General features: G+C 33.8%; 43 protein-coding genes and 1 pseudogene (1 of these 44 only partly in view). 40 read left to right on the top strand and 4 right to left on the bottom strand.

The window, feature by feature from the left end:
• From V7056_RS06005 to V7056_RS05985, 5 genes are all read left to right on the top strand, one after another.
• A protein-coding gene (locus V7056_RS06005; RefSeq protein WP_499700204.1) for a TcaA 3rd/4th domain-containing protein crosses the window boundary here: on the top strand, positions 1 to 1,097 show its 3' portion. Its footprint begins 220 nt before the window's first position; only the last 1,097 of its 1,317 coding nucleotides appear in the window; its start codon lies off the left edge, out of view; the stop codon is at positions 1,095 to 1,097.
• A gap of 495 nt (positions 1,098 to 1,592) precedes the next feature.
• Positions 1,593 to 2,186: a lysozyme family protein gene (locus tag V7056_RS06000; RefSeq protein WP_499700202.1), complete on the top strand. Its 594-nt coding sequence runs from the start codon at positions 1,593 to 1,595 to the stop codon at positions 2,184 to 2,186.
• A 281-nt stretch (positions 2,187 to 2,467) separates the two neighbouring features.
• On the top strand, positions 2,468 to 4,903 hold the full coding sequence (locus V7056_RS05995) for an SH3 domain-containing protein (protein WP_499700200.1): 2,436 nt from the start codon (positions 2,468 to 2,470) through the stop codon (positions 4,901 to 4,903).
• A gap of 105 nt (positions 4,904 to 5,008) precedes the next feature.
• Entirely contained in the window at positions 5,009 to 5,521 is a 513-nt protein-coding gene (locus tag V7056_RS05990) for an NUDIX hydrolase (RefSeq protein WP_499700198.1), read from the top strand.
• A gap of 222 nt (positions 5,522 to 5,743) precedes the next feature.
• Positions 5,744 to 7,129 (top strand): Ig-like domain-containing protein, encoded by a 1,386-nt coding sequence (locus V7056_RS05985; protein ID WP_499700196.1) that lies wholly within the window; start codon positions 5,744 to 5,746, stop codon positions 7,127 to 7,129.
• 96 nt (positions 7,130 to 7,225) lie between these two features.
• Here V7056_RS05985 and V7056_RS05980 read toward each other — a convergent pair whose 3' ends face one another.
• The 3 genes from V7056_RS05980 to V7056_RS05970 all read right to left on the bottom strand — a co-directional run bounded on the left by V7056_RS05980 (position 7,226) and on the right by V7056_RS05970 (position 14,137).
• Complete coding sequence (locus tag V7056_RS05980) at positions 7,226 to 10,594, bottom strand: S8 family peptidase (RefSeq protein ID WP_499700194.1); 3,369 nt, start codon at positions 10,592 to 10,594, stop codon at positions 7,226 to 7,228.
• Between the two features lie 568 nt (positions 10,595 to 11,162).
• Positions 11,163 to 11,819 (bottom strand): sugar transferase, encoded by a 657-nt coding sequence (locus tag V7056_RS05975; protein WP_192603473.1) that lies wholly within the window; start codon positions 11,817 to 11,819, stop codon positions 11,163 to 11,165.
• Positions 11,820 to 12,127: 308 nt separating this feature from the next.
• Positions 12,128 to 14,137 carry an N-acetylmuramoyl-L-alanine amidase family protein gene (locus V7056_RS05970; protein ID WP_499700191.1) on the bottom strand — a complete coding sequence of 670 codons (2,010 nt, stop codon included), beginning with the start codon at positions 14,135 to 14,137 and terminating at the stop codon, positions 12,128 to 12,130.
• Positions 14,138 to 14,352: 215 nt separating this feature from the next.
• On the opposite strand from V7056_RS05970, the gene V7056_RS05965 reads away from it, so the two are divergent.
• The 16 genes from V7056_RS05965 to V7056_RS05890 all read left to right on the top strand — a co-directional run bounded on the left by V7056_RS05965 (position 14,353) and on the right by V7056_RS05890 (position 31,991).
• The gene (locus tag V7056_RS05965; RefSeq protein WP_499700189.1) at positions 14,353 to 14,973 is read left to right on the top strand and encodes a YigZ family protein; all 621 of its coding nucleotides are present in this window, start codon (positions 14,353 to 14,355) and stop codon (positions 14,971 to 14,973) included.
• Between the two features lie 90 nt (positions 14,974 to 15,063).
• Positions 15,064 to 16,083 carry an LCP family protein gene (locus V7056_RS05960; protein ID WP_499700187.1) on the top strand — a complete coding sequence of 340 codons (1,020 nt, stop codon included), beginning with the start codon at positions 15,064 to 15,066 and terminating at the stop codon, positions 16,081 to 16,083.
• Between the two features lie 293 nt (positions 16,084 to 16,376).
• A complete protein-coding gene (locus V7056_RS05955) occupies positions 16,377 to 17,546 on the top strand; it encodes a sensor histidine kinase (protein WP_499700185.1) in 1,170 nt (389 codons plus the stop codon).
• 161 nt (positions 17,547 to 17,707) lie between these two features.
• Positions 17,708 to 18,385, top strand: a complete 678-nt coding sequence (locus V7056_RS05950) for a response regulator (protein WP_088041568.1) — start codon at positions 17,708 to 17,710, stop codon at positions 18,383 to 18,385.
• 222 nt (positions 18,386 to 18,607) lie between these two features.
• Entirely contained in the window at positions 18,608 to 19,450 is an 843-nt protein-coding gene (locus V7056_RS05945) for a DegV family protein (RefSeq protein ID WP_499700182.1), read from the top strand.
• A 169-nt stretch (positions 19,451 to 19,619) separates the two neighbouring features.
• The gene (locus tag V7056_RS05940; protein WP_499700180.1) at positions 19,620 to 20,987 is read left to right on the top strand and encodes an ATP-dependent helicase ComFA; all 1,368 of its coding nucleotides are present in this window, start codon (positions 19,620 to 19,622) and stop codon (positions 20,985 to 20,987) included.
• Positions 20,984 to 21,664 carry a ComF family protein gene (locus tag V7056_RS05935; protein WP_499700178.1) on the top strand — a complete coding sequence of 227 codons (681 nt, stop codon included), beginning with the start codon at positions 20,984 to 20,986 and terminating at the stop codon, positions 21,662 to 21,664. The genes V7056_RS05940 and V7056_RS05935 overlap by 4 nt, the downstream gene beginning before the upstream one ends.
• A gap of 92 nt (positions 21,665 to 21,756) precedes the next feature.
• Positions 21,757 to 22,170 carry a TIGR03826 family flagellar region protein gene (locus tag V7056_RS05930; RefSeq protein ID WP_499700176.1) on the top strand — a complete coding sequence of 138 codons (414 nt, stop codon included), beginning with the start codon at positions 21,757 to 21,759 and terminating at the stop codon, positions 22,168 to 22,170.
• A gap of 43 nt (positions 22,171 to 22,213) precedes the next feature.
• Positions 22,214 to 22,477: a flagellar biosynthesis anti-sigma factor FlgM gene (gene flgM, locus V7056_RS05925; RefSeq protein WP_499700174.1), complete on the top strand. Its 264-nt coding sequence runs from the start codon at positions 22,214 to 22,216 to the stop codon at positions 22,475 to 22,477.
• Between the two features lie 24 nt (positions 22,478 to 22,501).
• On the top strand, positions 22,502 to 22,993 hold the full coding sequence (locus V7056_RS05920) for a flagellar protein FlgN (RefSeq protein WP_499700173.1): 492 nt from the start codon (positions 22,502 to 22,504) through the stop codon (positions 22,991 to 22,993).
• Between the two features lie 27 nt (positions 22,994 to 23,020).
• Positions 23,021 to 24,625 carry a flagellar hook-associated protein FlgK gene (gene flgK / locus V7056_RS05915; RefSeq protein ID WP_499700171.1) on the top strand — a complete coding sequence of 535 codons (1,605 nt, stop codon included), beginning with the start codon at positions 23,021 to 23,023 and terminating at the stop codon, positions 24,623 to 24,625.
• A gap of 6 nt (positions 24,626 to 24,631) precedes the next feature.
• Positions 24,632 to 25,543: a flagellar hook-associated protein FlgL gene (gene flgL, locus V7056_RS05910; protein ID WP_499700169.1), complete on the top strand. Its 912-nt coding sequence runs from the start codon at positions 24,632 to 24,634 to the stop codon at positions 25,541 to 25,543.
• A 61-nt stretch (positions 25,544 to 25,604) separates the two neighbouring features.
• A complete protein-coding gene (locus tag V7056_RS05905; RefSeq protein ID WP_499700167.1) occupies positions 25,605 to 26,180 on the top strand; it encodes a DUF6470 family protein in 576 nt (191 codons plus the stop codon).
• A 9-nt stretch (positions 26,181 to 26,189) separates the two neighbouring features.
• Entirely contained in the window at positions 26,190 to 26,636 is a 447-nt protein-coding gene (gene fliW, locus V7056_RS05900) for a flagellar assembly protein FliW (RefSeq protein WP_499700165.1), read from the top strand.
• Between the two features lie 3 nt (positions 26,637 to 26,639).
• Positions 26,640 to 26,861, top strand: coding sequence for a carbon storage regulator CsrA (gene csrA / locus V7056_RS05895; protein WP_499700162.1), 222 nt, complete (start codon positions 26,640 to 26,642; stop codon positions 26,859 to 26,861).
• Positions 26,862 to 26,993: 132 nt separating this feature from the next.
• The gene (locus V7056_RS05890) at positions 26,994 to 31,991 is read left to right on the top strand and encodes a beta strand repeat-containing protein (protein WP_499700160.1); all 4,998 of its coding nucleotides are present in this window, start codon (positions 26,994 to 26,996) and stop codon (positions 31,989 to 31,991) included.
• Between the two features lie 71 nt (positions 31,992 to 32,062).
• Here V7056_RS05890 and nagE read toward each other — a convergent pair whose 3' ends face one another.
• Positions 32,063 to 33,421 carry an N-acetylglucosamine-specific PTS transporter subunit IIBC gene (gene nagE, locus V7056_RS05885; RefSeq protein WP_499700158.1) on the bottom strand — a complete coding sequence of 453 codons (1,359 nt, stop codon included), beginning with the start codon at positions 33,419 to 33,421 and terminating at the stop codon, positions 32,063 to 32,065.
• Positions 33,422 to 33,799: 378 nt separating this feature from the next.
• Between nagE and V7056_RS05880 the strand changes: the two genes are divergently transcribed.
• The 19 genes and pseudogenes from V7056_RS05880 to V7056_RS05790 form a co-directional block, all read left to right on the top strand.
• Positions 33,800 to 35,458: a flagellin N-terminal helical domain-containing protein gene (locus V7056_RS05880; protein ID WP_499700157.1), complete on the top strand. Its 1,659-nt coding sequence runs from the start codon at positions 33,800 to 33,802 to the stop codon at positions 35,456 to 35,458.
• A 225-nt stretch (positions 35,459 to 35,683) separates the two neighbouring features.
• Complete coding sequence (flaG, locus tag V7056_RS05875; RefSeq protein ID WP_499700155.1) at positions 35,684 to 36,046, top strand: flagellar protein FlaG; 363 nt, start codon at positions 35,684 to 35,686, stop codon at positions 36,044 to 36,046.
• Between the two features lie 11 nt (positions 36,047 to 36,057).
• A complete protein-coding gene (locus V7056_RS05870; RefSeq protein ID WP_499700153.1) occupies positions 36,058 to 37,599 on the top strand; it encodes a flagellar hook-associated protein 2 in 1,542 nt (513 codons plus the stop codon).
• Between the two features lie 24 nt (positions 37,600 to 37,623).
• Entirely contained in the window at positions 37,624 to 38,025 is a 402-nt protein-coding gene (fliS, locus tag V7056_RS05865; protein ID WP_499700151.1) for a flagellar export chaperone FliS, read from the top strand.
• Positions 38,025 to 38,375 carry a flagellar protein FliT gene (gene fliT / locus V7056_RS05860; RefSeq protein WP_499700149.1) on the top strand — a complete coding sequence of 117 codons (351 nt, stop codon included), beginning with the start codon at positions 38,025 to 38,027 and terminating at the stop codon, positions 38,373 to 38,375. Before fliS ends, fliT begins: the two co-directional genes overlap by 1 nt.
• Before the next feature lie 200 nt (positions 38,376 to 38,575).
• Complete coding sequence (gene kimA / locus V7056_RS05855; RefSeq protein ID WP_499700147.1) at positions 38,576 to 40,396, top strand: potassium transporter KimA; 1,821 nt, start codon at positions 38,576 to 38,578, stop codon at positions 40,394 to 40,396.
• A 210-nt stretch (positions 40,397 to 40,606) separates the two neighbouring features.
• The gene (gene cspD / locus V7056_RS05850; protein ID WP_088001105.1) at positions 40,607 to 40,804 is read left to right on the top strand and encodes a cold-shock protein CspD; all 198 of its coding nucleotides are present in this window, start codon (positions 40,607 to 40,609) and stop codon (positions 40,802 to 40,804) included.
• A gap of 322 nt (positions 40,805 to 41,126) precedes the next feature.
• On the top strand, positions 41,127 to 41,669 hold the full coding sequence (hpf, locus tag V7056_RS05845) for a ribosome hibernation-promoting factor, HPF/YfiA family (protein ID WP_088001103.1): 543 nt from the start codon (positions 41,127 to 41,129) through the stop codon (positions 41,667 to 41,669).
• A 558-nt stretch (positions 41,670 to 42,227) separates the two neighbouring features.
• Positions 42,228 to 44,738 (top strand): preprotein translocase subunit SecA, encoded by a 2,511-nt coding sequence (gene secA, locus V7056_RS05840; RefSeq protein WP_499700145.1) that lies wholly within the window; start codon positions 42,228 to 42,230, stop codon positions 44,736 to 44,738.
• Between the two features lie 139 nt (positions 44,739 to 44,877).
• Positions 44,878 to 45,976, top strand: a protein-coding gene (gene prfB, locus V7056_RS05835) for a peptide chain release factor 2 (RefSeq protein ID WP_499700143.1) whose coding sequence is annotated in 2 segments (ribosomal slippage) — positions 44,878 to 44,949 and positions 44,951 to 45,976 — 1,098 coding nt in all. Because the reading frame shifts where the segments join, the coding sequence is not laid out codon by codon here.
• A 346-nt stretch (positions 45,977 to 46,322) separates the two neighbouring features.
• The gene (locus V7056_RS05830; RefSeq protein ID WP_499700141.1) at positions 46,323 to 47,195 is read left to right on the top strand and encodes a YitT family protein; all 873 of its coding nucleotides are present in this window, start codon (positions 46,323 to 46,325) and stop codon (positions 47,193 to 47,195) included.
• Positions 47,196 to 47,273: 78 nt separating this feature from the next.
• Positions 47,274 to 47,600, top strand: coding sequence for a cytochrome c551 (gene cccB, locus V7056_RS05825; RefSeq protein ID WP_499700139.1), 327 nt, complete (start codon positions 47,274 to 47,276; stop codon positions 47,598 to 47,600).
• A 342-nt stretch (positions 47,601 to 47,942) separates the two neighbouring features.
• Positions 47,943 to 48,629 (top strand): cell division ATP-binding protein FtsE, encoded by a 687-nt coding sequence (gene ftsE / locus V7056_RS05820; protein ID WP_499700137.1) that lies wholly within the window; start codon positions 47,943 to 47,945, stop codon positions 48,627 to 48,629.
• Positions 48,619 to 49,512: a permease-like cell division protein FtsX gene (ftsX, locus tag V7056_RS05815; protein ID WP_499700135.1), complete on the top strand. Its 894-nt coding sequence runs from the start codon at positions 48,619 to 48,621 to the stop codon at positions 49,510 to 49,512. Before ftsE ends, ftsX begins: the two co-directional genes overlap by 11 nt.
• Before the next feature lie 131 nt (positions 49,513 to 49,643).
• Positions 49,644 to 50,945: a murein hydrolase activator EnvC family protein gene (locus V7056_RS05810; RefSeq protein WP_499700133.1), complete on the top strand. Its 1,302-nt coding sequence runs from the start codon at positions 49,644 to 49,646 to the stop codon at positions 50,943 to 50,945.
• Between the two features lie 294 nt (positions 50,946 to 51,239).
• On the top strand, positions 51,240 to 52,703 hold the full coding sequence (locus V7056_RS05805; protein WP_499700131.1) for a catalase: 1,464 nt from the start codon (positions 51,240 to 51,242) through the stop codon (positions 52,701 to 52,703).
• Positions 52,704 to 52,877: 174 nt separating this feature from the next.
• Complete coding sequence (locus V7056_RS05800; protein WP_499700129.1) at positions 52,878 to 54,311, top strand: S41 family peptidase; 1,434 nt, start codon at positions 52,878 to 52,880, stop codon at positions 54,309 to 54,311.
• 236 nt (positions 54,312 to 54,547) lie between these two features.
• On the top strand, positions 54,548 to 55,741 hold the full coding sequence (locus tag V7056_RS05795; RefSeq protein WP_499700127.1) for a PDZ domain-containing protein: 1,194 nt from the start codon (positions 54,548 to 54,550) through the stop codon (positions 55,739 to 55,741).
• A gap of 434 nt (positions 55,742 to 56,175) precedes the next feature.
• Positions 56,176 to 56,637 (top strand): annotated as a pseudogene (locus V7056_RS05790) (bclA protein); the annotation flags it as partial.
• Between the last annotated feature and the right edge of the window lie 1,034 nt (positions 56,638 to 57,671).

Here is a 57,671-nt window from a genome sequence, read left to right as displayed (position 1 = left end):
ATAAAGAAGTTTCACATGTTTTAGAGGAAGGTGGTACACGTGCCACACTTAATGAAGAATCAGTAAAAGCGTTTATGGAGTATATGAATAGTTCTGAATTGATTAACCAAGTGGATGATTTAGTAAAAGATGGTGCGATTCAAAATGCTCAGTTAGTTGATCGACACGGTAATCACGTGCTGACAATTGCTAAAGGAAATAAATTTTTAGGAATCTATCAAACTTATACTATTAGAGCGGAGCCATTTGAGTTAACAGTAACGTCTCCAATTGATGAGTTAGAGCTTCAGTTGAATAATGAAACGACTCGTTTAAATAAAGATGAATATGAAAAATCATATCAGAAGATTTTGCCTGGTAAGTATTCATTATCTGCAATTTACCAAGGTGAATATAGTGAGGTTGAAGAAACAGTAGACTTAGACTTTTCTAAAGCTACTAAAAATAAATTAGAACAGGAATTAACATTTAATGTTAGTTATGTACAAGTTTATTCGAATGAACCAGATGCAAAGTTGTTCGTTAACGGAAAAGATACTGGTAAAAAAATAAGTGAAGTTGAGAAGTTTGGTCCGTTTTTATTAAATGGTCAAACGATTGTACATGCAGAAATAGAAGTAAATGGTGAAGTAATCAAAACAGACGAAGTGCCGATCAATGGTAAATACATCGATTTATTGTTCAATACACCTACACAAAATGAAGAAAAGACCGAGGAAGATGGTGGATTTTTTGCAGGTATTAAAGACTTTTTTGATCGATACTTACCTGAAACAAAACCATCAACAAATAATTTAGAAGAAAAGCAATTCATTGACGGATTATTTAACCAAAATGGTCAGGCATTCTTAGAATCAGAAGAATATCAGAAAAAAATTAAAAAGAAAAATACAACACAAAAGCTTGTTAGCTTTGCGATGAAAAACTCAAAGCAAGACGATTCAGGTATGGTAATCGTGACAAATGAAACATATGAGATAACTGATAAAAAAGGAAAAACAAAAACGAAGTCATTTGAAATTACGTATCATTTTTCAAGAGTGGATGATGAATTAAAAATGGATCGTATTGAAGAAGTTAAGGAAATTAAATCATAAAATTATATTTTGAAATAATAGCTTCTCTTCGTAGAAACTTTTCCGAAATATATTTAAAGGCGACTAATTAAAATTTTAACTAGTTGCCTTTTTTTATTGATCATAAAGATATAATTATGTAGAAAGAATGAAATGTATTTGTATTCCAAAAGGATAAATATGCACTTTTAATCAATAGTCACTTGTAAAATTAGTGAGATTCGAGAGGCTGTTTTGTGGAAGTGAGGTAGGTGAAATTGGCGGAAATCGTATAGTTAAAGAAAAAGTGTAAGAATTTCCTTTGAAAAATGGAACTTTTTTCTGTATAGTGTCAATTATTGATAAATATCAATATACGGATAGTACATTTTACTGATATATTACTAATATGTAATGTAACTTTTTTCTCAATTCGATTTCATTTATATGTAGTTTTCTAACATTGCTTTTTAATATGAAAATATACGTTATAATGAATAAAAAGACAGTAAATGGAGGTATTGAATTAGAGTTATAATGTTGAATTTTCTTAAGAATCTTTTGTTATTAACACTTCTATTAACGGTCGTTGGATCGTTTGCTATATATCGTTATTACTTTCATGATGTTTTGAAGTATGAAACGCAAATTTATTCAGAGTTACAGTCTGTTGGCTTGGAGCAGTATACCCCATTATTACTGGGGCTTATGATGCAGGAAACAAAAGGAAAAGGAACAGATCCTATGCAGGCTTCCGAATCACTTGGCTTAGCTAAGGACAGTATTAAAAGCTCCTCAAAAAGTATTCAGCAAGGTGTCATTCATTTTGCAGATGTTTATCAATATGGGAAGAAGCAAGGTGTAGATTTAGAGACAATTATACAAAGCTATAATATGGGGATTTCTTATATTGATTTTGTAAAAGGGCACGGAGGGAAACATTCGGTACCTCTTGCGAAGTCGTACTCGCTTTCAATGGTCGATACAAATCCGGAGCTATACACATGTAATAATGATAAGGAGAATTTCAGATATCCTTATTGTTATGGAGATTTTACTTATAGTGACAAGGTATTAAAGAAAACAAAGTACTTTGAACTGTACGAAGCATTAAAGCATAGAGAAGCATAGTTCTAATGGTAAGAGATGAGCGTCTTACTATTAGAGCTATTTTTTATGTAAACAGTATGTCAAATTGATTACATTTTGTGATAAGCCAAAACATTTTTCGATTTTTTCCGATATAATTGGTAAATATACATAATTTATCCAATTTTTTTTGTAAAAGTCAACTTTGTAGATTTAACTGTTATTCTATAAAACTACTAACATGAATCTCAACTTTACTTAATTCTTTAAGTAAAAAGGCTTTTATTTCTTAATGACGGTTGGAGAAAGGGGAGAGTGATTACATGAAAAATATTAGTAAAGCACTGATGGTATCAGCGGGTATACTAGTGGGCACATCTAGCATTCCTTTTCCTACAATAGGAATTGAAAAAACAGAGGCTAGCAGTACGATTGAAAAACTGAATGGAAAGTTTCAAAATACTTCCAATCTAGTAATGAGAGAAAAACCAGGGGTGAATTATAAAAAACTTCTTACTATACCAAAGGGCGCTATATTAATCGTGACGTTAAAACAAGATAAATGGTATAAAGTTTCTTATACGTACAAATATAAAAACAAAAATACTACAAAAACAGGTTGGGTAGATGGTACATATTTAAAGGAATATAATAAATATACAACTCAACCAACTAAGTATTATTTTACGAATAAAACAACCAAGCTTTATTTGACTCCTGACACAAAGAAAAAAGAAGTCTACACTGTCGCTAGTAATAATGGATTTAGTAGCACACAAGTGGTCTTAAATAGTAGCGGACAAACTTGGTACCGTGTTTATTATAAAGGAAAATATTTATACATAAACAAAAGTGATGTTGTTAATAACACGTTTACAACATTTACTAATACAAAGTATAAAGCAACGAAGGACACATACGTATATCAATATTACGGTACAATTTTCTCGAAACTTGTAAGCGTACCAAAAAACACAATTATATCAACAAGTAAAAAAATCGGTAATTTTTATTATGTATCTTATGGTGGCAAAAAAGGGTATATCAATATTGCTGATTTTACAAACAACATCAATGAAGTGAAATATGAAACGACACCTACGACCTACTACTTCACAAAAAACCTTGCAAAATACTATACTGCTCCTGGAGACACTCAGGAGGTAGCCTCTATAGAAGGTAATAACGGATTTGCTTCTACACAAAAAGCAACTGATCAATTAGGGAAAATATGGTACCGTATTTCTTATAATGGACAAGATTACTATATTAATAGTGTAGATGTAACCGCAAATACATTCTCAACTTTTACAAATACAATTTACAAATCTACAAAAGAAACATATGTATACGAATCGTTCGGAAGCCAGTTTAGAAAACTAGTTACAGTTCCTATAGATACTGAATTGACTTCAAGTAAAAAAATCGATAATTGGTATAGCGTCACTTACAATGGACAAACAGGATATATCAATATAAGTGATTTTATTAAAAGTGACGGTGTTACAGTAACAGATATTCCAGATAAGAACTATACAACAACAGCTGAATTAAATCTAAGAGCTTCATATGATGCATCATCTGCGATCCTGGCAGTTATTCCAAAGTCTGCGACAGTTGTTGCGACACATAAAGCGTCAAATAATTGGTACAAAGTTACTTATAATGGTCAAACAGGATTTGTATCTGGTGCGTATTTAAAAGAAGTCATAACTGATCCAGGAATCAACCGAGATACTTATCAGTTTGTTGATTTACGAACTCAGTCATCTGTTACAGCAAAGCAAATTAATGATTATATAGCTGCCTATGTTAATTTAAAAGGTAAGAAAAGTGTGCTAACTGGCCAAGGACAATTATTTATTGACGCTGGAAAGCAATTCGGTGTAAATGCACTTTACTTAGCTGCTCACGCAATCCATGAAAGTGGATATGGAACGTCAGCGATTTCTTTAGGTAAATCAAATTTATTTGGATTTGGATCGTATGATGCTACTGCGTACATTGCTTCATACAAATTTACTTCAGTTAAAGAGAATATAGCTTATATTGCTCGTGAAATGAAAACGACTTATTTGAACCCGAATAACTGGAAGTACAATGGCGCGTATCTTGGATATACGACAAAAGATGCAAATGGGAAAAGAATCGACGCTAAAAGTGAAGGTATGAATTTTTATTATGCTAGTGACTCAAACTGGGGAAAAGCAATCTCACAGCATATGGAAAAAATCCTTCCTTATGATAAGAACTACTATAAATCAGCACAAATCAATACAACGATTCCTTCAGCTCCAGTAAAACCTGAAGGCAGTGATGTATTCCCAGTCGGTATACAAGCAGTAGCAGACAGTAGTCTAAACTTATTTGCCAACAAAGGGGATACAACAAAAGTAAAAGCAATCACAACAGGAACAAGTTTTATTCTTTTAGAAAAAACGAATGACTACTGGGTTAAATTGATGATAGATGATACTGTCTATTGGACAAACACAATTAAATTTGATGTATATAATAGATACGTTTCAGTTAAAAACCTTGGCAGAATCCTAATAGATGGACTAAATGTTCGCTCAACTCCAACTACTTCAGGAAATAATATTATTGCACAATTTAATTTAAATGATTATGTAAACATTGTGACATTACCAAATGGAAGTCTAGAAATGGACTACACAAAAAGTTGGTATAAAGTCCAAATCGGTAATGGAATGATGGGCTGGATTTCAACTAGTTATGTGGCGCAAGAATTGAAATAACCAAATGTGAAATAAGTAAAGAAGTATATGTAATCGAGTATAAAACATTGAAGTTTTGTACTCGATTTATTTGTTTACAAAAAGTCTTCTATCGAGGTGAATCCTTTGTTATTCAATGTATTGTTAGGAATTGAAGAACTAAATAAACAAGAAGTTAATATTAAATATAGAGAAGCCGTGAGGGCTGTTATTATTCAGGATCATAAAATTCTTCTCATCCATTCGAATTTGGGGGATTATAAATTCCCAGGAGGGGGTTTGGAAAAGAATGAAAGTCATACTGATGGACTTTTAAGAGAAGTAGCCGAAGAAACTGGGTACATAAACTGCACAGTGAAAGAAAGAATGGGTTTAGTTATTGAAAGGCACATAGATGAATATGATGATAACTTTTATTTCGAAATGACCTCACATTATTACCTATTTGAATTAAACAACTCTAATAAAGTTGCACAGCAATTAGATGATTATGAAGCTGCACAAGAATTTGTACCCAAATGGCTGACAATTGATGAGGCCATTGAGAAAAACCAAAACGTATTAAATCAATCTGAGAAGAATAGATGGATTCATCGTGAGAATTTTGTTTTAAAAGAACTGAAGAAATTCATTAAATGAATTTAGCTTAAAAAACCAAAAAACACTCAGAAATTATTCCTCTGAGTGTTTTTTGGCGAAGACTTCTTTTTAAAAACCAAACAACTTTGAATATAGTTGTCTCTATTTTTAGTGATGAAATAAAAATTACATGTTACTATTAAAATTGGAAACTTAAAGACTAAAAAAAATATGGTAAAATTTTCATATTGTTTACTATTTTAATAGATTGGAGAAAGTGTCATGAAATCATTCTTACTAAAAGTAGGTATATTATCAGCTTTAACCGTTAGTCTATTTAATGGAACAGCCTCTGCTGAAACAGCTTCTGTTAATACAACGTGGTCATCAAAATGTTCTAAGTTTGGTCAAATAAAAGAAAAAGTAAATCCTTCATTTCAACATATCAATTGTTTATTAACGAGTGCTGCTATTAATGCGGATATTCCGCCAGAGGTAGTAAAGGCAATCGCTTTTAAAGAATCAGGTTGGAAACAATATGTGGATGGCAAACCACTTATCTCTGATGATAATGGTATAGGTATTATGCAAGTGACAGATGGTGGCTATGACACCGAAAGATTAAAAAATGATATTGCCTATAATATTCAGATTGGTGTTAACATTTTAAACAGCAAATACAGTTTAAAAACACTGCCAAAAATTAAAGGTGCAAATCGACATATGATTGAAAACTGGTACTTCTCAGTAATGGCTTATAATGGAATTAAACCGGTGAATAGTCCACTTTTTCAAGATAGTGGTGAGACAAATAACGAAGCTTATCAAGAGGAAGTTTTTAGTATTATCGAAGAACAAAGCTTCATAAATGAAACGACATTAGCTCACTTTCCTTTTAAAACAAGTGACTTTAAATATGATCCAAAGCTCGATGAAAATATTGAATTTTTAAAGTTAGAATACACTTTAACAAATAAACTGCATCAATCAGCTTATTTTTATAAAATGAACCAGAAGGTATTGGTAACTGGGAATAAAGTAAACTTAAGACCAAACCCAACTAGCACACCATCTAGCCTTAAGCAATTTACGAGTCATACACCAGTCTACGTGAATGGTGAAATTAAATATGATTTAACAAGTGGTAAAAATCAATTTGTTTGGATTCCAGTTAAAACAGTTGATGGCAAATTAAAAGGATATGTAGCTTCTCCCTATATCTATAAAGAAAATCCAGTTGTAAGTGGTGTGACATCTGGAAAATATTATCGTAATACCGTTACAATTCGTTTTAACGAAGGTACAGCAACTTTAAATGGCAAGGTTTTTTCAAATGGGGGTAGTGTCACAAAATCAGGTAACTATACTTTAATTGTAAAAGATTCAGCAAATAATACAACAACGATTAAGTTTGCTGTAGATAAGACAATACCAGCTATGGCAGCTGTTAATAAAGTAACGAGTAAAACAACAAAGGTTACTGGAAAAGCAGAAAAATATGCAACAGTTGAAATTTATAGAAGTACTACACGTATCGGAACAGCAAAAGTTAACTCAAGTGGAACGTTTTCTGCAAATATAAAAGCACAGAAAAAATCGACTGTTTTAAAGGTATACGTAAAAGATAAAGCAGGTAATGTAAGTAAAAGAGCCATTACAGTCTTATAAAAAATAGAAATGCGATGTAAAAGTGAATCAACACTTTACATCGCATTTTTTGTAATGAAAAAAAAGAGAAGGTAGTTAACCTTCTCTTTTTCTATATTACTGCTTTTTAATTAATAATTGGTATTGATCGAAGTCAGCAATACCATTTGCTTCTTCTACTTTGAAATAGTAATTACCTTTTTTCAGAGCAATTTGTCCAACTTCAGCATCATTAAATGTGTAGCGGTCAAAAGTTACAAGGCGTTTTCCTTTGCTATCATAGATTGATAGTTTTCCATTCATTCCAGGAGCCGGCATGTCTAATGTGAATGAAACAGTACGTGCTTTATCGTTTACAAATCTAAAGAAATCGTTATCTCCATTTGCTACATTCGCATTTAAATAGCCATACCCTACGTATGAGCTCGAACCTGCATATTTTAGCGGAAGCATAATTGATGGTAAACCATTTCGATATTTTGCTTTAGCATCTTCATCAGCTCTTGTCATTGAATAGAAGCGGAATCCATAATCATGGATGTTTGGAATATCAGTGAATGCATTCGCTACTTCTATAAAGTAACCATGGTTTGGTTTTGCTTGGAATGAACCTTTTGTAAAGTCTCCGTAGTTTTGATAGAAATTTCCTTTTTCTTGTTCAGCTCCATCTAGTTTTTTATTGCCATTTGAATCTTCGTAAACAGTGATATTAATTGGTAAATCTTCGGTTAATACTTTTGGTATTGTCCCTGACTCATCTTCAGACAGAGAGAATGCCATAAATTCGAAGCCTTTTAAAACTGTACTCGTACTAGTATTCTTAAAGTAGTAATAATCAACATCATTAGATGATGAGAAGTTTCCAGTTAGTTCATTATAGCTCTTAATTGAACGGGCAGTTTCAAAGCTATTGTTTGGTTCAAAATCATCATCAGCAACTTCACCATGTGGTTTTAATGACAATTTATAAGATAGATCTGTAACACCATTAAAAGATGAAACGCGAATATAATACGTTACACCATTATCAAGTCCAGTAAATATGTCTTGATTATTTTCGTTATAAGTACGATCTGTGAAGTAATTATTTGAAGATGAAATATACTCAAACACTTTCTTTTCTGCGTTATATGCATATAAAGATGCAGTTAATTGTTGTTCTTTTTTTGCATTTAAATTTAATTGTACAAATTGATTTTTCGTAGTTGTGAATTTATACCAATCGGCATCGTTATCTGATTGAATATATGCAGTTTGAGATGCATTTTGGCTAATTGTACGAGCATTATCTACTATTTGGCCAACATCGCTTGAGTCGACGAAACCAACATTTTGCGTTAAGAAGTTTGTATCATCAACATTCACACTGTTTGTTAATCCGTCTTCATCATTTGGAAGTGATAAATTAGACATTGTAAAATGAACATTTTCTAATGAACCTGTATATGGAACAGCTGAATTAGGTTGCTCATCATATTTTGGTAAAGTAAATACAGTACTTGATGTACTTGATAATTCAATTACATAAGATGTATCTTTTGAGAATGAATAAGCTGCTTTTTCGCCATCGCTTTTTCCGTTATTATCGATTGAAAATAATGGTAATGGTTGTACTGTAGCAGACGAAGCAATATAATCATCCCAAGTTGATTTTTCGTACACATTAATCGAGCTGTTTACTCCAGGAATTGCACCAAGACCCATTAAGACCGATTGATCATCAGTTGGTTGGAATGCAAGATATCTAGTGCCTGTTGCGCCTTTATTAAATAGTTGAAGTGATAAGTTATCCGTATTGAATGGTAACTGCGTAACAGGTAATGGATTCGTTTTTGTTGCAGTTTCTTCATTAGTATTAGCTTTTTGTTTGATGCCTAATGTAAATGTAGATTTGCCTTGAAGACTATATCTAGCATTTTTATCACTAACTTCGATAACGAGCGTACCGTCTTTAGTTGCTTCATAAACAGTTCCTTCAGTTTTTCCGGCAAGTACTTCATCAATTACGATTGGTTTTGACGATTTTGTACTTGTGCCTTCATAAAAGCGAAGTGAAAGCTGGTCATCATAATCATTCGCCATTTTTAAAGTTAGTCCGATTGCATCGCCACTCTTAACATTTACTTTATAGCGATTCGTTTGATGTGGTTTTGTAATTGAACCGTTAAATGATGCTACATCGCTTCCTGTTAGAGTAACAGTTGATGCACTTGATAAAATCCCTGCATCAGATGTTTTTTTATAAGAAACTAAATTCTTTATATTATAAGATAATGCTTTTACAGGATCGACTAAGCCGTATCCGTACTTAATATCATAACCAGTTGTGCCACGGTCAGTAGCAGTTTCTTCTAATATTTGCTCTACATCATAAGATGATAGATTTGGATATTTTGTTTTTAATAGAGATGCAATTCCACTGACAACTGGAGTAGCCATTGAAGTACCACTTAAATAGTAGTATGTGCTACCAAGTGTTGGGTCATAAATTGTACTATAAATAAACTCCCCAGGAGCAACAACGTCTATACCAGGACCAAAAGTAGAAAATGAAGCTAGCTTGCGTTGGTCATTAGTAGCGCCTACTGAAATGACACCATCATATGATGCAGGATAGCTATATTCATTAATTCCACTATTACCAGCTGCAGCAACGACTACTACACCTTTGCTAACTGCGTATTGGATTGTGTCATCAAGTAATTGGCTGTACATTGATCCACCAAGACTCATATTAATGACTTTAGCGCCTTTAGAAACTGCGTACAGTATTCCTTCTGAAATTGTATAATCCGATACATACTCATTTCCATCAAATACATTCACAGAAAGAATTTTAGCATTCGGGTTTACACCATATGCACCTAATTTATTGTCCTTAGTAGCGGCAATAATACCAGCGACATGTGTACCATGATATTCTCTAGCTCCAGCTGTAGCAGGATTCACTACATTATAAGAACCTTGTATTCTACCTGCTAAGTCAGGATGTTTCGTATCGACACCTTGGTCAATTACAGCAACAGTTATAGGCTTCTTGGCTACTAGCTTCTGAGCAGAAGAAATTTTAAGCTGAGATAAATGATAAGCTTCACTTTCTTTTGGATTAGCAGTAGAAGACATAGCTTTATACTGTACACTTGGTGAAACAGACGTAACATTTTCATATTTATTATAGACTGATAGAGCAGTGGCTAGTTTTTTGCCATTTTGAATCTTCACAATATCATAGCCAAGTGATGGGAATGATTTAACAACATTCATCCCTGCACTTCTATGTATAGATGAAGAAACAGCACTTTTATATTTAACGACGTATGTTGTTTCACTAGTTTGGTTTTTGTTATTTAAAAAAGGTAGTGGAGCGCTTTTTTTAACGAAGTTTGCTTTAAATGGTTCCTTTTTTGTAGCTGCATAGATTGAGTTAGTTGAAAGTAAACTAGCTGCAAGTGTAAAAGCAGTAGTATACTTAAGGATTTTTCTCAAACATACCCCTCATTTCGATTTTTTTCTAATATTAAGAATTAGTAGACTTAATTATACTAAATTAATTGATAGAGCCGTTATACTTTTATGAAATAATTTTTTTAATGATTGTAATAATAGAGTGTAAGTTTTAAAGCAATAAGGGGAACAGAAACTATGAAAAGGAAGCTATAAACGTAATGATGATGGATATGTGGATAAAAATGTGGATAAATGAAGTGGATAAGTAATAATTACAGTGGATAGGTCTAATGTAGTTTATTTAGTGAAAACATAAGAAAATTCGTCAAAATAATCTGAAGTATATATGACGTTAGAACTATCATTGGATTTGCCTAACCAGGATTGTACTAGCGTAATCAATAGGAGAAAGATCAAGTTGTTAACACTTTATAAACTTATAAACAGTTTACTTGTGGATAAAGTGTCTTAGTTATCCACATATTGTGTATAACTGTGGGAAAATGTATGAAAATTGTGGAAAACATATTTTAGACAAATTAAAAAGAGAGCATTTATGCTCTCTTTTTGTCTAATCATGTCATTATTTAAAATTATACACTTTTATCTATCTCGCACCTTCGCCAGTTAAAACGACTTTAATTGTTTTAAACATAATTCTAATGTCTAACAATATTGATTGGTGTTCGATATAGTACAAATCTAAATCTAATTTTTCCTTTGGTGTTAATTCATAACCACCATTCACTTGCGCCCAACCTGTTAGACCAGGTTTAACAGCTAGACGATTAGTGAATCCAGGTACTTCGTGATTGAATTTCACCAAAAAGAAAGCTCGTTCCGGTCTAGGTCCAACAAGACTCATATCCCCAAGGATTACGTTCACAAATTGAGGTAGTTCATCAATGCGTGTCTTTCTAAGAAAGTGACCTAATTTAGTGATTCGAGGATCATCTGTACTTGCCCATTGTGGACCATTTACTTCTGCATCTAATCGCATCGTTCTTAATTTGTATATTTTAAAGATTTTACCGTTTAATCCTACTCGTTCTTGAATGAAAAGAGCAGGTCCTGGTGAATCAATTTTAATTAACGCAATAAAGAACAAAACGAATGGAGCAGTAATGATAAATGCCATTAATGCAAGGATTAGATCCATTGATCTTTTTATAAATGAATAAACAATACTTTTTCTTTTAATGGATTCAAATACTTGAAATGAATAACCTGTTTCAAGTTTTTGCTGAGTATTCTGTAAGGCCATATAAACACCCCAGTTAATAATTTAGGCCATCTTTTGCAAATGTGTGCAACCTGTCCTAATGTATAACGTCACATATATTTAACATCATACCAATTATATAGGTTAACAGAAAAAAATCAATTGTTTTTCTGTTACAACTTTATTACTATGCCTCAAAATCTAACACAAGGGTACCTTACAGCCATAGTGTGTCCATTAACTGTAGTACTCAGCATGTCATTTTATAGAAATTGTTGAATGTCGACTTTTTGGATAGTATTACTATCTTTACATACAATAATGTAAATCATACATCAATGATGAAATTTCTAATAAAGTCTATAGGCTGACACATCGCTACCTTTTGTTTCAAAAAAGTCTAAAATGCCCATGTAAATGGCTTCTGCTGCAATTTGTCTCCAATGTGAAGAGCTTAATTTACTAGCATCATTTTTATTCGTAATGAACCCTAATTCTGTTAAAACTGCAGGTAAATTGTTTGATCGAATGACTTGGAAATTACCGTGCTTTGCACCGCGATCTTGTAATTGATAGGCTGCAACCATTCGTTTCTGAATAAAATTTGCTAATGTTTTACTATCAGTAATATACGGATTTGTTTTAGAAGCTGTTGGTTCAAGTACCGATGTGATTGAACTTTCCTTTGAAAAGAAAGTAGGATAATTTGTCTTTGAAGCATTTATATTTGTTTTGTTGATTGCTGCTGATTTTATACCGTAATAATAAGTTTCAAGGCCACTTGCAGAAGAGCTGCCTGCATTAGCGTGAATGCTTACAAATGCATGAGCTTTTTTGGAAATCGCAAGAGCTGGACGCTGATTCAAAGGGATGAAAATATCCTTTGATCTAGTTAAATAAACATTGTAAGGGGTCAAATCATTAAATAATGTCTCAACTCGCTGACTAACATCTAACACAACATCCTTTTCCTTTAATCCGCCAATTCCAATCGCACCAGTATCCTTACCTCCATGCCCAGGATCAATTACAATCGTTTTTATTTGTGTATCTGGACTCTCAATTGATGGTTTGAATGACACAAATAAGTCTTGTGGGCTTTTTCGGTTATAAGTACGAACTGTAAGCTGATGTATATCCTTTGAATTAGAATAGAGCGTATCATCACTTACAGTAACTAAGAGCTTTCTTAAAGGTTTCTTGCCATCTTTCCATTCGTATGCAATTTGCTTACCATCCAGCCAAACACCAACCCCTTCGCCTGATTTATATTCTAGATGATAAGTTCCTGCCGGTAATCTTTTATATGTAATATACCTAGCACTATAATAATTTTTAGCAACGACACTTGGAATCGTACTACTGCTCTCATTATTAGCCTTTAATAGTATATTTGTACTTTGACTGGTAATGACTTGTTTACTTACAGGTAATCCAGTGGAGCCTGTATTATTAAAATAATAAGCGACCCAATTAGAGAATGGTGCTATTGCTGAGTGGATAGCGGCTTCACCACCGTTAGAGTCAGCATAGTCCGTTTTCACAATATGTTCTCCAACGGATACATTTTCAATAACTGCATTATTAAGCATATTAGTGCTTGTTGGATTTGATTCTAAAATTTTTTGTTCATCGAAAAATATGCTTGCAAGATCATCCGTATAAAGTGTTGCAAAATAGTCACCTTGTTTATACATACTTGAATGAATAAAATTCAGATGAAAAAAATCAAATGCATGACCAATTGGAGAATAATAGCCCCAATTATAAGAAATATCTTTTTCATTTAAATTAACAGATTGCTGTATAGGTTTTAATGTGAAGTTTAAGGTAGGAATACTTTGGAAATTTGAATGTATTAATTGAATTGTATGGATATCACGTGATGTAGATTTGTTTAAAAGCTCTGTAATCAATATAGATTTCTTAATTTTCTTTGAGGTTGATATAGCTTCGTCTTGAAGGAATAATTTGTTATCGACATAAATTTCTACTTTTCCTAGGAATTCTCCTGATACATAATATTTTCCACTATGAATCTTGGTGGTTGTGGTAGATCGTATTGATTTCAAACTGTTCAATTGTGACTGATCAAATTTAGGATACGAAAATTTGATTGGAGATGCAACAGTCGTTGTAGTCGATGATTTTATTGTATTGCCATTGTTGAAGAATAACATATCCCAATTAGCTGTAGGTGCTTCAGGTACCTGCTTGCTAGTTATTGGTTCTTCATATTCTAAAGGACTAGCTTTGGATGGAAGTGGATAATTATTGAAACATAAACAGATTAAAATTGTAAAAAAACCGTACTTTCGAAGCTGTGAAAATATCATTTTTTTATCTTTGCATTTCTTCATTTTACTTTTTCAAATGACTCCCTTCATTTATTTTTTAGAATCTTCTTACTATTATGTTACTGTATCAAACCTTGTCAGTAAATACTAAGATTTGTCGATTATTAGTGTTTTTTAAGGAAGGGAATCAATAATTGTAGTAATATAATGAAGTGTGCCGATGGTTTGCGAATATCTATGCTTTTTTATCAGGTTAATTTGAAAGGTTTGGTGTTTAAATGCTACCGAATTATTTTACAGTCCGTGGCTTTGGTAGTCATGAAATTGAAATCGAAAAATCTAGATTTATTTGTTATATAAATGAAGTAAAGAGTGAACAAGATGCTCAACAATTTATTTTAGAAATTAAAAAAAAACATCATGATGCAAATCATAATTGTTCTGCCTATTTGATTGGTGAGAAAGATGAAATCCAAAAGGCAAGTGATGATGGTGAACCTAGTGGAACAGCTGGAGTACCAATGCTAGAGGTATTAAAAAAACGTGGATTAAAAGATACAGTCGTAGTAGTAACGAGATATTTTGGTGGTAAAAAACTAGGTGCTGGTGGACTTATTAGAGCTTATGGTCAATCAGTTAGTGAAGGTTTAAACGAAGTTGGAATTGTAGAACGAACTTTAGTAAAGGTTATTAATGTAAGAGTAAGTTATAAATTAATAGGAAAAGTTGAACATGCTTTGCGTAACTCAAACTACCATTTAGAAAAAGTTAATCATCTTGAAGAAGTTGAGTTTGAACTTTGGATAAAGATTAATGAAGTGAATACTTTTACCGAGTGGATGGTTGAACTCACAAATGGTAGTTGCGATATATCTGAAAGTATTGTTAAATACATGTAGAAGTTTTCACATTTTGATCAATTATGACAATTTATGACTTTAATCCATATCGTTCATTTATATTATCGTTAAAGGAGGTCTATTCGTAAGATGAATCAGTCTCGAAAAATGACCAAAAAAAGAAGGAAACGTAAAAAGAGCTTTATAGGTAGATTATTTTTATTGATTTTGATTGCTGCATTAGCATTTATTGGATATCAAGGAGTTAAAACATATCTTGAATTAAATAAAGCTACAAATGGTGAAGAAATTAATTCAAAATTACGAGATGAAGCAGTGAAAATATCTAAGGATCCAATCTCGATTCTGTTTTTAGGTATTGAAAATTATTCTACTGGAGGAAAAGGTGGACGCACTGACTCAATGATTCTTGCTACCTTCAATCCGAAAGAAGAAACGATTAAAACGATGAGTATTCCACGTGATACGTATGTGAATATTCCTGGCTATAGTGAAAAAACGAAAATCAATCACGCGTATTCTTATGGTGGATTACAACTAACAGTCGAAACAGTTGAGGATTTCTTAAATGTTCCAATCGACTACTATGTAACGGTTGATTTTAAAGGATTTAAAAATATTGTTGATGCTGTTGGCGGTATTGATGTTGAAGTACCATTCGATTTCTGGGAATACACAGATACGAATCCACGTCAGAAGCTATACTTTGAAAAAGGAACGATGCACTTAAATGGACAAGAAGCCTTAGCATACTCTCGTATGCGTAAACGTGATCCACGTGGTGATTTTGGCCGTGAAGAGCGTCAACAACAAGTGATTAAATCGATTTTAAGTGAAATCAAATCACCTGAAACAATTGTTAAAATGGATGATTATGCAAAAGTGTTTAGTGATAACATTAGTACAAATATGAAAATTTCTGGTGGGATTTCATTAGCGAAACACTTACCAAACATAAATGATAAAGACTTCGAAACGTTAAAAATTGAAGGGTACGATGATACAATAAATGGGATCTATTACTATGTTCCTTATGAAGATAACATCAATGAGGTATCAAGTAAATTCCGAGTACATCTGGATTTAGATAAACCTTCTCCAAATAATTCAGTAGATGACAGTAGTTCATCAGATAATACAAATCAATAAGTGAGAAAAAGACCAGGTTCATTTTGAGAATCTGGTCCTTTTTGCACTTGTCCTTGTAATGATACTGTAACCTTTGTTAATCTTTTGTTAAAAACGACATGATACACCTTGTATTTTTTAAAACTTATTATAAAATAACAATGTTAGGTAACTGAGAATAAAGTATAATCAAAATATATTTAAATTTTTGTTTAGTTTAAATTTTTGTACAATTATATTAAAGATTGCATTATAATGAATACATATACATAAATTAGCAGGGCTCAATGTTTTGGCTAATGGGGGATTTGGAAATGACAACAAGAAAAATGGACAAGCAAACGCTAGATGAAGTTATGAATAATATGATTACAACAGTTATTGATAGTAAGTCACAGGTGTTTGATATTGTTGAAGACACTCGGTCAGAATATGAGAGATTGAGAATTGAACTTGAGGAAGTAAAAGTTCAGGTAGTAGAAAAAATTGAGAACACTGCAAGATTAGATGATCTTGTAAGAGCTGCAAGGCAAAAGCTAATGGAAGTAGATGGGGATTTTAAGAGATATACAGAGTCACAAGTAAAAGACGCTTATGAAATGGCTCAAAATATTCAAGAACAGCACATTCTTTCGTTAAAAGAAGAAAAAGTGTTGATCCATCGCCGAAATGAGTTGGAGCGCAGACTACAAACTTTACTTGAACAGTTAAGAAGAGCGGAGTTATTAGTTGCTCGTATTTCAATTATCTTAAACTATTTAAAAACAGACTTCCAACAAGTTAGTCAAATGCTTGAAGATGCAAAACAAAAGCAAGCTTTTGGTTTTCAGTTGATCCAAGCGCAGGAAGAAGAGCGCTTAAAACTTTCTCGTGAGATTCATGATGGTCCTGCACAAATGTTAGCCAATATATTAATGAGATCAGACTTTTTAATTAAAACTTATCGCCAAAGACCGGAAGAAGATGCGATAAAAGAATTAAAAGATATGAAGGAACAAGTACGGAGTGCTTTAGGTGAAGTACGACGAATTATCTATGATTTACGTCCAATGGCATTAGATGATTTAGGCTTAATTCCAACTTTAAGTAAATATTTGAAGTCACTAGAAGACTATAACCATATTTCAATCCAGTTCGATTATTGTGGCGATAATGAAAGAAGACTTGATACCAAGTTAGAAGTAGCTATTTTCAGATTGATCCAAGAAGCAGTTCAAAATGCATGTAAACATGCGAATCCATCAACAATCATTGTAAAAGTAGAATCTTTAAAAAATAAAATTAATGTGTTAGTAAGAGATGATGGAGTTGGCTTTAATATTGAAAATGGTGAAAAAGAAAATTCTTTTGGTTTAGTCGGAATGAAAGAACGCGTAGAATTGCTAAATGGTGACTTTAAAATTGACTCAAAATTAAATTTCGGTACAACGATTCGAATCACTTTAGAAATCGAAATAGATGCCGAACAAAAGATAGAGGTATAAAAAGAAACGTCTGAAAATTTATAAAAGTGAATTTTCAGAAAGGACAATTGCAGATTTAAGTCGAATAATTTGTAAATATATGTTAAAATATACTATATTTTAGAAATAATTACCAAAATTACCATATAAACAAACTAGAATAGTAGCAGAGGAGTAATAAAATGAAAACTAGAATCGCCATTGTGGATGATCATAAACTATTTCGTGAAGGAATTAAAAGAATTCTAGATTTTGAAGAAAGTTTTGATGTTGTTGCAGAAGGATCTGATGGTACTGAGGTTGTCGCAATTATGGATAATCATCAAGTGGATGTATTTATTATCGACATCAACATGCCGAATATGAATGGTGTAACAGCAACAAAAGCTTTATTAGAAAAATACCCTGATGCTAAAGTAATCATTCTTTCAATTCATGATGATGAATCATATGTAACTCATGTTCTTAAAGTAGGAGCTAGAGGTTATTTATTAAAAGAAATGGATTCGGATACGCTTATTGAAGCAATTAAAGTTGTGACAAAAGGTGGATGCTACTTACATCCGAAAATTACACATAACTTAGTTGAAGAATTTCGTCGTCTTTCATTAAAAGAGCAATTATTTAAATCACGTGAGGTAGAGGTTCGTCGTCCACTACATTTACTTACAAGAAGAGAATGTGAAGTTCTTCAAATGTTAGCTGATGGCAAAAGTAATCGTGCAATTGGTGAAGCATTATTTATTAGCGAGAAAACTGTAAAAAACCACGTAAGTAATATTTTACAGAAACTAGAAGTAAATGATCGTACACATGCTGTAGTAACGGCAATCCGCAACTCTTGGGTTGAAGTGAAATAGTTCTAATAAGAAATATTTAAAGCAGAGTATCGCAATGGTGCTCTGTTTTTGTTTTCATCAAATATCGTGTTAAAGTATAATAGGTGCTTCTGATCAAGTGAGTTGTCGAAATGGCTCATAGTAAAGAGAATAAATTACAATGATTTTACATACTAAATTGTGTAAAATGAAACTATTAAATACATAGTGCTAGATTACTATTCGAAAAGAAAGGACATAACAATGAGAACTGCAATCGTTACAGATAGTACGGCGTATCTACCTCAAGATGTGAGGGATTCTTTAGATATTCATATGCTTCCTCTAAACGTTATTTTTGGAGATGCATCCTACCAAGAAGAAGTTGAGATTACAGCAGAACAATTCTTTTTAAAAGTAAGAGAACAAGAAGAGTTACCAAAAACTTCTCAACCAGCTTATGGTGAGATTATTAATAAATTTGAACAACTTTCAAAGGAATATGACGCAGTTGTAGCAATCAGCTTATCAAGTGGGATTAGTGGTACATATCAAAGCTTTGTATCAGCCGGTTCAATGTTTGATAACTTAGAAGTAGTAGCTTATGATTCTGAAATTAGCTGTATGGTTCAAGGTTTTTATGTAATTGAAGCTGCACAAATGGCGGCTAAAGGTGCAGGACCAACTGAAATCATTGAGCGATTGGATGAAATGAAAAAAACAATTAATGCATATTTCATGGTAAGTGATTTAGGTCATCTCCAAAGAGGGGGACGCCTTTCAAGCGCACAAGCATTTGTTGGCAGTCTACTTCAGGTAAAGCCTGTCCTTACATTTGAAGAAAAACAAATCGTTGCTTTTGAAAAGATACGTACTGAAAAGAAAGCGATGAAACGAATATATGAATTGTTTGGTGAGGTTGCCTCAAGGGGTGAAAAAATGAAAGCTGTTGTTATTCACTCAAGCCGTGAAGCAGACGCAAAAGAAATTGCAGAACAGCTTCATGAACAATATCCAAATGTAGAAATCGAGATTTCTTATTTTGGACCAGTTATTGGAACGCATCTTGGAGAGGGTTCTTTAGGACTTGGCTGGTACGTGTTATAAAATTTTCAATCTGTTTGAAAATCTGATTTATTTTACCTTGTTTACACTTTGGAATGCCCCTTTAATAGGGGCATTTTTGTATTGTAAAAATTAAATTTAGTTTATCGTCTTCTTCTCTCTACGAATGCGTGTTACATTTCAACTAATTTCTAAGAAAGAAGGCGAATGAATGAATCAAGAAACCTCTCAAAACAAATATCATTTTGTTGGTAGAAAGCTCCCATATCCTCAAATGATGAATCCTCAAGAAATTCCTTCAACGAGTAAGATGATCCAAGCTGTTCAAAAAAATAAGACGACTTATCAATGCTTTCGATGTGGAAATCGTGATCAAAAATTTTTTTATAGTCATTTTTGTGCAAAATGTTCTTCAATGTGTACATACTGTCGAAAGTGTATCGTGATGGGTAAAATGACCACGTGTACAAAGTTAATCGTAAACGAATTAGATATGAAAAAGGAAGATAAAAAAGTTGGTTTAAAGTGGGAAGGAAAACTATCCCCGCAGCAAAAAGAAGCATCATTTAAAGTGGTGGAAGCAGTTAAGGGTAATACAGATTTACTATTATGGGCAGTATGTGGAGCAGGCAAAACAGAGATGTTATTTGAAGCAATTGATGTTGCCTTACAAGAAGGGAAGTTTGTTTGTATTGCAACTCCACGTATAGACGTTGTAATAGAATTAGCGAAAAGATTTCAAAATGCATTTCCGAATATATCAATAGCTATTCTTTATGGCGGAAGTGAAGACAAATGGGATGGGCATCGAATCACAATAAGTACAGTTCACCAATTGATGAATTTTAGACATACATTTCATCTCCTCATAATCGATGAGGTTGACGCTTTTCCGTATAATATTGAAGAACATCTGCACTGGGTAGCTGATGAAGCAAGAACGAAAATCGGCTCGACTATCCAATTAACAGCAACCCCTTCAACAAAACAACAATACTTGGTGCGACACCATAAAATTGAATGCGCAATGGTCCCAGCAAGATTTCACAGACAACCACTCCCTGTTCCAGACTTTCAATGGATTGGTAATTGGCAAAAAATCATTCAAAAAAACAATAAATTACCAGCCCCATTAATGACGTGGCTTCAAAGAATATTGAAAGAGAATTCTTCTATTTTTTTATTTATCCCAACGATTGATGTGAGCAGTTCTGTTGAAGAGGCTGTGAAAATGCTAACTCTTAAAACAACATCAGTACATAGTCAAGATCCGCTTAGGCATGAAAAAGTCAGCGCGTTTCGAAATGGAGATGTCAGGGTATTAATTACAACAACCATATTAGAGCGTGGTGTGACGATCAAGAACAGTCAGATAGCTGTACTAGGTTCTGATGAAGAAATTTTTACAGAAAGTGCACTAGTCCAAATATCTGGAAGAGCAGGACGACACATTGATTATCCATCTGGAGAAATCGTGTTTTTTCATAATGGCATTAGTGAGGAAATGGTACGAGCGAAAAAACAAATCTTACAAATGAATCAACTCGGATTTGAAAAAGGTTGGTTAGATAAAAAATGATTTGCATCTACTGTGATCGTAAATATACAGAAACATTCTCTCTACATCATTTATTCTTCAACCGCAAAGAGACTGCCTGTAATCAATGTTTAGCTAAATTTGAAAAATTAGTTGGGACTGTTTGCGAAAAGTGTGGCAGAGTTTCAGAGGAAAAAAAGATATGTGCTCAATGTAAAGAACTTGTGAAAAATAATCTTAATCAAGCATTCACATCAAACCGTTCAATTTTTCATTACAATCCTGAAATGAAAATATGGATCAACCGATATAAATTTTACGGTGATGTTACATTAGCAACAATGTTTATTACAGATTTGCAAGAATACTATGAAAAGTATTTTAAACGGTTTAAAATAATAGTTCCTATACCTCTTAGTGAGGAAAGGTTACAAGAAAGAGGCTTTAACCAAGTTGAAGTGCTTGCAGAGTACGCTGGGTTCACTTTAACAAAATGTCTTAAGAGGGTTCATACTGAGCGGCAAAGTAAGCTAAATCTAGCTGAGCGAATGAACCGTGAACAAATTTTTTCATTCTGCGGAGGGGAAAAATTTCAAAATGTGCCGATATTAATTTTAGATGATGTCTATACAACTGGGAAAACAGTCGGAGATGCTGCAATCGTTTTGTTACAAAATGGTGCTAGCGAGGTGTTTTCACTCACATTAATTCGTGCGTAAAAATTGGTAATTTGTCATGTGAAAAATGACTTAATTTTATGATTCAGTTTGCCGATATAAATAATGATACATCGAAAAACGAGGTGAAATGAATGGGAGATTTACGTAATTGCCCAACTTGTAATAGCATATTTGTAAAAACAAATTTAAGAGATGTATGTGAAAATTGTTATAAGGCTGAAGCCAAACAATTTGACACAGTTTACAGTTTTATTCGTAAAAGTGAAAACAGAATGGCAACCATAGATGAAATTGTAACTGCTACAGAAGTAGTGGAAGAATTAATTATGAAATGGATCAGAAATGGAAAACTTCGCGTAACTGGTTTCCCAAATTTAGGATATCCATGCGATAAATGTGGAATACTAATTCAAAAAGGATCGATTTGCACAGACTGTTCGACGGGATTAAAAAAAGATTTATATAAAGTCGAAGAAGAAAGAAGAAGAATCCAAGAGTTACGTAAACGAGATAAAGCAACTTATTTCTTTGATGATAAGAAATAGGATGCAAACAAGGTATGAAACGATTGACAATGAGGTGAAAAAAATGAAGATACATTCTACAGGTATTGATCGAATTCAATTGTATCAAAATCAACAAAATAAAATTGAAAAAGACAAACCGAAACAACAAAATTCAGACAAACTAGAAATTTCCTCTCAGGCAAAAGATCTTCAATTAGCTGCTCAGTTAAAGTCAGAACGTGAAGAGCGTGTTCAACAAATACAAAAGCAGATTGAAGAAGGCTCCTACAAAGTACAACCATCACTTGTAGCCGAGAAGATGCTTCAATATTTCAGCAAGAACTAACAACTAGAAGGAAGAAGGATCGGCATGAATACATCTTTTTTACTTACTACACTCCAACAACAATTAGAAGAATATACAGAATTACACCAATTATCAGTTGAAAAAACTGATTTAATTAAGAAAAATGACATAGTTAATTTAAATGAAATTATTAACAAAGAATCTAAATATTTATTATCACTTGATGTTTTAGAGAAAAAAAGAATTGAAGCAGTTTATGCTGCTTTAAGTGGACATGAATGGAGTGGGGATCTACCTACTCTTTCAGATTGTCTGAACGTTGTTTCAGATGAAGAAGCTATGAAACTTCGAAACATCCAATCTGAATTAAAAGTGAAAATGGAAGAATTAAGAGACCGAAATTACTTAAATCAAGAGTTAATCTATCAGTCAATGCAGTTTGTTTCTTTGTCGTTATCTACTTTGAAACCAAAGCAAACACCACCAAATTATGGACCGACTGCAAAACAAAAAGGTTTACAAAAAAGCGAGAAGCTATTTGATTCACAGGTATAGTAGTAACAGAAAAGGAGATCTAAAAATATGCGTTCGTCATTTATGGGATTAGAAACGGCTAAAAGAGGAATGTATACACAACAAGCGGCGCTTAGTGTATTAGGACATAATATTGCAAATGCAAATACAGCAGGCTATACTCGCCAACGCGTAAATGTTAAACAAACTTCTGCTTTTCCAAATGCAGGATTTGATAAGCCTTATTTACCTGGCCAAATGGGTACAGGTTCTGAGGCGGGTTCAATTCAACGTATTAGAGAGTCTTTTTTAGACATTCAATATCGAAACGATAATAGTCAGTTAGGCTACTATGCAAGCCGTACCGACGCACTTACGAAAATGGAAGACATTATGAATGAGCCATCTGAACAAGGGCTTGCGAAAACGATGGACCGTTTTTGGCAATCATTACAGGATTTATCTGTAAATCCAAGTAATTCAGGTGCACGTACTGTTGTTTTAGAGCGTGCGAAAGCAGTTGCTGAGACATTTAACTATGTATCTGCTTCTTTAAAAGCTGTACAAAGTGATTTGCAAAATCAGCTTAATGTTGAAACAAAAAATATAAACTCACTTTTATCACAAATTCAAAATGTAAACCGTCAAATTGCTGATGTAGAGCCACATGGCATGCTTCCAAATGATTTATATGATGAACGTGATCGTTTATTAGATCAGCTATCTGGTTTAGTGAAAATTAAGACAAGCTATTCTTCAAGTGGAGGTAACTCACTTTCGTCTGCGGAAGGAAAAGTGACAGTTGATTTAGTTGATGAAAATGGTAGTGTGATTGAATCAGGTCGAGTAATTGATGGTAATGATATTAAAACCGAGCCAAAACAATTAAAAGTGAATTACAATACAGCGACTAAACTAGTTGAATCAGTTTCGATCGGCACTAATACAGTTGATGTTGAAAAATTTACAACTCCTGGAAAGTTAAGTAGTTTAATTGATTCCTATGGATATACAAAAGATCCTCTAACAAATGATACAAATGGATTATATCCATCAATGTTAAAAGAGTTAGATTTAATTGCGAACACTTTTGCGAATGAATTTAATAAAGTGCATAGTGCTTATTTTGCAGGGCCACCAGCTTCAACTGCTACAAATCTAAATGATAAACAAGGTGGTTACTTTTTCTCAGATGGTACAGCTGGTTTACCTGAAGATCAAGTAGTTGGTTCAGGTTCAGTTGCAGCTTTAACAACAATAACTGCGAGTAATATTAAGGTGAATATAACGAACGTTAATAATATTGCGGCTGGTTTATCAACAAATGATGGCGATGGTCAAAATGCGTTAAAATTAGCTGAAGTTATGAGAAGAAATGATTTGGATTTTGGCGGGACACCCAAAACTATAACTAGTATTACATCATATTACCAAGGTGTAGTAGGTAGTATGGGCGTTCAATCTCAAGAAGCTGAACGCTTAATGGGTAATAGCGCTATTTTAGTAGATGCAGTTGATCAAAATCGTCAGTCCGTAAGTAGCGTTTCCATTGATGAAGAAATGACTGAAATGGTTAAATTCCAACATGCTTATAATGCTGCTGCACGTAATATTACAGCAATTGATGAAATGCTGGATAAAGTTATTAATAGTATGGGGATTGTTGGGAGGTAGTAGTTAATGCGTATAACACAATCAATGATTAGTAATAATATGCTAAGAAACTTAAGCTCAAGTTATTCAAAATTAGATAAATTTAATGATCAGTTAGCAACTGGTAAAAAAATCAGTCGTCCATCTGATGATCCTGTAATCGCAATGAAAGGTATGTACTATCGTTCGGACGTTACTCAAATTGAGCAATATCAAAGAAACCTAAGTGAAGCATATAACTGGATTGAATCTTCTGATGAAGCTTTAGATAAAGTAGGTAGTACAATTCAAAGAATGCGTGATTTAGCTGTACAAGGTGCTTCTGGTACAAACAGTAAAGAGTCTAACGAAGCATTAGCTTTAGAGATTAAACAATTAATATCACATATCGGCTCAATCGGAAACACACAAGTTGGTGACAAGTATGTTTTCAATGGAACGAATACTACTCAACCACCAGTGGATATGACGATAAACACAGCAACAGATGGAACAATCACTTTAGGCGGTACTTACCCAACTGCGACATCATATAGTCCTTTTAATGTATCGGTATCACTTAATGTAAATGTTGCAGTAAATACTAACCCATCAAATATTTTTGACCAAGCAACACTTCAAAAAATAGTTGATTTGCACAATGGACTTCAATCAAATGATCCTAAAGCGATTCAAACTGGACTTGGAGAATTAGATAATATTCTTCAAAATGTATTAGCTGCTCGAACTCAAATCGGTGCAACCCAAAACCGAGTTGAAATGATTGACGATCGTCTTGGCACACAAGAGATTATTGCGAATCGTATCATGTCAGACAATGAAGATGCAGAAATCGAACAAGTAATTACAGAATTAAAAACTCAAGAAAGTGTGCATAATGCAGCACTTGGCGTTGGAGCAAGAATTATTCAACCAACATTATTAGACTTCTTACGTTAAGCTATCAGATTTTTGATAGCTTTTCTTATATGTAAATACTAATCATGAGAGGAGGATGCAAATGCAATTACCTCAAATCAGATTGCAGTCAACATTTGCAAAATTAGGTTTAAATATAGACAAACCTGTTCAAGAGATAGAACAGCCTCAAGCAGACTTGAGTATTAAACAACCTCAAGCAGAAATGGAGATTCAAAGAGTAGCCCCAACACTTGAAATGGATTCCTATGAAGCTCGTGCAGATTTAGACTTAAAGAGTGTTAGTCGTAGGATTGAAGACTTTGCAAATGAAGGTTACCAAGGTTGGTTAGATGCGATTGGCCGAATGGCACAACAAGGTGATCGGATGATGAAAGTTCAACAAAATAAAAATGCACTAGCAGATATTGCTCGTGAAAATGGGACAGACCCTATTTACGATACGAATATCGCGTTTTTACCTCGAGCTGGGAGTTTTAAAATGTCATATGATCCTGGAAGCATAGAGATCAATTGGAATATTCATAAACCAGAAATTGAAGTGACACCTCAAAAGGCCATAACGAATTATACACCAGGTAAAGTAACTGGCTACATGGACACATGGAATGAATTACAAATAGATTTTACCGGCATTACAATAGATGAAAAAGGATAAGGTGAAGGTATGAACATTCAATCAAAATATCATGGTGAAATTGAAATACAACAAGAAGATGTGATAACCTTTCCAAAAGGAATTCCAGCATTTGAAAATGAGAATGAATTTACGGTCTTACCACTTCAAGAGGGAACACCTTTTTCTATACTACAGTCTGTGCATTCTACAAATTTAGCTTTTATTATAGGAGAAGTATTTTCAATCTTTCCGGACTATGATATTGAGCTATCTCAAAATGCAATTGAAACTTTAGAATTAGACGATGCGAAAAATGCAGTTGTTTACTGCATTATGACTGTGAAGGAACCTTTTATTGAATCAACAGCAAACTTAAAAGCCCCAATAATTATTAATAGCATCAAGAAAATCGGAAAGCAGGTTGTGCTAAACCAATCTAATTACGAAACGAAACATCGATTAGAAAAATCTCCAGCTTTCATACAGGAGGGTTAACAGATGTTAGTACTAACAAGAAAAATCAAAGAAGCAATAATGATTGGCGATGACATAGAAATATCGATAACTGCAATAGAAGGAGATCAAGTAAAATTAGCCATTTCTGCTCCGAAGCATATTGATATTCACCGTAAAGAAATCTATTTAGCAATCCAACAAGAGAATAAAGAGGCAGCAAGTAATAAGATAAATATAAATAATTTATTTAATAAGTCAGAGTAGTGGTGAGAAATCATCACTACTTTTTTATTGTTATTATAAAAGATTCTTCTTAATAATCTAATAAAATACATATAGATGTCGATATATATTGTGGTATATTTTTCCAAAAAATAAATAGGGAGAAGTTAATTTATGAAAAGGATTTTAAGTATTGTACTTATTACTTTACTATTTTTAAATATTTTAGATTTAAATAGTATTAAGCAAGTATTTGCATCTGAAGTCGCGGTGTTAGTAAGTAATAATGATTCAACTAGTGTACTGACTAAAGACTCAGGAAATAATCTTTATGTAAATGGTAATAAAGTTGCTACGGAGTGGAAAAGGGAATATTACTTCACTGTATCGGGAGGCTATACCTCGAGAGATCAAAGTGTAAGTTTAAATAGTTCCCAATTAGATTTAACGGATATTACATATGGAAAATATACATCAAATTATACTGGACAAATAAAGGCATTTAGAATCAAGTTAATAAATCCATTGTATATGTATCATTTTTCTCAATATCAATCAGGTGCTTACTATGACAGCACGTTTTACGATTGCCTTGGTAAAAGGACACCAAGATATCTTGATTCGACTGATCCGGACAGATACATCATTATAAATGCTGAAACCGGTGAGGTTGAAGATTTTGATTCGGAACTTAACTTTTATTATTGTAATAATATTGAAAACTCGTCTTTTGTTCAAGAAACAACAATCAAAAACCCTGCTCTACCAGTTATATCTGAAGTTCCGGTACTCCAAGACTTTAATGCTAAAAGCAATTCTATAGAATTAAATTGGAATTCAGTACCGTATGCAACTAGTTATGAGATTGAAATTGATGGTCAAAGAATAGAGACTAGTTTTACATCAAATTATACTGATGGGAATTTATCTTCATTTTCACAACATACTTATAGAGTTAGAGCAATAAATGAAAATAGTGTGAGTGGATGGAGTAATAGCTTAACAGGAACAACATTATTAGATACACCAACAAATATTGTTGAGCAATCAACCCCTGATTCAATTACTCTTAATTGGGATGCAGTAAATTCTGCTGATAAATATGAAATAAAGATGGATAACTTGGTTTATCAAACTTCTTCATCTGTAACAAATTATACAATTAGCGGTCTAGGTTCAGGAATTAAACATTCTTATCAAGTAAGAGCTATCAACGATCATACTCAAAGTGAATGGACTACTTTAAAGGATTGGTATACTTTACCTAAATTGCCTACTAATGTAACTGCAATTGAATCAAATAATAACATTAAACTTACATGGTCAGCTTCAACTGGTGCAACAGGTTATGACATTTCCATTGATGATACGGTAGTAAGTACAACTAATCTTTCATATACATACTCTTTATCTTCTAAAGGGCCACATAGTTATAAATTGCGAACAAAAAATAGCGCGGGTGTCGGTGAATGGGTAATTCCTAATGTTTCGGCTGCATCTCCTATAGCTAGTAATATAAGCATAGTAAATAATAAAGCTGGTATTGATGATGTCATTACTGTTTTAGGATTAGTAGAAGACGATATTGTAAAAGTTTACAATGCCCAAACAGGAGGAACTCTTTTAGGTGAAACAGTTGTTTCTACAGGTCAGACTGATACTAAAATTGTAATTTCTCAATTAGGTGCTGTATCAGGAAATATCTATGTTTCTATTCAAAAACCAGGAACAAACGAGAGTGCTAGAATAACCCAGTCGTATTTAAGTGAAACATCACCTACTTTATCGCCAAGTAATATCACTGTTACTAATAATTACGAAGGAACTAATGATACAGTCACTATAAATGGATTATTAGAAGGAGATACTATTAATCTATATAATGCGGCTACAGGCGGTAATCAAATTGGTTCAGGAGTTGTAGCTTCAGGGAATAATTTACTTGTAATTGATATTCCTCAATTAGGTTCAACAAGTGGCACAGTATATGTAAGTGTCACGAAAGTAAATAAATTAGAGAGTGCTAGAGTGGCGAAGGGGTATTCAAGCGAACCTACTACAACTGCACCAGTCGCGTCAGCAATTACAATTATAAATAATAAATTAGGGATAGATGATAAAGTTATTGTAACAGGCTTACAGGAAAATGATGTCATAACAATTTATAACGCATTAACCGGTGGGGCAATTATTGGAAGTGGCACAGTTGAAAATGGAGAAACGACTCTAAACTTATCTATCCCACAACTTGGTGCAGCAGGTGGTACTTTATATTTCACCAAAAAAAGTGAAGGGAAATTAGAAAGTTCTCGTACTGCAAAAGGCTTTGAATCAGAAACATCACCTATTTTAATTTCAAGTAATATTACAGTAGTAAATAATTACGTCGGTACTGACGATACGGTAACAGTAAACGGACTATCAGAAGGTGATGTAATTAGTATTTACACAGCATCTACAGGAGGAAATTTAGTTGGAACTGATACAGTAGGTGCTGGGAATACAACCATTACAATTTCAGTTCCTCAATTAAGTTCAATGGCTGGAACGATTTATGTTAGTGTGACGAAGGTAAATAAATTAGAAAGTACTAGACAGTCAAAAACCTATACAACAGAGCCAACTACAACAGCTCCTTTAACTTCATCAATTGCAGTTACAAATAATAAAGCAGGAATTGATGATACAGTTAAAATCTCTGGATTAGTAGAAGGGGATATAGTGACTGTTTACAATGCATCAACAGGAGGCGTAGTTCTTGGAACTGCAACTGTAGAAGTATTAGAAACATCAAAAACATTTGTGATTCCACAGCTAGGTTCTGGAGCTGGAAATGTATACGTTACAATCAAGAAAGATGGGAAATTAGAAAGTGCGCGAACAGCACAAACATATACATCTGAAACATCACCAACTCTATCAGCTAGTAATGTTACCGTAGTGAATAACTATGTAGGAACTGATGATACAATCACAATTACTGGATTAGTAGAAGGGGACATCATTACGGTTTATGATACATTAACAAACGGGAATGTCATATCAAGTGGAAAAGTAGGTGCGGGGAATACTTCATTAACATTATCAATTCCTCAATTAGGATCTACTTCAGGAACAGTATATATCAGTGTGATTAAATATAATAAATTAGAAAGTGCAAGACTATCAAAGGCATATTTAACAGAGCCAACAACTACTGCGCCTACAGCATCGTCAATTTCAGTAGTAAATAATAAAGTAGGAATCGATGATATAGTTGTGATTACTGGATTAGTAGAAGGTGATGTAGTAACTGTCTATAGTGCAGCAACAGGGGGCACTGTCTTAGGTAGTTCAACTGTTGGAGCTGGCGAAACGACAAAAACATTTAATATCACTCAGCTTGGTACAGGTTCTGGAAATGTGTACGCTACAATCAAGAAAGATGGGAAATTAGAGAGTGCGCGAACAGCACAAACATATACATCTGAAACATCATCAACCCTTTCGTCAAGTAATGTAACTGTTGTAAATAACTATATCGGAACAGATGACTCTATAACTGTAAATGGATTAGTAGAAGGAGATTTAGTTAAAGTTTATGATGCGACAACAGGTGGTAATTTAGTTGTAGAAGGAACCGTAGGTGTTGGAAGTACTTCAATTAAACTATCAGTTCCTCAATTAGGATCAGCTGCTGGTACAACTTATGTAAGTGTAACAAAAGTAAATAAACTTGAAAGTGCCCGACTAGCTAAGGCATATTCAAGTGAACCAACAACTGTTGCACCGATTGCGTCTTCGATCACAGTAACAAATAATAAAGTGGGAATTGATGATACAGTAGTGGTTGCAGGTCTAGTAGAAGGTGACCTTGTCACAATTTATAGTGCAGCAACAGGAAGCACTGTGTTAGGCAGTTCAACTGTTGGAGCTGGCGAAACGATAAAAACTTTTAATATCGCTCAGCTTGGCGCAGGGACTGGAAGTGTTTACGTTACAATTAAGCAAGGTGGAAAATTAGAAAGTACACGAACTGCCAAATCATATACATCAGAAACATCTCCTACACTTTCAACTAGTAATGTTACGATCGTAAATAATTATGTAGGAACTGATGATACAGTAACTGTTAGTGGACTATCAGCAGGAGATATTATTACAATTTATAATGCAACAACTGGTGGAAATATAATTGGAACTGGAACAGTTGATAACGGAAAAACGACAATTACACTTTCTCTACCTCAATTAAGTTCAGCTGCGGGTACAACATATATCAGCATCACGAATGTAAATAAATTAGAAAGTGCAAGATTAGCAAAGACTTATGCAAGTGAGCCAACAACAACAGCTCCTGCAGCAGCATCGATTGTTGTCACAAATAATAAAGCAGGGTTTGATGATACAGTAGTCGTTTCTGGATTAGTTCAAGGAGATACTGTTACTGTTTATAGTGCAGCAACAGGTGGAACAGTTTTAGGAAGTGCAGTTGTTGAAACTGGAGAAACTTCAAAGACTATTATGATTCCGCAATTGGGCACAGGTACAGGAAGTGTCTATGTCACTGTTAAAAAAGATGGAAAGTTAGAAAGCTCAAGAACAGCTCAAACATTTACATCAGAAACGACGGCAATTATTTCAACAAGTTATATTACAGTCTTGAATAACTATGTCGGTACAGACGATACAGTATCAGTAACGAATTTAGCAGCAGGAGATATCATAAATGTGTATGATGCAGCAACAGGTGGCAATTTAATTGGAACTGGGACAGTAGCTTCAGGGAATACGGCTGTTTCAATTTCAATTCCTCAAATTGGATCTGCTGCAGGAACAATTTATGTAACTATAACGAATGTAAATAAACTAGAGAGTTCAAGAATGAATAAAGCTTTCTTAGTAGAGCCGACAACTCAACAATTATCACCAACGGCTATTTCTGTTACAAATAATAAGGTAGGAACAGATGATACAATTGTTGTAACAGGGTTAGTTGAAGGAGATTTTATAACGATTTATAATTCTACTGGTACGACTGTATTAGGTACAGGGACTGTTGATGCTGGTCAAACAGCGATTACAATTACAGTTCCACAATTAAGTACAGCAGCTGGAAGTATTCAAGTTTCTAATAAGAAAATAGGGAAACACGAGAGTATACGTACGAGTAAATCTTATGTAGCTGAATAGAATTCTATATAATAAAACAAAAAACGGTAATGCAGATACGATCCATCTGACATTACCGTTTTTATATTTAATTATCTTAAATAATCCTTTATCTCTTCCGCCACAAATTCAACGTTTGTACCAATAATGACCTGTAAACTAGATGAACCGAGTTTTAGGACCCCGATTGCTCCAGCTTTTTTAACTTCTACTTCGTCAACCTTACTTGTATCAACAAGCTCTAATCGTAATCTTGTCGCGCAATTATCAACGGAAATAATATTATCGGCACCGCCTAAAGCATTTACATAGCTTTCCGCACTACCAGTATTTTTGTTGTTTGAGAATTCTTCAACTGATGAATCATCATCCTCACGTCCAGGTGTTTTTAAATTAAACTTTTTAATGAAAAAGACGAATACAAAGTAATAAATGACACCATAGACTAAACCTTGAAGTAAAAGAAGTAGTGGTTTAGTAGCGATACCATAATTTAGAAGATAATCAATCGCCCCAGCTGAGAAAGTGAAACCATCATGGATGTCTAACAGATTTGCGATATAAAGAGAGCTTCCAGTAAGTAAAGCATGAATGAGATATAACACAGGTGATAAAAACATAAAGGAGAACTCGATTGGCTCAGTAATACCAGTTAAGAATGACGTAAATGCTAAACTAATCATTGCTCCCAATACGACTTTACGATTTTCTTTTTTAGCCGTTGTTGCAATAGCTAATGCAGCCGCAGGTAAACCGAACATCATAATAGGGAAAAATCCCGCCATATAAATCCCTGCACTCGGATCATTTGCAAAGAAACGGTTCAAGTCACCAGTTACCCCATTAAAGTCTCCGAAGACGAACCAAAAAATATTATTTAAAACATGATGTAAGCCAAATGGAATTAGTAATCTATTAAAAAATCCAAATAATCCAGCACCAACTGCACCTAAATCAATCATATTATTTCCGAACGTATTTAACGCATCTTGTATTGGTGGCCAAATATATCCAAACAACCCTGCAAGGACAAACATAACAGCAGCAGTAACAATTGGAACGAACCTTCGACCACTAAAAAATCCTAAAAAGTCTGGTAGTCTAACATCTTTATATCGATTATATAAAAGTCCAGCAATCACCCCGGATAAAATACCTCCGAGAACACTCATATTAATATCCTTATCAATTACTTTTGCACCTTCAACTAAAATAAAATACCCAATTGCTCCGGATAAACCAGCTGCACCATTTTGATCTTTTGCTAACCCAACGGCAACACCAATTGCAAACAAAAGTGCTAGATTAGCAAATATTGCATTACCCGCGGCTGCCATAAAAGGAATGTCGAGTAGATCACCTTGACCAAATCTGAGTAACAAACCAGCTGCTGGAAGTACTGCAATCGGAAGCATTAATGCTTTTCCAATACGCTGCAGGAACTTTAACAATGCAATTCCCCCTTTTTAATAGATATAGTAGAAGCGAAATATTTTATGCTTCATAACATGTCTATGAGATAGAAAGGGAGTTAGTACAAAAAGAGGACAAAAATAAGGTAAAAACACCTATTTTTTTGTTTCCAAAATCGACTGAATTACGAAAAACGTTGGCGTAGAAAGGTTTTATGTAAGATGCAAACAGTAAAAAAGTACTAAAAATAATTTGTCGAAAAATCTCTTTTTATAAATGTCTAAAGGAAATAAAAAATCCGTCGATATAATTTGTGTAAGGAACATAAATGAAAAGCTCGAGATTTTCAAATACGTTCCCATAAAAAAAGAATGTTCACATGGAAGTGGACAACGAAAATCAAGGAGGAAATTAAAATGCGTATTAATCACAATATTGCTGCTTTAAACACACACCGTCAATTAACAAGTGCATCTAACGCACAAGGTAAATCAATGGAGAAATTATCTTCAGGTCTTCGTATCAACCGTGCTGGTGACGATGCTGCTGGTCTTGCTATCTCTGAAAAAATGCGTGCTCAGGTTCGTGGTCTTGACCAAGCGAAAAGCAACGCTCAAGATGGTATCTCATTAATCCAAACTGCTGAGGGTGCATTAAACGAAACTCACGACATCCTACAACGTATGCGTGAACTTTCTGACCAATCAGCTAACGGAACAAACACTAATGATGACCGTAAAGCGATTCAAGACGAAGTTAAACAATTAAAAGACGAAATCGATCGTATCGGTAACACTACTGAGTTCAATACTCAAAAATTATTAAATGGTAACTTAAAATCAGCTGCAGGTGCTGTAACAGGTTCAAATGTTACAACTAGTGCTGTAGTTGGTAAATTAGATGCTGGTAAAATGACATCTGCTAATAATTTAGCACAAAACCTTTCAACAACAACTTTTGAAAAAGATACATTTAACATCGATGGACATTCAGTTGATGTAAATTGGGATACATTATTAACTCAAGCTGAAAAAGATCAAATTAAAAGTATATCTGCAACTTCAGGTGCTGCACAACAAAATGCAGTTAAAGATCTATTAGTATCTAAAATGAATGAAGCAATCGACACTTATAACTCAAGCAATCCTGCAGGTGCGACTGTTCAACATATCTCAGGTTATCTAACTGGTGGTAAATTAGTTTTACAAAGTGGTACTGAAGGTACAGACTCAAAAGTTACTTTAGCGACTGCAGGAGCGGCTACATCTGTAGGTGCACTTGCTATGTCTGATGCAGCTGGTCTTAAATCTGCTGCAGCAAACACAGGTACTAACATGTATAATAGTTCAGCTGTTGTTGCTGGTGATAAATTTAACATGCAAATTAACGGTATCGATTTAGAAATTACAGGTGTTGCAGCTGCAGCTACTGATGATATGGATACTGTAGCAGCTTCATTACAAGCAGCAATCAAAACTGCTGTTGACAACTACAATGCTTTAAACCCAGGTTTAGCTTCTGGTGACAAAGGTTTCATTGAAGAAATCAAAGTTACTGCTTCAAAAGATGGTAGACTAGTAATTGGTAGTGAAAGTGGAGCAGTTAAGTTTACAGATAACGAAGGTACAACTACTGCTAAGAGCCTTGGAATTACAGAAGCTCAAACTGACAGTGCAGGTGGAGGCGGAATGACATTCCAAATCGGTGCTAATAAAGGACAAACTATTTCTTTCGGAATTAGCGATATGAGAACTTCTGCATTAGCTATTTCTGGATTAGATGTTTCTACTTCAGCTGGTGCACAAGCTGGTTTAGAATCTCTTGATAAAGCTATCAAATCAGTATCTTCTGAGCGTGCTAAACTTGGGGCAATCCAAAACCGTTTAGAGCACACAATCAATAACTTAGGTACTTCTTCTGAAAACTTAACAGCTGCTGAGTCTCGTATCCGTGACGTTGACATGGCGAAAGAAATGATGTCTCAAACTAAGAACTCAATTCTTTCTCAAGCTGCTCAAGCAATGTTAGCTCAAGCTAACCAACAACCACAAGGTGTTCTTCAATTATTACGTTAATTTGAAGAATTGATGAAAGACCTGGCATTCGTGCTAGGTCTTTTATTTTATATATTAATAGGTACAAACTAATATTTTTCTACAATTTTCGCCACTACTTTCTTCTCTTGTTTTGAATCCAATTTATTATATATTTGAATAATCTAGCATTTTTATCCTCTACAAATTTTTGTATTACTTCCGATATAAAGAATAGTGAAGTAATTAAAAGGGGAGGAAGTCATGATGAATTCAATTTCAACATCGACTTTGGCTAAGAACGTATCAAACATCCCTGCACAGCAACATGGCCAAGAAATAAATGAAGTAAATGATTTTGTATTAATGGATACACCAGTTATTAAAAGTGAGGATCACCCAGTTTCTAAAGAAGACTTGGAACAAGCGATTAATCAAATGAACGACTTTTTAAAACCAACTTACACGTCCGTTCAGTTTAAATTACATGAAAAAACACACAATTATTACGCAGTGCTTGTTGATAGTGCAACAAGTGAAGTAATCAAAGAAATCCCATCTAAGAAGATGTTAGATATGTACGCAGCAATGGAAGATTTTATAGGAATTTTGTTCGATAAAAAGATTTAAGGGTGATAAAAATGGTAAACCGTATTACTGGCTTTTCAGGTATGGATGTTGAATCAACCGTTAAAAAATTGATGGATGCTGAGCGATTGCCTTTGAATAAGTTAAAAGCTCAAAAACAAATCACGGAATGGCAAACTCAGCAATACAGAGATATGAATTTACTATTAGATGATTTACGTAATTCCTTAGTAAATGGACTTGGATTACAATCAAGTTATAATGCTAAGAAAGTTGTTAGTTCGAATGATGCATTTGTAACGGCAGTGTCTAATGGTACATCTGGTAACACTGTAAATACGATCGATAGTATTACTAGTTTAGCAACGAGTGCTAGATGGTCGGGTACAAAGACGCCAGCAATTTCTTCATCAAAATTATTGAAAGATACAACACTAGGTGCACAAGGTGTTACTGGTGCACAGACCATCAAATTTAAAGTAACAAAACCAGGTGAAACAACAGCGACTGAAGAAACAATATATTTTGATGCAAATACTGAAACGCTTGATCAAGTATTAGCGAAAATGAATGCATCTACAAAATTAGGGGTTAGTGGATTTTACGATCAAGGAACAGGTAGTACAGTATTAACAAACAAAAATACTGGTAAAGGTGCTCAAATTGAAATCGTGTCAGACTCAGCTGGTTTATTAAATAAATTAGGATTTACTCATCCTGGGGTAGATCATGATAGTGATCCTGGTACTCCTGATATTAATCAATATTTAGTTGGAAATGATGGACAAGATGCTTCATTTAAATTAAATGGATTAGCAATGACTCGTTCTTCAAATACATTTACAGTTGGAGATGTAACTTATTCTTTGAAGCAAACCACTGCTTCACCAATTACAATTTCAACTTCTACTGATACAACAAAAATCTTTGATTCGATTAAGTCATTTGTTGATAAATATAACGATGTCATCAAAAAAGTAAATGATAAAGTTTCTGAGAAAAGGTATAGAGATTATCAACCTCTAACAGATGAGCAGCGTGAAGCGATGACTGAGGACCAGGCAAAAAAATGGGATGAAAAAGCACAAAGCGGATTAATTAAAAGTGACAGTATTCTTACTGGAGTTTTAGATAAAATTCGTTCACAGTTATCATCGCCTGTTACTGGATTAACTTCAGCATTTAAAGTATTGAGTGACATTGGCATCACAACAAGTGCAAATTACTTAGATAAAGGTAAATTAGAAATTAATGAAACAAAATTAAAAGAAGCAATTGCTAATGATCCAGACGGTATTTCGAAATTATTTACGGCAACTGGAGCGACAACAAGCGAGCAAGGATTAGCTACAAGATTAAAAGATTCGTTAAAAAATGCAATTGATACTGTAGCGAAAAAAGCAGGTAAGTCATTCTATGTTGCATCACAATATACACTTGGAAAAAGTTTAACTGATTTAGAATCTAGAATAAGTAAGTTTGAAGATCGACTTTCTAGTATAGAAGATCGATACTATCGTCAATTTAGTGCGATGGAGAGTGCAATTGAGCGTTCAAATCAACAATCAGCTTACTTTGCATCAACGTTTGGTTAATAAAGATATTGAGGTGGACTACTTATGGCATTGAAAAATCCTTATGAACAATATCAACAGAATTCAGTGAATACAGCATCACCAGGTGAGTTGACACTTATGCTGTATAATGGTTGTTTAAAGTTTATTACATTAGGTAAACAAGCAATTTTAGATAAAAATATCGAAGCTAAAAATACTAATATTATAAAAGCACAGAAGATCATTCAAGAATTCATGGTTACTTTAGACATGCATCAAGATGTTTCAAAGAATTTAATGCCACTATACGATTATTTAAATAGTCAACTAATTGATGCTAACTTAAAGAATGATATAGCAATCCTAGATGAAGTAGCTGGTTTCGTTACAGAGCTTCGTGATACATGGAAAGAAGCGATCCAAGTGAATCGTCAAAAAACGTTCACCACAGGTGGACAAGCATAATGGATGTAAATCAAACACTTTTTTCGGTTACTACACAGCTTGCAGAACTAACATCAAAGGTTCCGTCTCAGGAAAATCGTGATGAGGTAATTGAGCAAATCTTTTCTTTGTTAGATGAGAGGGATAAGTTGCTGCCAAGTGTGCAGCCTCCTAAAGATGAGAATGAAGAAATGTTAATGAGAAAGATTGTTCAGTTGAATGATCAAATTAATCATTCTTTAAATTCAATCTTGTTTGATATAAAAAAAGATATTAATGGGTTAAAAGACCAAAAGAAAGCTCATAATCAATATATCAATCCATATAAATCATTAAATAATCTTTCAGCTTTTTTTGATAAAAAGGAATAAAAATCAAAGTATCCTGTGGGAACAGGATACTTTTTTGTTTTGTAGTATTTTATTTAAGAATAGAGGTATCTTAATAGTAATTAATTTACGTAAAGTGTAATAAATATTGGTATTATTTTCATGAATTTAACACAATTTTTGCCATTTATGTGATAAACTCAAATGGTTTAGTTTCATACTTATTATGTAGAGGTGTACTTATGTTATCGATCTTAAAACGATACTTAATCGGTAAGCCACTTAAGACAACAGAGTTAGGGGAGCAAAAGCTATCTAACACGAAGGCATTGGCAATTTTATCGTCAGATGCATTGTCTTCTGTTGCTTATGGACCGGAGCAAATATTAATTGTGCTAGCAACTGTTGGTGCTGTTGCATATTGGTATTCAATTCCAATCGGTATTGGCGTACTTATTTTATTGTTAGCTTTAATTTTGTCTTATCGCCAGATTATTTATAGCTATCCACATGGAGGTGGAGCTTATGTTGTATCTAAGCAAAATCTCGGTGTCATTCCAGGTTTAGTTGCTGGTGGTTCATTACTTGTCGATTATATTTTGACTGTAGCAGTTAGTGTGTCAGCAGGAACGGATGCGATTACGTCAGCAATTCCAATCTTGCATAGTCATACAGTGTTTATATCAGTTTTACTTGTTATTTTTATTACGATTCTAAATTTACGTGGATTGACTGAATCGGCATCTATTTTAGCGTATCCAGTGTATTTATTCGTGGTTGCACTTGTCATTATCATAGTTGTAGGACTCTTTAATGTAATAACTGGTCATGGACCACAAGTAACTCATGCATCAAGTGGACCTATTCCTGGTGGGATTGCATTATTTTTACTATTAAAAGCATTTTCGTCAGGTTGTTCAGCTTTAACAGGGGTTGAAGCAATTTCGAATGCGATACCTAACTTTAAAGAACCATCTGAACGTAATGCAGCAAAAACATTAACGATGATGGGTCTAATACTAGCGGTTCTTTTTTCAGGAATTATGTTCCTAGCGTATTGGTATAGCATCACGCCTAATGCGGAAGAAACTGTAATGTCTCAACTAGGATCAGAAATTTTTGGTCGTAATATTATTTACTACTTCATTCAAGGAACAACAGCGTTAATTCTTGTATTAGCAGCAAATACAGGCTTTTCGGCTTTCCCATTACTTGCTTACAACTTAGCAAGTGATAAGTTTATGCCGAGAATGTATTTACTTCGTGGAGATCGTTTAGGTTATTCAAATGGAATTATCACACTTGGTGTTGCATCAATTCTTTTAATCATTGCTTTCCAAGGGAAAACAGAGCAATTGATTCCATTATATGCAGTCGGTGTATTTATACCATTTACACTTTCTCAAACAGGTATGGTTATTAAATGGTTAAGAGAAAAACCGGCAAATTGGTTCCCTAAATTAATCACAAATTTAATTGGTGCATTAATTTCTGCATTAGTTTCAATTATTTTCTTAACAACTAAATTCAGTCAAGTTTGGTCAATTCTTATTTTCTTACCAATCATCGTGTATCTATTCTTGAGAATTAGAAGTCATTATGAGGCAGTGGGAGATCAGCTTAGATTAAATAATGATATACCTGAAAAAATAAAAGGGAATATCATGATTGTACCAGTAGCTGGTATTACAAAAGTTGTAGAGCGTACGATGCAGTATGCACAAGGTATAGCAGATGAGGTTTACGCAGTTTATATTTCATTTGATAAAGAAAGTGAACAACAAATGAGAGATAAATGGGAAGCTTGGAATCCAAATGTAAAGCTAATTGTTGTTCATTCTGAATATCGAGAAATTACTAGACCATTATTAAAAGTAATTGATCAAATGGAAACAAAAGCACATGAAAATGGATTTGAAATTACTGTTTTAATTCCACAATTTATTACTAAGAAAAACTGGCATAATGTTTTGCATAATCAATCTAGTTTATTACTTCGTGCATATTTACTGCATAAACGAAGCGTAATAGTAACGACAGTACCTTATCGATTTAAGGTGTAAAATGCTTGTCAAATAAGGGGTTAAGGGAAATGTAAGGTTGGATTTTACTGTGTCCAACCCATTCCTTTAACCCTTTTATCTTGAATTTGGAATTTGTCGAATTGTCGGAAAAAAAGGCGACAAGACATTTTTGACTTGCCCCACTTTTTTGATGTATAGTTGAATTGTGGAGAAGATTCACAAGTTTTCGACTGAAGGGAATGGATTTGAATGCAAGGTAAAGTAAAATGGTTTAACGCAGAAAAAGGTTTTGGATTTATCGAGCGCGAAGATGGAGACGATGTATTCGTGCATTTCTCAGCGATCAATGCTGATGGTTACAAATCTTTAGAAGAAGGCCAAGCAGTTAGCTTCGAAATCGTTGAAGGTAACCGTGGACCTCAAGCTGCTAACGTAACTAAAATCTAATATCCGTTAATAAGTAAATATTTGCTTATATAGATTCGGAACACAAAGGCTTGCTCAATTGAGTAAGCCTTTGTTTGTTTTAAACTTGTTTTCTGAGCCTAGTCCCTAGGTGTTATTGGACGGTTTGGAAAAGTTTCTTCTATATTTGCTACTTGGAAAAAAATACAGTGAATCTTTAACGAAATCTTTAAATATAATCTCTTGTAAAGATAAAAAAGTTCTGATATTGGACAAATATTCTTTGAAGGAATATATCAAACTAGTGTAGAATATAAGTATAGACAGCTTTCATTTTTGGAGCTTGATGAAGGAGGAAACCCATATGATGCTAAACATCCGAGGCGAAAATATTGAAATTACTCCAGCAATTCGTGAATACGTAGAAAAGAAATTATCACGTTTTGATCGTCATTTTAATGAGGATCTAACAGCTCGAGTAAACGCAAAGGTATTCCACGACAAGCAAAGAATTGAAGTCACTATTCCAGGTACGTATATGTTATTACGTGCAGAAGAAGAACATGCTGATCTTTATGCAGCTGTTGATCTAGTTATTGATAAGCTGGATCGTCAAATTAGAAAACATAAAACAAAAGTAAACCGCAAACTTCGTGAAAAAGGATCTCTAAAATATATGTTTGCGACATCTTCTGAAGCTGCAGTTGCAGTTGAGGATCAAGAACACGAAATTGAATTGGTTCGTACGAAGCAATTTGATTTAAAACCAATGGATGCAGAGGAAGCAGTTCTACAAATGAACATGTTAGGCCATAACTTCTTCGTATTCTTAAATGGTGAAACGAATAAAACGAACATCGTGTATTCAAGAAAAGATGGTCGTTATGGATTGATTGAAGCAAAATAATAGAATAATAGAGTGAACAGGACTAAGCAGATTTTTCTTGCTTAGTCCTTTTTTGTTTAGATTTGTTTATTGTTTATTTTTAGGCTTTGTTAATTTTAATTGTTGATTTTAGCTAAATACATTAAGAGTATGAAAAGAGTATAGTCGGTTCGAGAGTAATTGGAATGGAAGGTGCGAAGACTCCTATGGGAGATACGGGAAACTTGAGACCCCGGAGGCCAAGCAAGGTAGGCATCCTAAAACCACGACGTCCTGTCGTAACGCATGCATGATCCACATTGTGTGGACCCGAGGCTCAAGTCACGCCCCATGGAAAGCGAAGTACCTGGAAAGGAAGTCAACTTTCTTTTTTAACAGAGTTTTATTTAAGTTTGTCATCTTAATGATGTGAAAATACTAATGAAAACGATTATTTTCGAAAGAATTAAACAATTCTAATGGTACAATGTGTCCATAAGGTTGTCACTTATCTTCATTTAATGATAAAATTAGAAATAGTATCTAAATCTAATTAATTAAGACATTTGTTTATGACTTTAAAATAGAGGAGCGTTACGAATGCTTGGAATGATAAAAAAGGTGTTTGACCTTAATCAACGACAATTAAATAAAATGCAAAAGCAGGTTGATCAAGTTGTAGCATTACATGATCAGTATGCAAAATTATCAGATGATGAATTAAGAGCAAAAACAGATGAGTTTAAAGCACGTGTTCAAAAAGGTGAAACGCTTGATGATATTCTAGTTGAAGCTTTTGCGGTAGTTCGTGAAGGTGCAACTCGTGTACTTGGTATGACTCCTTATCCTGTTCAGTTGTTAGGTGGAATTTCATTACACGAAGGTAATATCTCAGAAATGAAAACTGGGGAAGGTAAAACATTAACTTCTACTTTACCGGTTTACTTAAATGCATTAAGTGGTTTAGGTGTTCACGTTGTTACAGTTAATGAATACTTAGCTAGCCGTGATGCGCAAGAAATGGGTCAATTATATGAATTTTTAGGTCTATCTGTAGGCTTAAATTTAAATAGTATGGAATCAGATGAAAAACGTGAAGCGTATGCTTGTGACATTACGTATAGTACAAACAATGAATTAGGTTTTGACTACTTACGTGATAACATGGTAGTTTACGCTGAGCAACGAGTTCAACGTCCTTTAAACTATGCAATTATTGATGAGGTTGACTCGATCTTAATAGATGAAGCACGTACTCCTTTAATTATTTCTGGACAAGCAAAACAATCAGCTCAAGCTTATATTGCAGCAAATGCTTTTGTAGGAATGCTTCAAAAGGATCAAGATTTTACGTATGATGTAAAAACAAAATCTGTATTATTAACCGAAGATGGTATTTCTCGTGCTGAACGTTCGTTTGGCGTTGAAAACTTATTTGATTTAAAAAATGTGAACTTAAACCATCATATTAATCAAGCGCTTCGTGCACACGTTACGATGACGAATGATGTTGATTATGTTGTTCAAGACGGTGAAATTGTAATCGTTGACCAATTTACTGGACGATTAATGAAAGGTCGTCGATACAGTGAAGGTCTACACCAAGCGATTGAAGCAAAAGAAGGTTTAAAAATTCAGAATGAAAGTATGACTCTTGCTACAATTACTTTCCAAAACTATTTCCGTATGTATAAAAAGTTATCTGGTATGACTGGTACAGCGAAAACAGAAGAGGAAGAATTCCGTAACATTTACAATATGAATGTACTGGTTATTCCGACAAACCGTCCGATTGCTCGTATTGACAAGGCGGATTTAGTTTATAAATCAATGAATGGTAAATTTAATGCCGTAGCAGAAGAGATAGCAGAGCGTCACAAAGCTGGCCAACCAGTACTTGTTGGTACTGTTGCGATTGAAACATCTGAATTAATATCTCAGTTATTAAAACGTAAAGGGATTAAGCATGAAGTATTAAATGCAAAAAACCATGAGCGTGAAGCAGATATTATCGCATTAGCAGGTCATAAAGGTGCTGTAACGATTGCAACGAATATGGCTGGTCGTGGTACGGATATTAAATTAGGTGAAGGTGTTCGTGAACTTGGTGGATTATCAGTAATTGGTACCGAGCGTCATGAAAGCCGTCGTATTGATAATCAGTTACGTGGACGATCTGGTCGTCAAGGTGATCCAGGGGTTACAACTTTCTATCTTTCTATGGAAGATGAATTAATGCGCCGATTTGGATCAGATAATTTATCAATTATGATGGACCGTTTAGGTTTAGATGATTCTCAACCAATCGAAAGTAAAATGGTTTCTCGTGCAGTGGAATCTGCACAAAAACGAGTTGAGGGTAATAACTTTGATGCTCGTAAACAACTATTACAATACGATGATGTATTGCGTCAGCAACGTGAAGTAATCTATGCTCAACGTTCTGAAGTAATCGATTCAGATGATTTACAACCAATTGTGAAGAGCATGATTGAAGGAACGATTAATCGTGTCGTTTCAGCTCATACACCTAATGAACAACTTCAAGAAGAGTGGAACTTAGAAGGTATTGTAGACTTCGTAGAAGCTACATTACTAAATGAAGATGAAATTAGTGTTGAACAATTACGTTTAATTGAGCCGGATGAAATGGTTGAACTAATTCAAAAGGCAGTATTTGAACGTTACGATGAAAAACAAGAACTTTTACCAGTTGAACAAATGCGCGAATTTGAAAAAGTTGTCTTATTACGTACTGTTGATAGTAAGTGGATGGCTCATATTGATGCAATGGATCAACTGCGTGAAGGTATTCATTTACGTGCATATGCACAAATCGATCCTCTTCGCGAATATCAAATGGAAGGCTTCGCAATGTTTGAAGAAATGATTGCTTCTATTGAAGAAGAAGTTTCTCGTATCATTATGAAGGCTGAAATTGAAGCAGATGTTGAACGTGAAGCAGTTCAAGGTGAAGCAATTCACGTAGGAACTGATGAAGGTGAAGTGAAGAAAAAACCAGTTGTAAAAGGCGAAGAAATTGGCCGAAATGATGATTGTCCTTGTGGTTCAGGTAAGAAGTATAAAAACTGCCACGGAAAAGGAATCTAATAGTATAGATACTGTATGAAAAAGGGGCAAGGGCAAGTAGTTATTAGGAAATCAGTGTAACGATTAATGGTTACACTTCCTAATTACTTGTCTTTACCTGCTTTTTATTGTTCATAAAATTTTAATTGAGGTGTAAGTAATGGAATTAGTAGAAGTAAAGCAAGAATTAGAAAAGATGGCGAAACGCCTTCAAGCATTTAGGGGGTCTCTTTGACGTAGAAACTAAGCAAGGTAGATTAGACGAACTTGAAGCATTTATGTCGGAACCAACATTCTGGGATGACCAAAAAGCAGCTCAAGTCGTAATTAGTGAAGTAAGTGGTTTAAAAGAAGTCATTAATGAGTTCAATGATTTAAGTGACGGCTATGAAAATCTTGAATTAACATATGAGTTAGTGAAAGAAGAAAACGATGATGAACTGTTTGAAGAGTTAGTTTCTGAAGTAAAAGTCTTAACGGTTAAACTAAATGATTTTGAACTTCAACTATTATTAAGTGAGCCTTATGATAAAAATAATGCAATACTAGAACTTCACCCAGGTGCAGGTGGTACTGAGTCACAAGATTGGGGCTCAATGTTACTACGTATGTACACTAGATGGGCTGAAAAGCGTGGTTTTAAAGTAGAAACTTTAGATTACTTACCAGGTGATGAAGCTGGAATAAAAAGTGTTACTTTAGCAATCAAAGGACACAATGCTTATGGCTATTTAAAAGCGGAAAAAGGCGTGCATCGTTTAGTACGTATCTCTCCATTTGACTCTTCTGGTCGTCGACATACTTCATTCGTTTCTTGTGAAGTTATGCCTGAATTCAATGAGGAAATTGAAATTGAAGTTCGTACAGAAGACTTGAAAATTGATACGTATCGTGCAAGTGGAGCGGGTGGTCAGCATATTAATACAACTGATTCAGCGGTTCGTATCACCCACACTCCAACGAACACAGTTGTTACATGTCAATCTGAACGTTCACAGATCAAAAACCGTGAATCAGCAATGAAAATGTTAAAAGCTAAATTATATCAACGTAAACTAGACGAGCAACAAGCTCAACTAGATGAAATTCGTGGCGAGCAAAAAGAAATTGGTTGGGGTAGCCAAATACGTTCATACGTATTCCACCCATATTCAATGGTTAAAGATCATCGAACAAGTGCCGAAGTAGGTAATGTACAAGCTGTAATGGATGGTGGACTTGATCCATTTATCGATGCTTACTTACGTTCTAAAATTTAATGTAAATAGATAAGTTTAAAAAAATTGGCTGTTAAGAATACAGGGGAAAGTTTGCGTTCTTAACAGCCATTTTATTGAGGTTTTACTGAAGTTTTCAAAGTAAACATCTTCTTATTGAAGATGTTCTCTTTATGATGTTTTCTCTCTAGGGAGATAGCAACTAGCTATATTGGGGATTATGTAAATAATATTGCATTTATATTTTTTTAACAAAAATTAAAAAGTACATTTTCATTCATTAAGTTGCAAGCTTTTAGTCTTTTGATTAATAAAAAATAGAGATATAGACCTTATATAAGGTTACAAAATTTAAAATTATCAACTAGAGAAAGTTTGGGGGATTACATTGAGGAAAGTAAAGTATGGAACCACTTTATACGTAGGGTGGGGTAAGACGTTTTTTGATTATCTTTTTGTTTTAATAGGTTCTGCAATTATTGCTATTGCATTTAGTGTCTTGTTATTACCAAATAATATCGCATCAGGTGGAGTAAGCGGTATTTCTACAATCCTAAAAAGTACACTTGGTTTTAAACCAGCAATTGTACAATGGGCTTTTAATATACCTTTATTTATAGCAGGTGTTGTATTATTAGGTCGTCAATTTGGCATTAAAACACTAGTTGGTACAATCTTCTTACCATTTGTTGTTCTTTTAACGGAAGATTTAAGCCCTGCTACGGATAATCCACTTTTAGCAGCGATTTTTGGTGGACTTTGTATTGGATTAGGTCTAGGGATTGTATTCCGTGGAAAAGCATCAACGGGAGGTACCGACTTAGCAGCTCAGATTGTTCATAAATATTCAGGATTATCACTTGGTATTTGTGTAGCATTTATCGATGGATTGATCGTATTAACAGCGGCAATCGTATTTGATTTAGAAAGTGGTATGTACGCATTAATCGCATTGTTTGTAACAAGTAAAACAATTGACTTAGTACAAATCGGTCTAGCTAGATCAAAAATGACATTAATTATTACTTCTGAAGAAGAACTAGTTACCAATGCAATCGTGCACGAGTTAGATAGAGGTGTAACAAAATTAAGTGGGGTTGGTGGTTATACGAATGAAAACCGCCCTGTATTAATGTGTGTTTTAGACCAATCAGAATTTATAACATTACGTGATATTGTGCAATCTATTGATAGAAATGCCTTTATAACTGTAGTTGATGCAACTGAAGTACTTGGCGAAGGTTTCACAAATTTGACATAAAAAGGAAAAATTGTGACATCCTATCAGTAGTACACTAAAAGTATAAGACTTATTGGGTTTATTAAAGGGGCGATTTTTGTGAAAAAGCTACTGCTTGCTTTTGTCACTGGTGGAATGCTGTTAACGGTAGCAGCTTGTGGTTCAGATAATAATGCTGGTAATAAGGATACTGGTGAGCCTGTATCAGCTAGTGCTGGAGAAAAACTTTTCAAACAAAGCTGCTCAAGCTGTCATGGTGGACAACTTGAAGGTGGAATTGGACCATCGTTAAAAACGGTTGGTGCAAAGTACTCTGAACAAGATATTGAAAACATCATACATGAGGGCAGAGGACAGATGCCTGGTGGTGTAGTTGAAGGAAATGACGCAAAAAGTGTTGCGAAATGGCTAGCAACTAAGAAATAAATAAAAAAAACAGACCAATTATCTAATTAATTAGAATTGGTCTGTTTTTTTCATTTATATTACAAATACCACTATTGTTAAAAGAGTGATGAGAAATGGGTCGAAATAAATATTGACTATTAAACAAAATGTAACATAAATTTATCAGTATTGACAATTTTAAAATGGTATAATAGAGGAGCTTAGCAGAAAAATATCGAATTATGTAGATTAGAACAGATTTGGGATTATGGATCAGTAAGCAAGAAAGCTCGTGAAAAATTAAGTTAAGACATCAATAAAATGGATCTTATCCGATTCGATATATAAATAATAAGGAACAATTACTATAAGGAGAATGTCATGATTGAATTAAAAGATGTTTATAAGACGTATCCTAATGGTGTTCTTGCGGTAAATGGTATTAATGTAAAAATTCGCCAAGGTGAATTTGTATATGTCGTTGGACCTAGTGGAGCTGGGAAATCGACTTTCATTAAAATGATGTATCGTGAAGAAAAACCATCAAAAGGAACGATATTAATTAATGGTATTGATTTAGCACAAATGAAGGATAGCAAAGTACCTATATTACGTAGAAATATAGGAGTTGTTTTCCAAGATTATAAATTATTACCGACTTTAACTGTTTATGAAAATATTGCATTCGCACTTGAAGTTATAGAAGAAAATCCGAAAACAATAAAGAAGAGAGTTATGGAAGTACTTGATCTTGTTAAGTTAAAACATAAAGCTCGTTTCTTACCAACAGAACTATCTGGTGGTGAGCAACAACGTGTTTCGATTGCTCGTTCAATCGTTAATAAACCAAAAGTTGTGATTGCCGATGAGCCAACAGGTAACCTTGACCCTGAAACTACTTGGGAGATCATGGATATTTTTAAAGAGATTAATGATCGTGGCACAACTATTGTAATGGCTACACATAATAAGGATATTGTAAATAAATTAAAGAGACGTGTTATTGCAATTGAAGGCGGAAAAATTGTACGCGACCAAGCGAGAGGAGTGTACGGTTATGAAAGCTAGAACTGCGAGAAGACATGTTCGTGAAGGACTTCGAAATTTAAAACGTAACGGCTGGATGACGTTTGCATCTGTTAGTGCTGTTGCGGTTACTTTAATGCTTGTTGGTGTATTTTTAACTGTCATTTTAAACGTTAACCATATCGGGACAACTCTAGAAAAAGACGTTGAAATACGTGTTTTAGTTGATTTAACGGCTACTAAAGAACAACAAAGAGCTTTAAAAGATGAAATCAAAAAAATTGATCATGTAACGACAGTTAAATTCTCGTCAAAAGATCAAGAATTAGATAACTTGATTAAGAGTATGGGTCAAGATGGACAAGCGTTTGAGCTTTTCGAACAAGAAAACCCATTAAATGATACGTATATTGTAAAAACAGATTCACCTGATAAAATCGCGCCAGTTGCGAAAAAAATTGAAGGTTTTCATTATATCGATGAAGTTATTTACGGCAAAAAACAAGTTCAAAAACTGTTTAATGCAGTTTCAGTTGGTCGAAATATTGGTTTAGTACTAATTGTTGGTCTACTGTTCACTGCAATGTTCTTAATTTCAAACACAATCAAAATTACGATTATGGCAAGAAGACGTGAAATTGAGATTATGAGATTAGTAGGTGCAACAAATAACTTTATTCGTTGGCCATTCCTTTTAGAGGGATTACTACTAGGCGTTATGGGAGCGATACTACCAATCGCATTAATCTTAACTGGCTATAATGTTGTTTACAATATGCTAATGCCAAAATTAGCAGGAACAATGTTTACATTACTTCCTTTCTCACCATTTGTTTATCAAATTGCAGCTATTCTGATTGGAATCGGCGCTGTTATTGGTATGTGGGGTAGTGTCATGTCAATTCGAAAATTCTTACGTAAATAATATAAATGCATTGAAAAGTTTTATTGTTTTAATAGAGTAATGAAATGATGAGCTTTAGTGTCTATTTTTAACGTCTAGCTGAGTTGATTAAGGTACTAAAGCTTTTCTATATACATAAGGAGGGATCTTAGATGAAAGAGAATAAAAAATCGAAAGTAATGATTGTGGTGTTAAGCAGTACTTTCATCATCGGGGCCATCCCATCCGTTTCTTTTGCTGAGAGTAAATACCAAACACAAATTGACAGTATCGAAAAGAAACGTAGTGAGGTTAAGGAAAAGACAGAAGCAACAAATGACAAGATTGATGATTTACAACAAGATCAAGCAAATGTTGTTAAAAAACTTGAACAGCTTGACGTAAAAATGCGAGATACAAAACGTCAAGTTAACCAAACACAGGATGCAGTTAATAGTGGGGAAAAACAAATTAGTAAACTTAAAGAAGAAATAAAGTTTATTGAGAAACGCATTGAGTCTCGACAAGAATTATTAAAAGATAGAATGCGATCGCTTCAAAAGTCTGGCGGAATGTTATCTTATATCGATGTCATCTTGGGATCTAATAGTTTCGGAGATTTAGTTCAACGTATGAGTGCTGTACAAGTCATCATGTCTGCAGATGAAGATATTATTAAACAGCAGAACTTAGATTTAAAAATCGTAAACAGTAAAAAAGATGAAATGACAGTCAAACAAGCAAAAATGGAGCGAGATTTGGCGAATTTAGAAAGCTTAAATAAGCAACTATCAAACCAAGTAAATGAACAAAACAATTTAATGGCGTCTCTAAAAGAACAAGAAAAAGAAGCGCATGAAGACGTATTAAATTTAAAAGAGCAGGATGAGTTACTAGCTAGTCAGCAAATTGCAGTGCAAAAAGCAGCAGAAGAAGCAAAACGAAAAGCTGCAGAAGAAGCTAGATTAAAAGCTGAACGAGAGAAAGAGAAAAATAATAACAAACCTTCAAATGGTGGTTCTGGTAATTCAGGAAACTCCGGAGGGGGAAGTACGCCACCAATCTCAAGCGGAAACTTTACAAGACCAGCTGCAGGCTATGTTTCTTCAGGATTTGGTAACAGATCTTTCGATGGTGGAGGATTCCATGATGGAGTTGATATAGCAGGTAGTGGAACAGTTCCTGTTGTTTCAGCGGGTGATGGCGTTGTAATCAGAGCTTATACTTCTTCATCATATGGTAACTGTGTGTTTATTACACATAATATTGGTGGACAAGTATGGACAACGGTATATGCGCATTTAGATAGCTTTAACGTGTCAACTGGACAATCTGTCTCAAAAGGTACAAAAATTGGTTTTATGGGTAACACAGGTCATTCATTTGGTCAGCATTTACACTTTGAACTTCATAAGGGTGAATGGAATGCTAGCAAATCTAATGCCGTTGATCCACAAAAATATATTAATTTCTAATATCATTCTATGAACCTATCTCCAAATCATTGGGGATAGGTTTTTTGTGTTCATTTAAGTTCTTATTAATTTCTTATGCTAAAAAATAAACCATTGAAATAGATATAAATAGACAGGGTTACTTGTAGGCAGAAATAAGCATTTAGTACCTTTTATACATAGCAAAGAGGTGGTGAAATCTACTAAATTTTTCCTAGTTTATAATAATTATAGTTTAATATTGATTTTCATTCTAGATTACATTATCATATAATTAATACTAAATAATAATAATTCTAATTAAGGAGACAAAATATGACAAATAATTGCTTAACAACAAATCAAGGTGTTCCAATTGGAGATAACCAAAATTCATTAACTGCAGGACGTAGAGGCCCAACTCTTTTAGAAGATTATCAACTGATTGAAAAGTTAGCTCATTTTGACCGTGAGAGAGTCCCTGAGCGTGTTGTTCATGCACGTGGTGCAGGTGCACATGGTGTATTTATTACGAAAAATAGTATGAAGAAATATACGAAAGCAAAATTCTTACAGGATGCTGGGACCGAAACACCAGTATTTGCACGATTCTCAACGGTGGTTCATGGTATGCATTCACCTGAAACATTACGTGACCCACGTGGATTTGCAGTGAAATTCTATACTGAAGATGGAAATTACGATTTCGTTGGTAATAACTTACCTATATTCTTTATTCGTGATGCTATGAAATTCCCTGATATGGTTCATGCATTAAAACCAGATCCAAGGACAAATTTACAAACAGGTAATCGTTATTGGGATTTCTGGTCTTTAACGCCAGAAACAACAAATATGCTAGTACATTTATTCTCTGATGAAGGAATTCCAGCGAACTATCGCCAAATGAGAGGTTCAAGTGTTCATTCATTTAAATGGGTTAATGAATACGGAAACACAGTATATGTAAAACTTCGTTGGGTTCCTAAGCAAGGTGTTAAGAATCTTTCAATTGAAGAAGCAAGTGAAATTCAAGCGAATGATTTTAACCACGCTAGCCGTGATTTATTTGATTCAATCGAAAATGGAGATTATCCAGAATGGGATCTATATGTGCAAGTCCTGAATCCAGCTGATATGGATGATTTTGATTTTGACCCACTAGATCCTACGAAGGATTGGTTTGAGGATGTGATTCCACGTCAATTAGTTGGAACAATGATCTTAAATCGTAACCCTGAAAATGTTTTTGCTGAAACAGAATCTGTTGGTTTCAATCCAGGCGTATTAGTTCCTGGTATGCTACCATCTGAAGATAAATTATTACAAGGAAGATTATTCTCTTATTCTGATACACAAAGATATCGTATTGGAGCAAATTATCAACAGTTACCAATTAACTGCCCATTTGCTAAAGTTGCGAACAATCAACGCGATGGGGCTATGCCATTTGGTCAACAAACTCATCCAATTAATTTTGAGCCAAACAGCTATTCAGATACACCTAAAGAAGATCCAGCTTATGTAGAAGTTGATCAACCACTTAATGGTGTAACAGCTCGTAAGAAAATAGAAAAAACAAATGACTTTGGGCAAGCGGGAGAAGTTTGGAATAGATATAGTAAAGAAGAACAAGATACTGTTATTAAAAATATTAGTGCAGATATTGAGTCGGTTGATGAGAAAATTAAGCTTCGCGCAGTATGCAACTTCTACCGTGCGAATGAACAGTTAGGTGAAAGACTTGCAAATCAGTTAGGTTTAGATTTATCTCCATATTTACAACACCTTACGAAATAATTAAAACCTTTTAATAAAATTTTATTAATTAGTGTTCTACTTGCAAACATAAGTGATACAGGCTTATCATATAATAGAACAGAAAAGGCATCGCACGTCTGTGTGATGCTTTTTCAATACATACACTAAATAGTAGATTGATACGTTCAAACACGAACGGATAGGAGGTTCTATATGAATCGTAAAACATCAGCACTACTTGCATCAGCAACATTTGTTGTTGGAATTGGAGTGGGCTCATTAGCTTTTAATAATAGTACAAGTTCAATTGTTTCAAATTTAACACAAAGCAAGGAAATAAAAGCATCTGAAGACGAAAATATTGCGAAAATACAAAAGGCTTATGAAATTATAGCTAATCAATACGTAAAAAAAATTGACCCTGATAAATTAACTGAAGGTGCAATTCAAGGAATGGTTACGATATTGGACGATCCGTTCTCGTCTTATATGGATGGAAAAACTGCACAGCAATTCCATGAGTCATTAGGTTCATCGTTTGAAGGAATTGGAGCCGAAGTATCGAAGGATGGAGAAAAACTAATCATCGTATCACCGATTAAAAATTCTCCAGCTGAAAAAGCGGGTATTAAACCAAAAGATGAAATCCTTACAGTAGATGGAAAAAGTATCAAAGGCTTATCACAATATGATGCAGTATTAAAAATACGTGGTAAAAAAGGAACGAATGTAACACTTGAGATTAAACGACCAGGTGTCGCAGATCCGATCACATTTAACATTAAGCGTGATGATATTCCAATGTATACAGTTTTTGGTTCAGTTAAGAATGTAAATAACGAAAAAATTGGATATATTCATATCACCTCATTTAATGAAAAGACTGCTGATGAATTTAAAAAGGAATTAGATAAGCTAGAGTCTCAAAATATTGAAGGCTTAACAATAGATGTACGTGGTAATCCTGGTGGCTACTTACAAGCTGTCGAAGGTGTATTAGAGGAATTAGTTGTTAAAAATGAACCATATTTACAAGTAGAAAATAGAGAAGGTCAACGTGAGAAGTATTATACGAAATTAAATAAAGCGAAACCTTATCCAATTAATGTATTAATTGATAAAGGAAGTGCGTCAGCAGCAGAAATCTTAGCTGCAGCATTAAGTGAAGCTGGAGATTATCAACTAATTGGTGAAAAATCATTTGGTAAAGGTACAGTACAGTCAACACTTGACTTTAAGGATGGTTCTAACATAAAGTTAACGCAGTTTAAATGGTTAACACCGGATGGTACTTGGATTCATAAAAAAGGAATTAAGCCGGATATAGAAATAAAACAACCTGATTATTTCTATGCAACACCAATTGATAAATCGAAGACATTTAAATATGACGAAAATAACGAAAATATTAAACAAGCTCAAATCATGCTAAGAGGATTAGGGTATGATCCTGGACGTGAAGATGGATATTTTAGTGAAGATACAGAATCGGCAGTTAAAAAATATCAAAAAGCAGTTGGCATTACTGTAAATGGTAAACTTGATCAACTTACTTCTGAAAAATTAGAAGCATCTTTAATTGAAAAAATACGTGATGAGAAGAATGACGTTCAGTTAGAGGAAGCTTTAGAATTAGTATCTGAATAAGGATTGATTTTGAGAGAGGACGATGATTTTCGTCCTCTTTTGACATAATTCCCGGGAAATAGCTACATTGCTACATTCCAGGCAGGAGAATGGAAGATGTTTGTCGAAAAGTACACTTTAGGGAAAAGTGTGCTTTTTTAGTTGTATATTATATATTTCCCTTTGAAAAAAATGATATAAACCGATAACATAAATATATATGAATCTATAAAATCTTAAAAAAGGTGGTGAAAGATATGTGGTCAAATGTAATATCGGAATTACTAGTTGGTTTTGCTAAATTATTTTTACATCCATTTGTTTATTTATTTTTTATCGCTGCATTATTCAGCGGGTATTTACGTGTAAAAAGAGAACGAAAACATTTTTCTACACGTATTTTTAATGTATCGTTTGAATGGAAGACATCTTTATTGTATGGATTATTTTTAGGTGCATTATTATCAGTTGTTTCATTACTTGTAGGTATCAGTATTCCAATTGAGATGGTTACCTTGATTAGTGTCATAACAATTCTATGTACAATAACTTTGCAATTTCGTTGGATGTCGCCTGCATATACAATTGGACTAGCACTAATTGCGATTCCATTACTAAATAAAGGTGTACCATCGCTGTCCATTTTAGAAAATGTTGTTCCAAAAGATATGAATGGAATGCTACCAGCAGTTACAATTCTATTAAGCTTGTTACTGTTAGTAGAAGGGATTTTAGTACAAAGAAATGCTGCTATTCATACATCACCATTATTTGTAGAAAGTAAACGCGGTAAAAGAGTTGGTGCACATGAAGCGAATAAACTTTGGATCGTACCATTATTTTTACTAATTCCAAATGGAACAATTGTGAGCGATTTTGCATGGTGGCCAATTCTATCATTAGGAGATAGTGGTTATTCAATTTTATGTGTACCTTTTGGGATTGGTTTCTACCAATTAATTAAAGGAATGGTTCCAAAGGAATCAATCAAACTGGTTGGAAAACAAATTGTGACACTATCATTATTAATTTGCATTGGTGCCGTTGTAAGTTACTTTGTTGGATTTGTAGCATTCGTGACAGTTGCAATAGCAATTGTTGGACGTGAAGCGATTTCCTATATTCATAAAAGTAGAGACTTTAATACACCATCATACTTTACATCAAAAGCTGTTGGTCTAATTGTATTAGGCATTTTACCAAACTCAGTAGCGGATAAAATGGACATACACGTAGGAGAAAGCATTACAAAAGTAAACGGGCAAAGCGTATCTACCGTAGATGAATTCTACAATGCACTCCAAATCAACCGAGCATACTGCAAGGTTGAAGTAATCGACTTCAACGCAGAAATCCGTATTACACAATGTGCTGTATACGAAGGAGAACACCATGAACTAGGCTTCATCTTCCCTGAGGAAGAAACGAAGTATAGTGGTGAAGTTGGATAGAAGTGTGATTTTTCATAATTAACCGGAATTTTGTCAAAATTAATCGGAATATTTTTCATAATTTTCCGGAATGAACCTAAATAAACAAAAAGACTGATTCATAAATTTTTCGAATCAGTCTTTTTCTATTATTTTCAAATAAATATGATTTTTCTTATTCAACTAAATGGCTCATTCATTTCTAATTAAGGGAGTTGAATGGTAATTTATGTTGTCTTTGTCTTGAAGTTTGTGAAGGATTGTACTTAAACTAATTGGCAGTTTAGTTGCATAAGAAATTTTAAAAAATAGCTATAAAATTAAAGAGTTAAGGACTTTTTTTAACTATTTTTCGACTCGTTTTTCGCATTTATATGAACCAACTTGTCCAATTTACGAAAGATAAAATGTATGAAATTAAAAGAGAGGTGCAAAAATTGACACTGAGAATAATAGGACAAATGGGTCCAAGAGGACCAAGAGGAAAAGAAGGTGAAGAAGGAGAAAGAGGTAAAAGAGGAAAAAAAGGAGCACCTGGATTACAAAGAGCTACAGGTGCTACTGGAGTAATTGAAGGTTTCTATGCGATTGCTGTGTTTTTCCTATGCAGAACGTTTTACAACAACTTATCGTGGAAACTGTGATTCTTGGCACGAATGTGAATGTCGTGAAAGACCAATTAGAGAATTGCTAGATACACTGATCGGTTCTAAAATGAATCTTTTAGCTGGTAATGGTTCTATTGCAGCAGATTTTAATGTGGAACAAACAGGTCTTGGCATAGTGTTAGGTACTTTACCAATAAGTCCAACTACAACTTTGCAATTTCAACTTGCAGAGTTGTAGCTGTAAATATAAACCCACCTCCTACTGACGTAGGTTCGTTTTTCTCTGAACATGCTATTAAATTGTCTTGAAGAAAAGCGATTCTTCAATTAAGAAGACCGCTTTCTTATTAAACTAAATGGTAGAGGTGAAAATGTTACAGATACAATTTAATCATATTGAACGAGTAAAAGTAGGCTTTTAAAAAACCATTGAGTTTAATTCCCCCAAGTTTACGCCCAAACAAATAACCTAAATCAACATACTATAAAGGCACGAATAATTTTGAGGTTGTCCTTACTAACAAAGCAATCGGTAAAATAGAACAACAACACTCCATTACAAGGGTTGAATAGACTAATAAATTACATAGTAAAAGAACTATTACGAGGATAGATGAAATAATTAATCGTATTGAACTAACAGAAGTACGTTTTTAAGAAGAAAACTAAATTAAGTAGATGTTAATTCCCCCAAGTTTAATTTTTCGAGATCAGTGTAATTTTATATTTTTTTCACATAATCTATTGAATCCTGTATTACCTTGCGGATCACGTATTACAGGAAACATCCCTCTTCACCTCTCCGGGTATGTTCAAAGAGGGATGTTTAATATTATATGCAAACCTAGGTTACATACGTGTCCTTAAAGTAATGAAAAAAATATTACTTTTGATAAAGGCTTATTTATCGAGGAAAAGGGGGTTATTCGATAATGAAGGTCTTTTTTCATTTACTAGAAAAGTAGCTCTGATACTCTGTTATAACAAAAGAAGTAATGCATATTTTCGGTTTTTATTTGAAGTAACTGGCAGGATAGTTAAATAAGAAAAATAGAGGTGTAATTGGAACTTTGTATTTGCCTATTGCTTAAAAAGATTATATATCATTAGAGTTTTAAAGTTTTAATTTAAGAATGAATAGTATATTAATTTAACTTTATAGTTATATTGCTTATTTTTATAATCCATAAGAACCACTCTGTCCTATATTAATAAAATAATGAGAACAAACATTATATAGGAGAGGTGTAAAAATTGTCACAACCACCTAAAATTCCCAGTCTAATACCATTACAGCCGATATGTAAACGATGTTATTGTAATCCGTGTAAATGTAAATGTGA

Origin of the sequence: Bacillus sp. JJ664 (genome assembly GCF_036962205.1) — a bacterium.
Lineage (GTDB): Bacteria > Bacillota > Bacilli > Bacillales > Bacillaceae_G > Gottfriedia.
The sequence above is the reverse complement of the archived record's forward strand: the minus strand, read 5'-3'. Positions and strand labels throughout refer to the sequence as shown.

Coding starts and splice junctions, on each gene's coding strand:
- V7056_RS06000 (WP_499700202.1), top strand. CDS start 1,593: ATGTTGAATTTTCTTAAGAATCTTTTGTTATTAACACTTCTATTAACG.
- V7056_RS05995 (WP_499700200.1), top strand. CDS start 2,468: ATGAAAAATATTAGTAAAGCACTGATGGTATCAGCGGGTATACTAGTG.
- V7056_RS05985 (WP_499700196.1), top strand. CDS start 5,744: ATGAAATCATTCTTACTAAAAGTAGGTATATTATCAGCTTTAACCGTT.
- V7056_RS05975 (WP_192603473.1), bottom strand. CDS start 11,819: ATGGCCTTACAGAATACTCAGCAAAAACTTGAAACAGGTTATTCATTT.
- V7056_RS05970 (WP_499700191.1), bottom strand. CDS start 14,137: ATGAAGAAATGCAAAGATAAAAAAATGATATTTTCACAGCTTCGAAAG.
- V7056_RS05965 (WP_499700189.1), top strand. CDS start 14,353: ATGCTACCGAATTATTTTACAGTCCGTGGCTTTGGTAGTCATGAAATT.
- V7056_RS05960 (WP_499700187.1), top strand. CDS start 15,064: ATGAATCAGTCTCGAAAAATGACCAAAAAAAGAAGGAAACGTAAAAAG.
- V7056_RS05955 (WP_499700185.1), top strand. CDS start 16,377: ATGACAACAAGAAAAATGGACAAGCAAACGCTAGATGAAGTTATGAAT.
- V7056_RS05950 (WP_088041568.1), top strand. CDS start 17,708: ATGAAAACTAGAATCGCCATTGTGGATGATCATAAACTATTTCGTGAA.
- V7056_RS05945 (WP_499700182.1), top strand. CDS start 18,608: ATGAGAACTGCAATCGTTACAGATAGTACGGCGTATCTACCTCAAGAT.
- V7056_RS05940 (WP_499700180.1), top strand. CDS start 19,620: ATGAATCAAGAAACCTCTCAAAACAAATATCATTTTGTTGGTAGAAAG.
- V7056_RS05935 (WP_499700178.1), top strand. CDS start 20,984: ATGATTTGCATCTACTGTGATCGTAAATATACAGAAACATTCTCTCTA.
- V7056_RS05930 (WP_499700176.1), top strand. CDS start 21,757: ATGGGAGATTTACGTAATTGCCCAACTTGTAATAGCATATTTGTAAAA.
- flgM (WP_499700174.1), top strand. CDS start 22,214: ATGAAGATACATTCTACAGGTATTGATCGAATTCAATTGTATCAAAAT.
- V7056_RS05920 (WP_499700173.1), top strand. CDS start 22,502: ATGAATACATCTTTTTTACTTACTACACTCCAACAACAATTAGAAGAA.
- flgK (WP_499700171.1), top strand. CDS start 23,021: ATGCGTTCGTCATTTATGGGATTAGAAACGGCTAAAAGAGGAATGTAT.
- flgL (WP_499700169.1), top strand. CDS start 24,632: ATGCGTATAACACAATCAATGATTAGTAATAATATGCTAAGAAACTTA.
- V7056_RS05905 (WP_499700167.1), top strand. CDS start 25,605: ATGCAATTACCTCAAATCAGATTGCAGTCAACATTTGCAAAATTAGGT.
- fliW (WP_499700165.1), top strand. CDS start 26,190: ATGAACATTCAATCAAAATATCATGGTGAAATTGAAATACAACAAGAA.
- csrA (WP_499700162.1), top strand. CDS start 26,640: ATGTTAGTACTAACAAGAAAAATCAAAGAAGCAATAATGATTGGCGAT.
- V7056_RS05890 (WP_499700160.1), top strand. CDS start 26,994: ATGAAAAGGATTTTAAGTATTGTACTTATTACTTTACTATTTTTAAAT.
- V7056_RS05880 (WP_499700157.1), top strand. CDS start 33,800: ATGCGTATTAATCACAATATTGCTGCTTTAAACACACACCGTCAATTA.
- flaG (WP_499700155.1), top strand. CDS start 35,684: ATGAATTCAATTTCAACATCGACTTTGGCTAAGAACGTATCAAACATC.
- V7056_RS05870 (WP_499700153.1), top strand. CDS start 36,058: ATGGTAAACCGTATTACTGGCTTTTCAGGTATGGATGTTGAATCAACC.
- fliS (WP_499700151.1), top strand. CDS start 37,624: ATGGCATTGAAAAATCCTTATGAACAATATCAACAGAATTCAGTGAAT.
- fliT (WP_499700149.1), top strand. CDS start 38,025: ATGGATGTAAATCAAACACTTTTTTCGGTTACTACACAGCTTGCAGAA.
- kimA (WP_499700147.1), top strand. CDS start 38,576: ATGTTATCGATCTTAAAACGATACTTAATCGGTAAGCCACTTAAGACA.
- cspD (WP_088001105.1), top strand. CDS start 40,607: ATGCAAGGTAAAGTAAAATGGTTTAACGCAGAAAAAGGTTTTGGATTT.
- hpf (WP_088001103.1), top strand. CDS start 41,127: ATGATGCTAAACATCCGAGGCGAAAATATTGAAATTACTCCAGCAATT.
- secA (WP_499700145.1), top strand. CDS start 42,228: ATGCTTGGAATGATAAAAAAGGTGTTTGACCTTAATCAACGACAATTA.
- ftsE (WP_499700137.1), top strand. CDS start 47,943: ATGATTGAATTAAAAGATGTTTATAAGACGTATCCTAATGGTGTTCTT.
- ftsX (WP_499700135.1), top strand. CDS start 48,619: ATGAAAGCTAGAACTGCGAGAAGACATGTTCGTGAAGGACTTCGAAAT.
- V7056_RS05810 (WP_499700133.1), top strand. CDS start 49,644: ATGAAAGAGAATAAAAAATCGAAAGTAATGATTGTGGTGTTAAGCAGT.
- V7056_RS05805 (WP_499700131.1), top strand. CDS start 51,240: ATGACAAATAATTGCTTAACAACAAATCAAGGTGTTCCAATTGGAGAT.
- V7056_RS05800 (WP_499700129.1), top strand. CDS start 52,878: ATGAATCGTAAAACATCAGCACTACTTGCATCAGCAACATTTGTTGTT.
- V7056_RS05795 (WP_499700127.1), top strand. CDS start 54,548: ATGTGGTCAAATGTAATATCGGAATTACTAGTTGGTTTTGCTAAATTA.